At 72.3% G+C, this 57,401-nt stretch carries 46 protein-coding genes (1 of these 46 only partly in view); 21 read left to right on the top strand and 25 right to left on the bottom strand.

Features of this window, described 5'->3' with window-relative positions:
• From ACZ60J_RS03720 to ACZ60J_RS03735, 4 genes are all read right to left on the bottom strand, one after another.
• Positions 1–1,374 carry the 5' portion of a cytochrome P450 gene (locus ACZ60J_RS03720; protein WP_469678760.1) on the bottom strand. 48 nt of this gene lie to the left of the window's left edge, so the window shows 1,374 of its 1,422 coding nt (coding positions 1–1,374); the start codon lies at positions 1,372–1,374; its stop codon lies beyond the left edge, outside the window.
• Between the two features lie 14 nt (positions 1,375–1,388).
• The gene (locus tag ACZ60J_RS03725) at positions 1,389–2,426 is read right to left on the bottom strand and encodes a terpene synthase family protein (protein ID WP_469678761.1); all 1,038 of its coding nucleotides are present in this window, start codon (positions 2,424–2,426) and stop codon (positions 1,389–1,391) included.
• Between the two features lie 435 nt (positions 2,427–2,861).
• On the bottom strand, positions 2,862–3,983 hold the full coding sequence (locus ACZ60J_RS03730; RefSeq protein ID WP_469678762.1) for a glycoside hydrolase family 19 protein: 1,122 nt from the start codon (positions 3,981–3,983) through the stop codon (positions 2,862–2,864).
• A 160-nt stretch (positions 3,984–4,143) separates the two neighbouring features.
• Positions 4,144–5,430 (bottom strand): ABC transporter substrate-binding protein, encoded by a 1,287-nt coding sequence (locus tag ACZ60J_RS03735; RefSeq protein WP_469678763.1) that lies wholly within the window; start codon positions 5,428–5,430, stop codon positions 4,144–4,146.
• Between the two features lie 293 nt (positions 5,431–5,723).
• Between ACZ60J_RS03735 and ACZ60J_RS03740 the strand changes: the two genes are divergently transcribed.
• The 3 genes from ACZ60J_RS03740 to ACZ60J_RS03750 are packed head-to-tail and all read left to right on the top strand — an operon-like array spanning position 5,724 to position 8,541.
• Positions 5,724–6,602: a lysostaphin resistance A-like protein gene (locus ACZ60J_RS03740; RefSeq protein WP_469678764.1), complete on the top strand. Its 879-nt coding sequence runs from the start codon at positions 5,724–5,726 to the stop codon at positions 6,600–6,602.
• A 26-nt stretch (positions 6,603–6,628) separates the two neighbouring features.
• Complete coding sequence (locus ACZ60J_RS03745; RefSeq protein ID WP_469678765.1) at positions 6,629–7,852, top strand: sensor histidine kinase; 1,224 nt, start codon at positions 6,629–6,631, stop codon at positions 7,850–7,852.
• Positions 7,853–7,857: 5 nt separating this feature from the next.
• Positions 7,858–8,541, top strand: coding sequence for a response regulator (locus ACZ60J_RS03750; RefSeq protein ID WP_469678766.1), 684 nt, complete (start codon positions 7,858–7,860; stop codon positions 8,539–8,541).
• A 70-nt stretch (positions 8,542–8,611) separates the two neighbouring features.
• Here the strand turns inward: ACZ60J_RS03750 and ACZ60J_RS03755 are convergent, their stop codons facing one another.
• From ACZ60J_RS03755 to ACZ60J_RS03765, 3 genes are all read right to left on the bottom strand, one after another.
• A complete protein-coding gene (locus ACZ60J_RS03755; RefSeq protein WP_469678767.1) occupies positions 8,612–9,253 on the bottom strand; it encodes a 4'-phosphopantetheinyl transferase family protein in 642 nt (213 codons plus the stop codon).
• Positions 9,254–9,257: 4 nt separating this feature from the next.
• Complete coding sequence (locus ACZ60J_RS03760; RefSeq protein WP_469678768.1) at positions 9,258–9,488, bottom strand: acyl carrier protein; 231 nt, start codon at positions 9,486–9,488, stop codon at positions 9,258–9,260.
• Between the two features lie 79 nt (positions 9,489–9,567).
• The gene (locus ACZ60J_RS03765) at positions 9,568–10,422 is read right to left on the bottom strand and encodes a class-II aminoacyl-tRNA synthetase family protein (protein WP_469678769.1); all 855 of its coding nucleotides are present in this window, start codon (positions 10,420–10,422) and stop codon (positions 9,568–9,570) included.
• A gap of 578 nt (positions 10,423–11,000) precedes the next feature.
• Here ACZ60J_RS03765 and ACZ60J_RS03770 point away from each other — a divergent pair.
• The 5 genes from ACZ60J_RS03770 (at position 11,001) to ACZ60J_RS03790 (ending at position 17,443) form a co-directional block, all read left to right on the top strand.
• The gene (locus ACZ60J_RS03770) at positions 11,001–12,101 is read left to right on the top strand and encodes a phytanoyl-CoA dioxygenase family protein (RefSeq protein ID WP_469678770.1); all 1,101 of its coding nucleotides are present in this window, start codon (positions 11,001–11,003) and stop codon (positions 12,099–12,101) included.
• Entirely contained in the window at positions 12,083–13,423 is a 1,341-nt protein-coding gene (locus ACZ60J_RS03775; RefSeq protein WP_469678771.1) for a DUF6271 family protein, read from the top strand. Before ACZ60J_RS03770 ends, ACZ60J_RS03775 begins: the two co-directional genes overlap by 19 nt.
• Positions 13,420–15,174: a condensation domain-containing protein gene (locus ACZ60J_RS03780; RefSeq protein WP_469678772.1), complete on the top strand. Its 1,755-nt coding sequence runs from the start codon at positions 13,420–13,422 to the stop codon at positions 15,172–15,174. Before ACZ60J_RS03775 ends, ACZ60J_RS03780 begins: the two co-directional genes overlap by 4 nt.
• Positions 15,171–16,451, top strand: coding sequence for an MFS transporter (locus ACZ60J_RS03785; protein ID WP_469678773.1), 1,281 nt, complete (start codon positions 15,171–15,173; stop codon positions 16,449–16,451). Before ACZ60J_RS03780 ends, ACZ60J_RS03785 begins: the two co-directional genes overlap by 4 nt.
• Before the next feature lie 119 nt (positions 16,452–16,570).
• Positions 16,571–17,443, top strand: coding sequence for an STAS domain-containing protein (locus tag ACZ60J_RS03790; protein ID WP_469678774.1), 873 nt, complete (start codon positions 16,571–16,573; stop codon positions 17,441–17,443).
• An 11-nt stretch (positions 17,444–17,454) separates the two neighbouring features.
• Here the strand turns inward: ACZ60J_RS03790 and ACZ60J_RS03795 are convergent, their stop codons facing one another.
• Complete coding sequence (locus ACZ60J_RS03795; protein WP_469678775.1) at positions 17,455–18,408, bottom strand: helix-turn-helix transcriptional regulator; 954 nt, start codon at positions 18,406–18,408, stop codon at positions 17,455–17,457.
• Between the two features lie 179 nt (positions 18,409–18,587).
• Between ACZ60J_RS03795 and ACZ60J_RS03800 the strand changes: the two genes are divergently transcribed.
• Positions 18,588–20,300 (top strand): SpoIIE family protein phosphatase, encoded by a 1,713-nt coding sequence (locus ACZ60J_RS03800; protein ID WP_469678776.1) that lies wholly within the window; start codon positions 18,588–18,590, stop codon positions 20,298–20,300.
• Positions 20,301–20,349: 49 nt separating this feature from the next.
• Here the strand turns inward: ACZ60J_RS03800 and ACZ60J_RS03805 are convergent, their stop codons facing one another.
• From ACZ60J_RS03805 to ACZ60J_RS03820, 4 genes are all read right to left on the bottom strand, one after another.
• A complete protein-coding gene (locus ACZ60J_RS03805; RefSeq protein WP_469678777.1) occupies positions 20,350–21,072 on the bottom strand; it encodes an STAS domain-containing protein in 723 nt (240 codons plus the stop codon).
• 81 nt (positions 21,073–21,153) lie between these two features.
• Positions 21,154–21,516: a helix-turn-helix transcriptional regulator gene (locus ACZ60J_RS03810; RefSeq protein ID WP_469678778.1), complete on the bottom strand. Its 363-nt coding sequence runs from the start codon at positions 21,514–21,516 to the stop codon at positions 21,154–21,156.
• Between the two features lie 110 nt (positions 21,517–21,626).
• Complete coding sequence (locus ACZ60J_RS03815; protein ID WP_469678779.1) at positions 21,627–21,968, bottom strand: STAS domain-containing protein; 342 nt, start codon at positions 21,966–21,968, stop codon at positions 21,627–21,629.
• Positions 21,969–22,170: 202 nt separating this feature from the next.
• Positions 22,171–22,602 carry an ATP-binding protein gene (locus ACZ60J_RS03820; RefSeq protein WP_469678780.1) on the bottom strand — a complete coding sequence of 144 codons (432 nt, stop codon included), beginning with the start codon at positions 22,600–22,602 and terminating at the stop codon, positions 22,171–22,173.
• 126 nt (positions 22,603–22,728) lie between these two features.
• On the opposite strand from ACZ60J_RS03820, the gene ACZ60J_RS03825 reads away from it, so the two are divergent.
• Both ACZ60J_RS03825 and ACZ60J_RS03830 read left to right on the top strand, forming a co-directional pair.
• Positions 22,729–22,944: a DUF6479 family protein gene (locus ACZ60J_RS03825; RefSeq protein WP_469678781.1), complete on the top strand. Its 216-nt coding sequence runs from the start codon at positions 22,729–22,731 to the stop codon at positions 22,942–22,944.
• A gap of 135 nt (positions 22,945–23,079) precedes the next feature.
• Positions 23,080–23,757, top strand: a complete 678-nt coding sequence (locus ACZ60J_RS03830; RefSeq protein ID WP_469678782.1) for an HAD family hydrolase — start codon at positions 23,080–23,082, stop codon at positions 23,755–23,757.
• 31 nt (positions 23,758–23,788) lie between these two features.
• Here the strand turns inward: ACZ60J_RS03830 and ACZ60J_RS03835 are convergent, their stop codons facing one another.
• The 3 genes from ACZ60J_RS03835 to ACZ60J_RS03845 form a co-directional block, all read right to left on the bottom strand.
• Complete coding sequence (locus ACZ60J_RS03835; protein ID WP_469678783.1) at positions 23,789–24,112, bottom strand: plasmid stabilization protein; 324 nt, start codon at positions 24,110–24,112, stop codon at positions 23,789–23,791.
• Between the two features lie 224 nt (positions 24,113–24,336).
• Positions 24,337–24,708 carry a DUF6188 family protein gene (locus tag ACZ60J_RS03840; protein WP_469678784.1) on the bottom strand — a complete coding sequence of 124 codons (372 nt, stop codon included), beginning with the start codon at positions 24,706–24,708 and terminating at the stop codon, positions 24,337–24,339.
• 2 nt (positions 24,709–24,710) lie between these two features.
• Positions 24,711–28,652 (bottom strand): polymorphic toxin-type HINT domain-containing protein, encoded by a 3,942-nt coding sequence (locus tag ACZ60J_RS03845; RefSeq protein ID WP_469678785.1) that lies wholly within the window; start codon positions 28,650–28,652, stop codon positions 24,711–24,713.
• Positions 28,653–28,997: 345 nt separating this feature from the next.
• On the opposite strand from ACZ60J_RS03845, the gene ACZ60J_RS03850 reads away from it, so the two are divergent.
• Both ACZ60J_RS03850 and ACZ60J_RS03855 read left to right on the top strand, forming a co-directional pair.
• Entirely contained in the window at positions 28,998–29,504 is a 507-nt protein-coding gene (locus ACZ60J_RS03850; RefSeq protein ID WP_469678786.1) for a hypothetical protein, read from the top strand.
• A 104-nt stretch (positions 29,505–29,608) separates the two neighbouring features.
• Positions 29,609–31,120 carry an FG-GAP-like repeat-containing protein gene (locus tag ACZ60J_RS03855; protein ID WP_469678787.1) on the top strand — a complete coding sequence of 504 codons (1,512 nt, stop codon included), beginning with the start codon at positions 29,609–29,611 and terminating at the stop codon, positions 31,118–31,120.
• Between the two features lie 74 nt (positions 31,121–31,194).
• Here the strand turns inward: ACZ60J_RS03855 and ACZ60J_RS03860 are convergent, their stop codons facing one another.
• The 7 genes from ACZ60J_RS03860 to ACZ60J_RS03890 all read right to left on the bottom strand — a co-directional run bounded on the left by ACZ60J_RS03860 (position 31,195) and on the right by ACZ60J_RS03890 (position 38,631).
• Positions 31,195–31,521: a peptidase inhibitor family I36 protein gene (locus ACZ60J_RS03860; RefSeq protein ID WP_469678788.1), complete on the bottom strand. Its 327-nt coding sequence runs from the start codon at positions 31,519–31,521 to the stop codon at positions 31,195–31,197.
• Positions 31,522–31,674: 153 nt separating this feature from the next.
• Positions 31,675–32,280 carry a hypothetical protein gene (locus tag ACZ60J_RS03865; RefSeq protein WP_469678789.1) on the bottom strand — a complete coding sequence of 202 codons (606 nt, stop codon included), beginning with the start codon at positions 32,278–32,280 and terminating at the stop codon, positions 31,675–31,677.
• A gap of 148 nt (positions 32,281–32,428) precedes the next feature.
• Positions 32,429–33,454 (bottom strand): ArsR/SmtB family transcription factor, encoded by a 1,026-nt coding sequence (locus tag ACZ60J_RS03870; protein ID WP_469678790.1) that lies wholly within the window; start codon positions 33,452–33,454, stop codon positions 32,429–32,431.
• Between the two features lie 221 nt (positions 33,455–33,675).
• Positions 33,676–35,088, bottom strand: coding sequence for a dihydrolipoyl dehydrogenase (gene lpdA, locus ACZ60J_RS03875; RefSeq protein ID WP_469678791.1), 1,413 nt, complete (start codon positions 35,086–35,088; stop codon positions 33,676–33,678).
• A 255-nt stretch (positions 35,089–35,343) separates the two neighbouring features.
• Entirely contained in the window at positions 35,344–36,390 is a 1,047-nt protein-coding gene (locus ACZ60J_RS03880; RefSeq protein ID WP_469678792.1) for a hypothetical protein, read from the bottom strand.
• A gap of 45 nt (positions 36,391–36,435) precedes the next feature.
• The gene (locus tag ACZ60J_RS03885; RefSeq protein WP_469678793.1) at positions 36,436–37,089 is read right to left on the bottom strand and encodes a hypothetical protein; all 654 of its coding nucleotides are present in this window, start codon (positions 37,087–37,089) and stop codon (positions 36,436–36,438) included.
• A 555-nt stretch (positions 37,090–37,644) separates the two neighbouring features.
• A complete protein-coding gene (locus ACZ60J_RS03890) occupies positions 37,645–38,631 on the bottom strand; it encodes an ArsR/SmtB family transcription factor (protein WP_469678794.1) in 987 nt (328 codons plus the stop codon).
• Positions 38,632–38,930: 299 nt separating this feature from the next.
• Here ACZ60J_RS03890 and ACZ60J_RS03895 point away from each other — a divergent pair, with 299 nt between their 5' ends.
• The 3 genes from ACZ60J_RS03895 to ACZ60J_RS03905 all read left to right on the top strand — a co-directional run bounded on the left by ACZ60J_RS03895 (position 38,931) and on the right by ACZ60J_RS03905 (position 43,376).
• On the top strand, positions 38,931–39,473 hold the full coding sequence (locus ACZ60J_RS03895) for a hypothetical protein (RefSeq protein WP_469678795.1): 543 nt from the start codon (positions 38,931–38,933) through the stop codon (positions 39,471–39,473).
• A 469-nt stretch (positions 39,474–39,942) separates the two neighbouring features.
• Positions 39,943–41,340 (top strand): MFS transporter, encoded by a 1,398-nt coding sequence (locus ACZ60J_RS03900; protein WP_469678796.1) that lies wholly within the window; start codon positions 39,943–39,945, stop codon positions 41,338–41,340.
• A gap of 113 nt (positions 41,341–41,453) precedes the next feature.
• On the top strand, positions 41,454–43,376 hold the full coding sequence (locus tag ACZ60J_RS03905) for a helix-turn-helix domain-containing protein (protein WP_469678797.1): 1,923 nt from the start codon (positions 41,454–41,456) through the stop codon (positions 43,374–43,376).
• A 166-nt stretch (positions 43,377–43,542) separates the two neighbouring features.
• Here ACZ60J_RS03905 and ACZ60J_RS03910 read toward each other — a convergent pair whose 3' ends face one another.
• Together ACZ60J_RS03910 and ACZ60J_RS03915 are read right to left on the bottom strand one after the other, a co-directional pair.
• On the bottom strand, positions 43,543–44,256 hold the full coding sequence (locus ACZ60J_RS03910) for a response regulator (RefSeq protein WP_469678798.1): 714 nt from the start codon (positions 44,254–44,256) through the stop codon (positions 43,543–43,545).
• On the bottom strand, positions 44,253–45,221 hold the full coding sequence (locus ACZ60J_RS03915) for a sensor histidine kinase (protein WP_469678799.1): 969 nt from the start codon (positions 45,219–45,221) through the stop codon (positions 44,253–44,255). Before ACZ60J_RS03915 ends, ACZ60J_RS03910 begins: the two co-directional genes overlap by 4 nt.
• Before the next feature lie 226 nt (positions 45,222–45,447).
• On the opposite strand from ACZ60J_RS03915, the gene ACZ60J_RS03920 reads away from it, so the two are divergent.
• Positions 45,448–46,173, top strand: coding sequence for an ABC transporter ATP-binding protein (locus tag ACZ60J_RS03920; RefSeq protein ID WP_469678800.1), 726 nt, complete (start codon positions 45,448–45,450; stop codon positions 46,171–46,173).
• Positions 46,170–48,482: an ABC transporter permease gene (locus ACZ60J_RS03925; protein WP_469678801.1), complete on the top strand. Its 2,313-nt coding sequence runs from the start codon at positions 46,170–46,172 to the stop codon at positions 48,480–48,482. The genes ACZ60J_RS03920 and ACZ60J_RS03925 overlap by 4 nt, the downstream gene beginning before the upstream one ends.
• Positions 48,483–48,535: 53 nt before the next feature.
• Here ACZ60J_RS03925 and ACZ60J_RS03930 read toward each other — a convergent pair whose 3' ends face one another.
• Positions 48,536–49,240, bottom strand: coding sequence for an ABC transporter ATP-binding protein (locus ACZ60J_RS03930; RefSeq protein ID WP_469679104.1), 705 nt, complete (start codon positions 49,238–49,240; stop codon positions 48,536–48,538).
• A gap of 290 nt (positions 49,241–49,530) precedes the next feature.
• Between ACZ60J_RS03930 and ACZ60J_RS03935 the strand changes: the two genes are divergently transcribed.
• Genes ACZ60J_RS03935 through ACZ60J_RS03945 form a run of 3 tightly spaced genes read left to right on the top strand, consistent with a single transcriptional unit; the run spans position 49,531 to position 56,611 of the window.
• Positions 49,531–52,866 (top strand): FtsX-like permease family protein, encoded by a 3,336-nt coding sequence (locus ACZ60J_RS03935; protein ID WP_469678802.1) that lies wholly within the window; start codon positions 49,531–49,533, stop codon positions 52,864–52,866.
• Positions 52,863–55,664 (top strand): hypothetical protein, encoded by a 2,802-nt coding sequence (locus tag ACZ60J_RS03940; RefSeq protein ID WP_469678803.1) that lies wholly within the window; start codon positions 52,863–52,865, stop codon positions 55,662–55,664. Before ACZ60J_RS03935 ends, ACZ60J_RS03940 begins: the two co-directional genes overlap by 4 nt.
• On the top strand, positions 55,661–56,611 hold the full coding sequence (locus ACZ60J_RS03945) for an ABC transporter ATP-binding protein (protein ID WP_469678804.1): 951 nt from the start codon (positions 55,661–55,663) through the stop codon (positions 56,609–56,611). The genes ACZ60J_RS03940 and ACZ60J_RS03945 overlap by 4 nt, the downstream gene beginning before the upstream one ends.
• Positions 56,612–57,401 lie beyond the last annotated feature (790 nt).

Raw genomic sequence — 57,401 nt, forward strand, 5'->3', positions numbered from 1 at the left:
CGCCACGGGGATCATGGGCAGTTCGCTGGGCTGCGGGATCCCTGCGGGCAGTTCGCGCACGGTGCTGCCCGGGGCGGGCTTCAGGTGCCATCGCGAGGCGACGGTCGCCACCGCGGTCAGGATCTCCGCCACGGCGAAGGAATCGCCGATGCACTTGTGCTGGCCGGCCCCGAACGGGACGTAACTGTGGGTACGGGAACGCTCCTTGGCCCCCTTCTGCCAGCGGTCCGGGTCGAAGACGCCGGGGTCGGGGAAGAGCGCGGGGTCCCGGTGCAGCGCGTACGGGCTGTAGGCCAGTTCCGCGCCGGCCGGGATCGAGATTCCGCCGAGGGTGAGGGGGTTGAGGGCCCTGCGGGTGAAGAGCAGGGGCGAATGCAGGCGCAGGGCCTCCTGGAAGACGTCGTGCGTGTACGTCAGCGCGGGCAGGTCTTCGGGACGCACGGGCCGGGACCCCACCACGGAGTCGACTTCGGCGTGGACGCGCGCCTCCACCTCGGGATGCCGGCCCATCTCGTGGAAGATCCACGAGAGGGTGGTCGCAGAGGTCTCGGTGCCGGCGAGCATGATGGCGATGACCTCGTCCCGGACCTGTTCGGCGGCCATCGTCGAGCCCGTCTCGGAGTCCACGCCCGCCAGCAGCATGGAGAGCAGGTCGTGGCGGCCGCCCTGCTCGGCCGGCTCCCCGGCGTGGTGCCGCGCCTCGGCGCGGTACTGCTCGATCACCTCGTCGATGACCCGGCGCAGCCGGGCGGCCGCGCCGTCGAACCGCCGGTTGTACGGAATGGGCAGCCGGTCGAGCGATTTGGGCATGACCGCCCGCACGAGCATGCCCTCCAGGACGATGGGCAGCGAGCGGTGCACTTCGTCGACCGCGGGCCGGCTCAGGTCCCCCGAGAAGATCATCTCGGCCACCGAGGCCATCGCGTACCCGCGCGCCTCCGTGACCACCGAGATCTCCCGGCCGGCCGTCCACGACGCGGACATCGCCTCCGCCTGCCGGCACATCGCCTCGGCGTACTCGGCGATGTGGTTGCGGTGGAAGGCGGGTTGCATCATCCGGCGCTGCCTGCGGTGGAAGTCGCCGTCGGTGGTCACGATCCCGTTGCCGAACACCGGGCGGAGCCTGTCGAAGATCCTTCCCCGGCCGAACTGCTGGGCCTGCTGGACGAGTACGGAGTGGACGTGCTCCGGACTCGTCAGCACGTGGACGGGCCAGGTCCCGATGTCGAGCCGTACGATGTCGCCGTGTTCCCGGAGCGACTCCAGGAACGCGATGGGCCGGCGCCACAGTTGCAGCGCGTGGCCCAGGAGCGGTAACCGCCCCGGGGCGATCGGAGCATGGACCTCGGTACCGGAACGCGCTTCAGTTGCCATGAGCTGACTTTCCGTCACGCCGCGGAGACAAGATCCGGGCGGGTGTACGCAGACTCCAGTCCGGCCGCGAACCGCTCGTCGCTGTACCGCGTGCACTCGTAACGCTGCCACAGATCGGCGCCGATCATCCAGTCCTCGTAACTGCGCACGCAGCGGGTGACCGCGTCGATGAGTGCCGGATCCGTGCCGGGGAGCGCGGTGACGGCCTGGATCAGACGTTCCTCTTCGGTCAGGTACTGCTCGATGCGCTCCTGGATGCGCCCTTCGACCGCCTGGACGGCGTCGGGGAGGGAGCACTTCTCCCAGAAGGAGATGAGGGAGACCAGGTTGTTGGTGTCCCCGCAGGCGTGCTCCTTGGGCAGGGAGAACACGTCGTTCCCCCAGGAGATGACGTCGAGCACGCTCGCGGCGAGGGCTTGGAACTCGGGGAGGTCGTGGACGTCCTGCGCGAGGTCGATCCCGAGCCCGGCCTCCACCATGTCCATCATCGGGAGGATCTGGGAACTGTGGCGGCGCATGAGGACGTAGTCCTGAACCCCCGGACGCCTCGTGGCGGCGCGGTTGCCCGCCTCCTGGTCCAAGGAGTGCAGCATGAGGGGGACATGGGTGCGGTAGCGGGCCGCGGTCCGCTCGGACATGCCGGCCAGGATGCGGTCGCACAGGTCCACGAACCCCGTGACCAACGGATTTCGGCCCGCTGCCGACCTCTCGGTCCGCCCCGTTCGCAGATAGCCGGTGATCGCGTCGGTGACGGGCCGCCAGGCCGCGACCTCTCCGGCTCGGATGAGGTGGTCGTGCTGGTCGTCCAGGACGAACGACCAGGCCATCCACTCGGCGAGCAGGAGGACCCGCTCGTAGGGGACGTCACCGCTCACCCGGCCGGCGAGGTGACCCACGCCGATGCCCGAGAACTGCTCGGCCGCGGCGGTCACGAGCTCGTGCTGCACCACCCACGAGGTCGCCTCGGCGTTCGCCCGCGCGGCTTCGGGATGCTTCGAGTTTCCGAACGGCAGGTGGAAATCGGGGACGGAAAAAGAACTGAGCTGGGCCATTGATCCCCCACGGAAGAATCGGATTCGTCAATACCCGCTCACTACACGACCACGCCGTACACCCGCGACCCAAACACCCCTCTACTGCACCATCGCCACGGCCACGCCAGGTGACGGGCGGAACGAACCGGTCACGGAGTGGCCTGATCCAGCCTTCCTGCGGCCACATCAGGCCACCTGTGAACTCATTTACTCCCAAGACGCAGCACGCTGTCAACGTTGGGAGAGTGAACGCGGGTAATCCATCCCGGAATTGCCGAAATCGCATTCCTTTTCTGAATGTGCACGCGGCATAGTCGATTGCGCTCGGGGCGCGTGGGCCTCCTGGGGCCAGGGACACCGTGGGGAAGGCCGCCGGAGCCGGCCGGATGGCCGAAGAACGCCGTCGGAGCGCGGCCCCGGCCTACACCCCGCGGGCCGATCCCGGCGTCCACCTCAGCAGGAGAGGTTGCTGCCGGCCGGAACGCCCAGGATGGCTGCGAAGTTCTGGTAGGAGTTGATCCGGCTCTGCACCTGTGCGGGGTTGCCGCCGTTGCACTCGATCGCACCGTTGATGCTGCGGATGGTCTCGCCGAAGCCCGCGCCGTTGACCATGGCGTTGTGGGCGGTCATGGTGCCGGGTCCGGTTTGGGTGTTCCAGTACCACAGGCCGGTCTTCCAGGCGACGGCCGCGTCGGTCTGGACGAGGTTGGGGTTGTTCAGCAGGTTGATGCCGAGGGCGTCTCCGGCGGCCTTGTAGTTGAAGTTCCAGCTGAGCTGGATGGGTCCGCGGCCGTAGTACGCGGCCTGGCCGGCCGGGCAGCCGTACGGCTGGGTGGCATCGCAGTAGTGCGGGTAGTTGGCGGTGTTCTGCTCCACCACGTAGACCAGGCCTCCGGTCTCGTGGGTGACGTTGGCGAGGAAGGCGGCCGCCTCCTGCCTCTTCACCGTGTCGGAGCCGGTGTTCGCGAACGCCGGGTAGGCGGAGAGCGCGTTGACCAGGCCGGCGTAGGTGTAGAAGGAGTTCCGGCTCGGGAACATCTGGTTGAACTGTGCTTCGGAGACGACGAACCCGCCCGGGTTCGGGGTGGTCGGAGTCGGGGTGGGGGTCGGCTCGCCGGTGCAGGTGTAGGGGCTCCAGAACCAGGTGGATATGGTCGGGTCGTAGCCCGGGTTGTCGTGGGTCGCGATGTAGTACTGCCCGTTGGGGGTGTACCTGACGACCGCTCCGGTGGCGTACTGGGTGCCCGCGGCCCAGGCCGGGTGGTTGCAGGTCGCAGGGGTGGTGGGAGTCGGGGTCGGCGTGGTGCCGCCTCCGCCACCTCCCGCTCCGCAGGTTCCCTGGTCGGCCCAGACTCCCGAGCCTCCGGTGGAGGGCGTCTCGCCCTGGGTCCACCACTTGGCCTGCCAGTTGTGGCCGCCCGAGGAGGCGGACATGCCGCCGGTGTAGACAGTGGCGGCGGCGTAGGGCGCGGCGCACTCCGCGGCGTAGGCCGAAGAACCGAACGGAGTGAGGGCGATGAGGCCCGCGACGGTGACCGCGGCGGCCGACAGGGCGATGATCCTCTGCTTGGGCACGTGCGACTCCTTGTGTGTGGGGGGGGAGGTGGCCGCGCCACCACGGCGGGCCCGCTCCCACCCACGCTAGGAGTTGGTCTGGACCAATGGGGATCCCCCGTGAGTGGACTATGGCTGTAGCTCTCACGGGGGATGCGCCGGCCGGGCGAAGTGTGCAGGGTCAGCCTTCCGCCTTCCGGGCCCCCTGGGCGATGTCCGCGAGCACCTTCCCCGGGTTCGCGCCCGGCTGGACGGCGGCGCCGATGTTCTTCTTGAAGTCCGCGCTGACCCCGGCCCAGGACTTCTTGCCCACCGGGTAGAGGCGCGAGGACGGCAGGGCCTCCAGGAACACCTTGAGGGGTGCGGCCCCGGGATCGTCGGATGCGAGCATCTGCCGGTAGCCGGTCGTCGTCACCGGCAGCAGCCCGTACTTCGTGGTGAAGGCGGTGACGTTCTTCTCCTCGTACAGGTAGTCGAGGAACTTTCCGGTTTCCTTCGGGTGCCCGTTCTTGAAGGCCATGACCCAGTCTGCGACGCCCATCGCCCGCGGCGAGGAGCCGTCCGCCGTGGGCAGTGCGACCATGCCGAGCTTGACGCCCTTGGCGCTCGCCTGCTGCACCAGGGTGGGGTGGCCGTTGAGGATCCCGACCTCCCCGCGCGTGAAGGCGTCGAAGGCCTTCCTGCGGTCGAGTTTCCCCGGATCGTCCGGGCCGGTGAGTCCGGCGCCGACCAGGTCGTCGCGCAGGAACTCGAAGGTCTTCACGTTGGCGGTCGAATCGATGACGTAGCCTTCCGAGTCGTTCGTGATGCCGCCACCGCCGGCGAGCATCCACTGCATGGACTCGGCCTGCGCTTCCTCCGGGCCCAGGGGAAGAGCGATCGGCGTGCGCACCCCGTCCTTCTTGAGCTTCTTCGCCGCGGCGGTCAGGTCGGCCCAGGAGTGGGGCTGCCACGTCCCGCCCTTGGCGACGACGCCCGCGTCCTCCAGGAGCTTCGTGTTGTAGAACATCAGCCGGGTCGAGGCCACGAACGGCAGGCCGTACTGGCCGCCGCCGACCCTGCCCGCTCGTGCGAGCGGTTCCAGCAAGTCGGCTTCCGTGCGCACCGAGAGGAGCTCGTCGGCCGGGTACAGCTTGCCGGCGGCCGCGTAGTCGGCGTAGGCGCCTATCTGTGCGATGTCCGGCGCGCGGCCGGCGTTCACCATCTCGGCGACCTTCGCGTCCACGTCGTCCCAGGACAGGACGCTCACCTCCACCCGCACGCCCGGATTGGCCTGCTCGAAGCTGTACGCCAGCTCCTTCCAGTACGCGCCCGAGGCATTTTCGGGGCTGTCGCCGTAGTCGGCGGCCACCACTCGCAGGACCACCTCATCCTTCCCGGGACCGGACACCGTCCCGCACCCCGCCATCAGCACCACTGCCAGGCAGCCCGCACCGGACGTCCGCAGTCGACGACCCTTTGCTTCCATGACGCACCCCTCTTCCGCTGTCTCGCAGGGCGTAGGTCTACACCACTTTCACGTCGCCTTCACAGGGTTCTGCACGACCGAATCCGCACCGTGTCCACAGCAAATGCCTCTTCGTGATCACCAGTTGAGGCAACCGGGACTTTCCGGCCGGTCGTGCCGCACAGGTGCCGATGCCTGCGCATCCCCCATGAGAGCTACACGTCCCGTCCCTCCACGGGTGATCCCCGGCGAGCTGTGGATTTCTACCGTGATCCCCAGGTCACCACCCGGTGTGACCACGACGAGAGGTCACCATGGACACCAGGCCTGCAGCCCACCACGACACCGGCGACGGTCCCGGGACCGGTCCCGTTCGCCCCGGCGGGCGCTTCGTGCGGATGGCGCGTTCCCCGATCGGCTGGCTGCTGACGGGCGTTGTCGGCGTCGGCCTGGTTTCGGGCCTGACCGCGACCGGACCCGGCCCGGTGCCGGTGCTGGGAGCGGCCGCGGCGGTGGCCGTGTACTGGTGGGTGATGCACCGGGTCGCCGGGCGCCCCACGCCCGAGATCGCCCGGTCGGGCGCCGTCAGGGAGGCGCTGCTCGGCGGCGGGATCGGCCTGGGCTTCATACTCGTGCCCGTCGTCCTGCTCACCGTCTTCGGGGGCTACTCGTTCTCCTGGGCGGGCCACGGGTTCGTCGGGGTTCTGTGGACGACCGTCATGGTGCAGATCGGCGGCTCGGTCACCGAGGAGCTGCTGTTCCGAGGTCTCGCCCTGCAGGCCCTGGAGCAGCTGTGGGGCAGCGGGGCCGCCATCGTGATCACCTCGCTGTTCTTCGGTGCGGCCCACCTCGGCGCCGCCGACGCCACCCTGTGGAGCGCGCTGGCGATCGCCGTGGAAGCGGGCGTCCTGCTGGGAGCCGCCTTCTTGTGGCGGCGTAGCATCTGGTTCGTCGCCGGTGTGCACTTCACCTGGAACGCAGCCGAACAGCTGCTCGGCATCCCGGTCTCCGGCCACACCCCCGAAGGCTGGTTCACCCTCGAGGCCCACGGCCCCGCCTTCCTGACCGGCGGGGGCTTCGGCCTGGAGGCATCGATCGTGCCCGTCCTGATCGGCGCGGCCATCGCCCTCTGGATGCTCCGCCGAGCGCACCGCGGCGGCGGTATCAAGTCCCGTCGTCGCGCGGCCCGCTGAGAGCGGCCGGACTGGAGAAATCACCCGTGACATCGCCTCAGGCGGCCCGCGGCATTCCGCTGCTGCGGGGACCGTACGACTGGTGGCAGGAGTGCGACGCCTTCGTCAAGGACGCCGTCTTCGCCCTGGCGCTCACGCTCCTGGCACTCGTGCCGAACCTGTCGCACATCGGCGGGCAGATCGGTGACCTGCCGCAGCGGCCGCAGAACGCGCTGGCCCTGGCTCTGGTCCTGGCGCAGAGCCTGCCCCTGGCGGCCCGCCGCCGGTGGCCCGCGGCCACCGTGGCGGTCATCGCCGCGGCCTTCGCCGTCCACCAGACGCTGGGCTTCTCCACCACGCCCGCGAGTCTGGGGCTGTACCTGGCCCTCTACTCCTCGGGGGCCCACCAGGTCCGCTCCCGCAGCGCCCAGGCGGCGGCGATGAGCGCCGGTTACCTCGTGCTGGCCGTCGTCCTGGACCGCCTCGGATCGCCCCAGGCGGTCCTGGACTACCTCGCGTTCTACCTGATCCTGGCCGCGTTCTGGCTTCTGGGGAGCACCGTGCGCAAGAACCGGACGAAGGAGGCGGAACGGCGGCGGCTGAGCGCCGAGGTGGCCACGGCAGCGGAGCGGGCCCGGATCGCCCGGGAGCTGCACGACGTGGTGACGCACCACGTCACCGCCATGGTGGTGCAGTCCGACGCCGCCCAGTTCCTGCTCACCTCCGCCCCCGAGCGGGCCGGCGAATCGCTGACGCACGTGAGCGACACCGGCCGGCGGGCCCTGACCGACCTGCGCCGGCTGCTCGGCGTACTGGAGGCGACCGGTGAGGGCGCCTCCGCCGACCCGGCTCGGACGAGCCGCGCTCCCGCACTGGGGCGGGTCGGAGATCTCGTCGAGCAGACGCGCAGGTCGGGGCAGCCCGTCGAGTTGAGCGAAGAGGGCGAACCCCTCCCGCAGAACGCGGAGGCGGAACTGGCTGCGTACCGGGTGGTCCAGGAGGCTCTGACCAATGCCGTCAAGTACGCCGCGGGGCAGCCGACGCACGTTCTTCTCAGACACCATGAGGACCGCACCGAGATCACCGTCCTCACCGACGGCCCCCTCGGAAGGCCGATCGCGCGGAGGCCCGCCCAGGGCGGTGGAGGGCGGGGGCTGAACGGGCTTCGTACGAGGGTGGAGTTGCTCGACGGGCGGCTCCTGGCCGGCCCCCGGCCCGAGGGAGGGTTCGAGGTCCACGCCTCGATCCCGTTCCGGCCCCGGCCGGAGTGATCCCCGTGAACGAGGCACCGAGCCCCATCCGCGTACTGGTCTGCGACGACCAGGCACTGGTCCGCGCCGGCTACGTCACCATCTTCTCCGCGCAACCCGACATGGAGGTCGTGGGCGAGGCCGAGAACGGCCACGAGGCCGTACAACTCGCCCTGCGCCTGCGCCCCGACGTGGTCGTGATGGACATCCGCATGCCCCTCCTGGACGGCATCCAGGCCACCCGGCAACTCGCCGGCCCGCAAGCCCAGGAGCCCCCGAAGGTGCTGGTCGTGACCACCTTCAACGTGGACGCGTACGTCTACGACGCCTTCAAGGCCGGCGCCAGCGGATTCCTCCTCAAGGACGCCCCTCCGGCAGAGCTGGTCGGCGGCATAAGAACCGTGGCCCGCGGGGACGCACTGCTCGCCCCTGCCGTCACCCGGCACCTCATCGGGCACTACGGCGAACACCTCCGTCCTGCGAACGCCGAACGCGAGACGGTCGTCGAAGCACTCACCCCACGCGAACTGGAAGTCCTCCAGCAGGTCGCCCACGGCCTGTCGAACGCCGAGATCGCCGCCGCGCTCTTCATCACCCCGGAGACCGTCAAGACCTACGTCTCGCGCATCCTGGCCAAACTCGGCCTGCGCGACCGGGTCCAGGCCGTCGTCCTCGCGCACCGCACGGGACTGGTCCCCTACCCGGGGTGACAGGAGGCCGTCGTGACGGATGCCGGACGGCCGGGGCTGCCGCACCGTCGGGGACCCACGGTGCGGAAGGTCAGGGAAGGCCGGACAGGACGGTGTGGGCCGTGGCGGCGACAGCCGCCGTGGCCGAGCGTTCGGCGTCCGACCAGGTGTGGACGGGGAGGTCGCTGCGGCCGGCCTTCAGCAATGCCTCCCTGCGGACCCACAGGCGCAGCAGCGCGGGCCCCGGGTCCGGTCCCTCGGCGGCCTCACGGAGGTCGGCCTCGGGGAACAGACGCCGCAGTTGGCGTACGGGGCCGGGGCGCCGTGCCGAGGGCTCGACGTCGATGCCGATGGCGCCGGGGCCCACGGCTGCCGCCACCAGGCCGTCCGCGTGGCTGAGGCTGAGCCCCACCTCGCGGCGGCCGGGCAGGTACGGGCGCCCGTGGCCGGCCCGCCCGCACCCGGGGCAGCGTTGCGCCGGGGCCGACGCGGCCAGGGGCAGGCCGGTGTAGCGGGCGGTGCACAGACGCAGGAGGAGTCTCGCCGCCACCGCCTCGTCGCGGCGGCTCGCGGTCCTGATGCCGGTGAGCCGGTCGTGCTCCCAGGGGTGGAGCAGTCCTTCGTGCAGCAGCGGGTGTGCCAGTACCTCCGCGGTGGTCGCGACGACCGCGAGGGCGGCGCGCGGGCTCGTTCCGTTCTCCGGGCCGGGTGGGGGGCCGGCCGTCGTCCGCACGCGTTCAGCCGACGTTGCTCAGGAAGCGTTCCTGCACGCGGTCGAGGGTGCGGAAGTCGTCGATGGTGACTTCCTGGAGGTCGATGGCGCTGCCGGAGAGCTCTTCCAGGAGGTCGATGAACTCCAGGAAGTCCATCGAGTCGATGAGACGCGCCTCGATGAGGTCCTCGTCGGTGTCGATGGGGCCGTCGAGGCCGGGGTTCTTCTCGTACAGCCACTCGGTGATGCGATTCATGGGAGGGGCGCTCCTGTTGCCGGTACGCAGGACGTGGGACGTGTGGCGGGGCCAGGGCGGCGGCTGCCGCGGGGTCGGTTCAGGAGCGGGCCTCGCGGAGCCGTTCCAGGGCCTTCTCGGGGGTGCCGTGGGTGAGGAGCATCGCGTGCACCCAGCGTTCGAGCCCGAAGGCGACGCAGGCGCTGTGCGCGGGCCCTTCCGAGCCCGCGCGGATGTCCAGCCGGTCGCCGAAGAAGTTGCGGTGGCGGTTGACGGAGGCGATGGCGGTGCCGTCGGGGGTGGAGAACTCGTGCTTGACCGGGTCCAGGGCCATGAGCCGGGCCCTGGAGCCGCCCGTGTCGTAGAAGGGGTCGTCGGCGGCCGCCCTCGTGAGCTCCAGGCCGAGGCGGGCGGCGGCTCCCGCGATGAACTCGGCTCCCTGTTCCAGGTGCCGGACCGCGCCCTCTCTGGTGCCGAGGTAGAGGACCTCGCGCATGTGGAAGCCCCACAGGCGGCGCAGTCCGTCGTAGTGGGTCTCGTTGCGGAAGCACCGGCCGGCGGCGGAGAGGCGCAGGCCTTGCTCGCCGACGTCCGCGCCTTCCAGGGAGAGCAGGAGTCCGTAGCAGGTGGCGGACGGCAGGAGGTAGCCCGTCGGGCGCAGGGGAAGGTCTGCCGGCGCCGCCCCGGCGGCCAGGTCGTCGAGGGCGTCCGGGGTGAAGCGCCCGGTGCCGACGCCGAGGTGGGGGAAGTTGCGGAAGAAGTCCAGTCGGGTGAGGCCTTCGACGGACAGCAGGGGCGGCCCGACGACCTCGGGTGCGCCGAGGTCCGCTGCCAGACCGGTGAGCAGGGCGTCCAGCCCGTGCAGGAGGGCGGTGCGGGCCGGGTCCAGCGTGATCAGGCCGGGCCCTGGACTGTGCAGACCGAGACCCTGCGGGTCCGAGACGGATGTGCTCATGGAAACTGCTCCCTTGGGGGGTGTGCGACGAGGCGAAGGCGCCCCGTGACCGGTCGTCAGGACCGGTGGGGATGCGCCGCGAGGTCGTACGCGTGGTGTGCGCGCTCGCGCGGGGGACCGCGGGGACACGGACGGGCGTGAGCCGTGGGCGTCGGTGCCCGGCATTGAACCGATACGGCCGCAGCAGCGGTGGACAAGCCGACTGATATCCCATCAGGGGCCGGGCTGCGCATGTGGACAGTAAGCCTCTGACGCGACGGTTGTCTAGACCAAAACGGCGACCCGCCAGGGGCATGCCGATCTTGACCGAAAGGCATCGCCCGGTACAACCAAGCTTCATTTGCGGGCACTTGACAGAAGCCATGGTCTACACCAATTCTGCTCATGGCGCTGCGCTCCCCGACTGCTGGAGACACTGCGGGCCGCGCACCCTGCGTACCCCGCGGTCTGCCCCCGCACCGGAATCCGAGCCGGCCCCGGGCCCGGCCCCTCGTCCCGAACGGCATCCCGCCCCGCCCGCCGGCCGGGGAGCAGGACGTACCGGACGACCTCCCCCACCCCAGTTCTGGAGGGCTTACATGACGACGCCCGCTCCCCGCCTCCCCCGTCCACGTCCCCGGCTGCACCGGGCCGCTTCGGACCTGCCGTACTTCAGCGCGGACGGCGAGTCCTACCTCGCCCAGACCACCTTGCGGGAGCTACGGAAGTCCCGGCCGCTCAGGGTGCTCTCCGAGGCGGACTTCGCACACTGGCAGACGTACGGCTACGTCGTCGTCAGACAGGCGGTCCCGGCGGAGGCGGCGCACCGTCTCCTCGACTTCGCCTGGGAGTTCCAGGGCCTCGATCCGGACCGGCCCGACACCTGGTACGAGGACCGGCCGCTGCGCTCCGAACTCGACCGGCAGCTGCACGTGTACGGCTTCGTGGAGGCCTACCACCACCAGTTGCTCTGGGACAACCGGCAGGCCCGCCGCGTCTACGACGCCTTCGTGGACGTCTGGGACTGCGAGGAGCTGTGGGTCACCCAGGACCGGCTCAATCTCAACCCGCCCAACGTCAAGAACCGCGACCGCGCCCTGATCGAGCCCACCGACCGGGGCTTCGACATCGAACTGCACTGGGACATCGACACCACCCTCGGCGTCCCGCCCCAACGGGTGCAGGGCATCATCGCGCTCAACGGGACGACGCCGCAGGCGGGCGGCTTCCAGTGCGCTCCCGAGCTGTTCCGGCGGTTCGAGGAGTGGAAGACCGCCCAGCCCGCCGACCGGGACCCCCTGCGCCCCGATGTCGACCGGACCGAGTTCCCCGTCGTACGCCCCGACCTGAACCCCGGCGACCTGCTGATCTGGAACGGCCTGCTCGCCCACGGAGTGGCGCGCAACACCTCCGGGGACCAGGTGCGGGCGGTGCAGTACCTGTCGATGATGCCGGCCCTGGAGGAGCACGAGCGGCTGCGGCGCTCGCGCGTCGACGCCTGGCGGCACCTGCGGACCCCGCGCTGGAACCGGACCCTGGTCGGGGATCCCGTACTGCACGAGTCCAAGCGCTACCCCACCGCCGTCCTCGACCCGCTCGGCAGCCGGCTGCTCGGCCTCACCTCCTGGCACGACCCGGCGCCCGGGGCGGACGGCGGCACCGACCACAGCGGGGAGCCGGCGTGCGCCGCATCTGCCTGACCCTGCCCACGAACCGCCCCTCGGCGGCGACCATCCGGGCCGTCTCCGAGGAGGCCGCCGACGGCGCGCGCAGGTTCGGCGTCGAGGTGCACCTGCTCGTCCTCGATTCCTCCGGGCCCGCCGTGCTCGCCGCGCACCGCGAGGCCGTCGCCGCACTGCCCGCGGCTCCCGGCGTAGTCGTGCACCACCTCGACGAACCCGAGCAGAGGACCGTCCTGCGCGAGGTGATCGCCGGGTCCGGCGTCGACGAGCCCGAACGCGTCCTCGGTCTGCTGCTGCCACCGGGGATCTCCTACGGAGCCTGCACCAACCGGGCCTTCCTGATCGCGGAGACCCTGGGGTGCGCGTCCGTCCACCGCCGGGACTCCGACAGCCGCTACCAGTACCTGCGCGGCGATCCCGTCTTCCCTCTCCACCACGAGCTGACCGCCCTCGGGCGGTGCGCCCGCGAGGTGTCCGCCCTGGTGACCCGCAGCCGGCTCGACCCGGCGTGCGCGCAGCGGCCGGTGGCCCTGGTCGGCGGCTCCTTCGTCGGTGAGATGTCCGTGGACGTCGAGGACATCCGCCGCCTCGATCCGGCCGTCTACGAGGAGGTCGTCGGCCTTTCGGTTCCCGAGGGCTACCCGGAGGTCTGGCGCAGGAACCTGATCGCGGAATCCTTCCGGGGCGCCGGGACCGCGGCGTTCGCCGCCGACCTCACCACGCTCACCCGTGTCAGTCCGACCCGGGTCGACATGTGCAACATCGCCTTCGACCGCACGGTCTACTCCCGCGTGCCGCTTCCGCCCGCCACCGACACCATCGGCAGCGACTACTTCCTCATCCACCTGGTCCACGCGGCGAAACTGCCGGGCGTCCTGCACAACCGGCACATCGTCAACTTCCACACCGATGAGCGGCGCAGCCGAGCCGGCTTCCTCGCCTACCACCTGCGGTTCGCGAAGTTCCTCCTGTCCGGGCCGCACTTCGACGCCGTGTACGCCACCGCGCAGCGGGCCGGCGACGCACTGCTCGACGCGCAGGGCCTGCTCCGGCCCGACGCCGTGGTCCGCGTCCTCGCCGAGGCCGCCGCCGAGGCCAGGAACACGGGGAGCGGAAGGCTCGATGCCCTCGACCGGTCCTACCGCAGACTGGGCGGCCGGTACACCGAGGTCGCGGACAGCCTCGCTCCGCGCCGCGAGGAGCTCCTCGACGAAGCCCGGCGGGACATGGCGGACTTCGCCCTCCTGGCCGCCGCCTGGCCGGAGCTGACCCGCACCGGACGGGCGCAGCACGACCCGCCGGACCGGCCCTCCCCGGAACCTGCGGGGTGCACCGCGTGAGCCCCACCCCGTACCCCGCCGTCACCCGGACGCGCACCCTCACCGTCTCGTACGAGGGCGGCGTGGCCGCGCAGGGCCCCGTCACCATGGGACAGGCCAACATGATCCGCTGCATGCTGCGGGACGAGCCCGACCACATCAACATCCACGACGTGTGGCCGGTGCCTCCGGGGACCGGGACGGACGCGGCCGTCGACGCGCTGCGCACCCTCGTCCTGCGACACGAGGCACTGCGCACGACCTTCCCGCACACGGGCGGCGAGGCACCCCGCGAGCAGGTCGTGGCATCCCGGGGCTCGTTCGCGCTCACCCTCCTCGACCACGAGGAACTCCCCGCGGACGCCCGCGCGTACGCCGAGTCGGTGGCCCTGCGGGCGCGCGCCGGACGCTTCCGGCTGGACCGGGACTTCCCGCTGCGCATCACCCTCGTGGCACACGCCGGGACGCCCGTCTTCGCGGCCGTGGCGGCGAGCCACGCCGCGACCGACGCCGGCGCCCTCGCGGTGCTGCGGGAGGAGTGGGTCGCCCTGCTGTCCGGCGGTACGCTCCCCGCCCCCGCGTCCCTGACCCCGCTCGAGCTCGCCGCCGAGGAGACGAGCCCGTCCGGGCTGCGCAGGTCCGGTGCGTCCCTGCGGTACTGGGAACGGATCATCCGGAGCGGACCCCAGGCCATGTTCGCGGAGGACGGCGCCGACGGCACCGAGGTGTCCGCGCCGCGCCTGTCCCTGCGGTCGCGGCGGGGATCCCGGGCCCTGGCCCAGGTCGCCGAGCGCACCGGCGGCCTGCCGTCCACCGTGCTGCTGACCGCCTGGTGCGCCCTCGTCGCGCACCGCACGGGGCACACCTCGTGCGTCGTCGCCGTCCCGACGTCGAACCGCTACCAGCAGCGGCTCGCCCGTACGGTCAGCACCCTGTCGCAGGACGCCCTGCTCTGCCTGGACACGCAGGTGCCGACCTTCGACATGCTCCTGAAGAAGGCCTGGGGGGCAGCCCTCAACGCCTACCGGCACAGCCAGTTCGACGCGCTGGAGCTGTGGGAGATGATCGGCAGGGCCACCCGCGAACGGGGCAGCCAGTTCGCGCGTGACCTCGTCTTCAACGACGTGAGCACGCTGCCGGGGACGGTGGCCGGCGGTCCGACCGCGGCGGACACCACCGGGGCCGCGGTGGAGCCGGAGTTGCACTGGGGACCCGCACAAGTCCTTCCGACCCGCGCCCTGACCTTCGTCTACGCAACCCGGCCGGACCTGCACCTCGCCCTGTGGGCCGACCCCGCGCTGTTCCCGCGCACCGAGGCGGAAGGCCTCCTGCACGGCCTGGTCCGGCTCTTGGAAGCGGTCGCCGTGGCGGACGTCCCGCTGTCCTCGCTCACCGCGGTGACGGGTGTCCGGCCGGTCGAACGCGGCCCGCGGTGGGACCGGGTGGACGGCTGCTGGACGTCGCCTCCGCTCGTGGCTGCCCTGCTGAGCCAAGCCCTCGGGGGCCTGCCCGTGCACGTCTGCGCCGAAACGCACGGGCAGACGGGCGAGAAGAACCTGACGGCGTACATCGCCGCGGGGTCCGCCGTCCTCACCCCGGTTCGAGCACACACCGCACTGATGGACGCGCTCCCCGGGCATCCCGGCGTACTGGCCCCCCACCGGTACGTGATCGTCCAGCACCCGCCGACGGAGGCGGACCGGAGCAGTGCATGGCTCCGTCAACGCATACTCACCGAAGGGACCGGCCGGACTCCGGCGGATCTGACATGACGATGGATGAGGTAGCGGTGTCCCGGGAACCGGGAAGCATGCCGCCCAGCCCCTGGAAGTCGAGCCGTTTCCGGCTCCTGTTCACCGCGCGCAGCGCCTCGCTGCTCGCCGACGGCATGCTGATGGTGTCGCTGACGACCGCCGTGCTCGGCGCCGGCTACGGCGCCGCGGGCGTGGGCTACGCACTGGCCGCGTGGATGGCGCCGATCGTGCTGCTCGTGCTGTTCGGCGGCGTACTGGCCGACAAGTTCACCCCGCAGGTGATGATGGTCGGCGCGGACATCGTGCGCATGGTCGCCATGCTCGCCCTCGCGCTGCTGCTGGTCGCAACCGGCGTCCGGCTCTGGCACGTCATGGCGCTGCTGGCGCTCAGCGGCGCCGCCACCGCCATGTTCCAGCCGGGCCTGGCGAGCCTGGTCCCGCGGGTCTCCGAGGACATCCAGCGGGCCAACGCCCTCCTGCGCATCTCCGAAGCCATCTGCACCCTGCTCGGCCCCGGCGTCGCGGGCCTGCTCGTCGCCTACTGGAACGTGGCGGGCTCGTTCGCGGTCATCGCGGCCGCCTACGCGCTCAGCGCACTGGGGCTGGCCCCGCTGCGCCGGCTCGGCACCCCCCGCGACACCGAAGACGACCCGATGTGGCACCGGCTCGTGACCGGATGGCACGAGTTCCGCTCCCGGGCCTGGCTGTGGGGAGTGATCTCCCTCTGGGCGGTCTACGGCCTGTTCGTCTTCGGCCCGGTCATCCCCCTGACCGCGGTCCTCCTCACGGAGCAGCACGGGGCGGGCGGATACGGCTGGATCGCCTCGGCCGACGGCGCCGGAACGATCATCGGTGGCCTGCTGGGCATGCGGGTCCGTCCCCGGCGCCCCCTCGTCGCGGGCGCGTGCGCGATGTTCTTCTTCTCCCTCAACCCGCTCGCACCCGCCCTCGGCTGGTCCTTCACCGTGACGGCCCTCACCGGGATGGTGGCGGGCTGCGGGTTCGCCTTCTGGGGGGTCATGTGGGCGACGAGCGTGCAGTCGCACGTCCCGCTGGCCGTACTGAGCCGTGTCTCCGCCTACGACGTGGCCGGCTCGATCATGGTCATCCCGGTGGGGCGCGCCCTCGCCGGCCCGGCGGCAGGGGCGTACGGCGCGGACCGGGTCCTGCTCTTCTCCTCGGTCGTCGGTATCGCCTGCATCGGCGCGATGCTCTGCCTCCCGGCGATCCGCGCGCTGGGCCGCACCCCGGCGGAGAACCCGCCGGGCCGCACCGTGGGCACTGCCGAATCCTGATCCGCAAGGTTCGTTTCCTGTCGTGCTGCTTCGCTGCAGGGGCTGTGGGGGCGGCCCCGGGGGCGTGACGGTCGGGGGAGGGTCTTTTCCCGTGGGCCTGTGGAAGGAAGTGGTGGCCCGTGACCGCAGGTCTGAGCGTCTGCCGTCGTCCGGCGCCGTCCGGTGTTCGTGTGGTGGCACTGGTCGGCGAGGCCGACTTCGACACCGTGCCCGCTCTCGCCGACGCACTGCGCCGGGCGCTGGTCCTCTCACCGGTCCTGAGAGCCCTGGTGGTCGACTGCTCGGGCCTGGATGTCTGCGACTGCTCCGCACTCAACGAACTGCTGCGGGCCCGCAGGGCCGCCGAGTCGGCAGGGGTCTCCTTCCGGCTCGCGGCGCCCGGCCCGCAGGTGAAGCGGCTGCTGGAACTCACCGGCACGGACGGCGTCTTCACCCTCGTGGACCAGGTGCCGACGCCGACCGCGGGACTCGGCCACGGCAGTCCCGTCCTTCCCGTCGGGCAGAGCCTCCCCGTGGGGGTGGGCGGGACCGGGATGACGGCGCGGGCCGGGAGCCTGGCGGCCGAAGTCGTACGGCAGATCGGCGCGGGCCTGTGGGAGGTCTCCGACTCCGAGACCGAGCTGGCCCGCACCCTCGCGAAGCGCCTCGGCCGGACCGTCGGCCCGCCGGACGAGCAGGACGGCCTGCCGGTGATCGAGCGCCTGGAGCGCCTTCGCGAAGCGCTGGCACAGGTGGCGATGGGTCTGGCCCGCACGCACGGTCCGCTCGCCTGGTTCCTGGCCCAGACCGCCGAGGCCCTCGCTCCGGTCCTGCACTGGCGCACCCTGCTCGCCGACCCGGATCAGACCTTCGGCACCGTCGTGCCCGCGCCCGCGGAACTCGCCGACGCCGAAGCCGCCGTCCGCCACCTGTGGACCGCCCTGGCCGACCTGGGCACCGCCTCCGACCGGGACGGCCCGGTCGCCGTCCGGCGGGACACCTCCGGCCCCTGACCCCGCTCGGATCAGCTGCGCAGCGTGCCCGCCGGGGTGATGCCGTAGGCCTGGCGGTACGCGGCGGCGAACCGGCCCTGGTGCGCGAAGCCCCACCGCATCGCGATGGCCGTGACCGTCGCCGTCCCCGGATCCGCTGCCCGCAGCTCCTCGTGCGCGCGGGCCAGGCGTACGCGGCGCAGGTGGCCGAGCGGTGTGGTGTCGGAGTACTGGGCGAAGGCGTACTGGACCGCGCGGGGGGTCACGGGGATCGAGGCGGCGATGTCGGCGAGACCGATGTCGCGATGCGCGTTGTCCTCGATGAACTGCCTGGCGCGACGCAGGGTGTCGCTGTGCGCGTCGGTGGTGTCGGCGGGGACGGGGTCGGGGGTGATCTCGTTGGGGAAGACCTGCAGGGCCGTGGCCACGGCAAGGCGTGCCAGCTGACCCGTGACGAGGTCGCTGAGGGTCGGGGTGGTCAAGGTGGTGCGAATGTAGTGGGTCGTGGAGGTCCACAGCCGGGCATCACCGGGATTGGTGGGGGTGAGTCCGGTGAAGGCCGTCCGGAGCCGGCCGGGCCCGCGGACGTCTCGTAGGAAGGCGTCGAAGAGCTCCGGGCCGACGGTCAGGACGTCGAGCGCCGCGTCCGTCATCTGAGCCTGGTAGGCGATGCCGGGGGCCACCAGGGCGGTACCGGATCCCGGGAGGCGGACATCGTGTTCGGCGAGGTCCAGACGCCACAGCCCACGGGTCGGCATGGCGACGACCAGGCCCTTCACGGCGTCGACCTGGAAGGACCAGTCGCCGGGAACCACCATGCTGTCCAGGGCCAGGGGGCCGGCCGCGATCCGGTCGTGCCGCAGCGGCGACGAGGGCACCACGCCGTGCACGCGCACCCCCATGCCGTAGGCCTGGCCGAGGAACTCCCAGGTGTCCTCCGGCCGTGCCGAAACGTAATGGGACCGCACGACCGCGACCTGCTCCATCCTGCTCGCCCCTTCCCGATCCGCGCTGCTCCCCATCGAGTCTGCCCCGCAATCGAAGCCGCCCACCGCGAGGTGGCCGGAGACCGCCCCGGCGCTCCGGGCGGCGGGGCGCCGGGTGGGGTCGATAAACTGGTCGCCGGATTCCGTCGGGTGGCAGGGAGCTGTGTAAGGGGGCTTCGGTGAACCGGTTCGCACGCCTGGCCACCCGCCTGCTGGCGGCCCCCAGCGCCCTGGTGTGGATTGCGGGGGTTCCTTCCGCCGTGGTCGAGGCCTGGCCCGCCGGGTCGTGGGACGACGGCGCCGAGGCGCTGTGCCGTCGCGTGGCGGAGCTCGGCGAGCCCCTGCTCGTGGCAGGTGACGCCGACGGTGGCCCGGCGTTCGCGGGCGTCCCCCTGGTCGGCCCCGAAGGAGAACTGCTCGGTGTCCTGGCCGCCACCGACGTCGGGCCGCGCACGTGGACCGAAGAGGACCTGCACGATCTCGGCGACCTGGGCGCGGCGTGCAGCGCCCAGATGCGGCTGCGCATGCGCTCCGGCGAGGCCCAGCGGGCCGGGGAGGCCGCCGAGGAGGCGGCCTCGCTCGCGGAGGCGGAGGCCGACCGGATGGAGACCTTGCTGAACCGTGCGCAGCTGCTCCTGCGGGCCGCGGAGGACCTCGGTGACACGAGCGGGCTGGAGGAGGTCTGGGCGCGGGTGAGTGAGCTCGCCGGGGGCGACCTCAAGCCCACCTACGTGGGGCTGATCCTGATGGGCGAGGACGGACTGCTGCGGCAGGTGGCGGGGCCCGATCCCCAGGAGGCCCCCCGTACCGCGCCGACGGAGGCGTACGGGACCGACGCGGCCCGGCCCGCGGCCCGGGCCGTTCGGGAGCGGCGCACCGTGGTGGTCGCTGACCGCCGGGCCATGGCGAGCGGGTACGCGCCCGAGGCCCTGGCGGGCTTCGACGAACTGGGGCTGCAGACGCTGGTGTGCGTACCGCTGCCCGGGGCACAGGAGGCGACCGGGGTGCTGGCGCTCGGCTGGGACACCCCGCACGTGGTCGATCCGCCCGAGCGGGCGGTGCTGGCGATTCTGGCCGACTACACCGCACGCGCCGTGGGGCGTGCGCTGTACCTGGACGAGCGCGTCTCCATCGCCCTGCGACTCCAGCAGGCCATGCTCACCGATCTCGTACCGGTCCCCGGGCTGGAAACGGCGGCCCTGTACAGACCGGCCGCGCACCAGGACATGGTCGGGGGCGACTGGTACGACCTCTACCCGCTGCCCGGGCCCGACGGCGCGTGGGCCGTGACGGTCGGGGACATCACCGGCCACGACATGCACGCCGCCGCGCTGATGGGGCAGGTCCGCAGCATGCTCCGGCAAGCCGACATCGACCACCCGGGCCGTCCCCCGCACCTGGCCGTCGAAGCACTCGTCCAGGCGTGTCAGACGCTGGACCTCCCGGCCGGCGGGACCCTCGTCCACGCCCACCTCGCCCCGCGCCCCGGAGGCCACTGGCAGCTCTCCTGGACCAACGCCGGCCATCCGCCCCCGCTCCTCACCCGCCCCGAGGCCACCGGAGCCGCCGGGGCCACCGGGGCCGCCGAACGCCTCGACGCCCACGACGTCCTCCTGCACCCCGCCCTTCCGGCGACGCCCCGAACCACGCACACCCGGCTCCTGACCCCGGGCAGCACCTTGCTCCTGTACACCGACGGTCTCGTCGAGCACCGGGGGCAGGATCTCGACGCGACCACCGACGAAGCCGCCCGCCGACTGGCCGCGGCGAGCACGGACAGCCACCTGGACCTGGACGACGTACTGCGCCAACTCGCCGGCACCGTGGCCCCCGCCCGCCCCGAGGACGACACCGTCCTCCTCGCCGTCCGCGTCGCGCCCCTCCCCCGTTGACCCGTGGCGGCGCCCCGTGCTCCCGACCACGGGGCGCGCGGCGCGGTCGTCAGCCTTCGGCTCCGGTCGAGGTGCGGGCTGCGGCGAAGTCCCGGAGGCAGCGCAGCATCCAGGCGGGGCTGCCCCGGCCGGCCGACGGGAACGCCTCCTCCATCAGCTCCAGGAGGCGGTGCGGCTGGGTCTGCCAGTCGTAGGTCAAGAAGGCGATGCCCCTCTCGTCCAGGCGGCGCGCGCAGTCGAGCAGGCCGTGCAGGCCCACGACGTCGAGGAAGGTCAGCCGCCCCATGTCGCAGGCCACCACGTCGACGCCTTCGAGAGCCGCCTGCACCCCGTCGAGGGCGGGCTTGGTGTCCATGTCGAGCTCGCCGGCGAGGGTGAGGTGCACCGTGGGCCCGTAGCGCCTCGTGCTGATCTCGAAGTCGTACGGACCGTCCGGCGCGGGCGCCCGACCGGAGGCGGTCAGCACGCCCAGGGTCCCGGTGAGGTGCAGCAGACGCGCGACCGGCCGGCTGAGCGCGGTGAGGACGAGGGATTTTCCCGCACCGCGGGCCAGCTCGTTCAGGTCCAGCAGGACGTGCAGGCCCGAGCTGTCGCAGAAGGTGACGGCAGACAGGTCGATGTCGAGCCCGCCGAGGCTGGCATGCAGCGCCGCCGTGAGTTCCGCGCCCACGTCGGCGGCGTCGTCCATGGAGATCTCGCCGCTCACGCCGACGCGGGTTCGCCTGGATCCCGCTTCGACGACCATGTCGAAGCTTTCGGGACGAGAGGTCACAGCCTTGCTCCCTTCACCGCCCCGATGCATGGGGAAGAGGGCCTGGTGGGGTCCCGGTGGGGCCCTGTCTGCGGTTCGCGGTCAGCCGCGCGGATCGCGCGCACGGTGGTCACCATCGGCGGGAAACGGCCCGGCCGACCCGGCCCGGGGCTCGAGGTCGACCAGGAGCTGCAGGAGGTCGGCGACCTTGTGGTGTCCCTCGGCCGGATGGCGAAAGAGGGTCCCTGGGGTGACTTCGTAGTGGTTGCGGCGGCCGTTGCGTCCTCGGGTCAGGTACCCGGCGCTCTCCAGGTCGGTGACGATGGCCTGCGCCGCGCGTTCGGTGAGCCGACAGCTCTGGGCCATGTCCCGCAGCCGGATCTCCGGATCCGCGAGGATCATGGCGAGGATCCGGGCGTGGTTCGTGACGAACGTCCAGCTGCTCCGAGGCTCTGTCGGCTCCATGGCGAAATTATAGGATCCGCAATTCCGGTTTCACCAGACCGGAACCAGAATTCCCGAACGCACGTGTCCACGGCCGGCCCGGACCCCGGAGGCGGTCCGCCCCGGGCTGTTCAGGGCGAGGACGCCAGTCCGACGGCAGGTACGAGGGTGAACAGGTGGCGCGTCGCGGTGAGGTCCAGGACATATTGCGCCTGGTCGGGGGTGCCGGCCAGTTCGAGGGTCCACTCCTGGTCGATGGCGCGGGCACGCAGGGCGAGCAGGACGTGGAGGGCGCAGGTGCCCATGAACGTCACGTGGGCGAGGTCGAGGACCAGGATCCGTCCGCGCAGTACGAGCGCGTCCAGGACGCCGACCAGCTGCGAACAGGTCGCGTAGTCGAGATCTCCGCTCACGGAGACGACGGCCCGCTCCGGCTGCTCGGTGACACCGACGTCGAAGTCGTTCAGGCTCATGGCGCACCCGCCGTTCATGGGAGCCCTTCGCCGCCGCACCGCACCCGTCGTCGAACGCCGTGCGGCCGTCAAGCACGCGACCTGTGCCGCGTACAGTCGCGCGAGCTGCCCCCGGGGGGGGGAACGGAGGAGCCCGCCCGACCAGGCTGATCGGTAGGGAGCGCCTACCCCTGCCGCGTACGCGCAACCGCGGGGCGGGGGCCTACCAGGGGGCGCGGGCGCAGATGGTCTTACCGCCGCCCGGGGCTGGTTCGGCGTGGGTGTGGGTGGTGAGGCGCTTGATGAGGTGCCATCCGTAACCGCCGCTGCCGTCGGTCCGGGGCGGGCGGGGCTCTGCGGGCGCGGGGCTGGTATCGCTGACGCGGATGTCGATGTGGTCGTCGTGGAGCTCCAAGTGGAGCGAGGCGGGTCCGTCGGTGTGGCGGATCGCGTTGGCGACGAGCTCGGTGACGATCAGGAGGACCGCGTCGGCGTACTCGGGGCGGGCGGGCGCACGGATCTTGGCGGCGTGCTGGAGGAAGTCGTCGGTGGCACCCCGGGCTGTCGTCGTGGGCCGGCCGGTGCGAGGCACGGGCCTGTCCAGGACGAGCACGGGCGGGACCACGGAGTCTCCCTCCTGAGGATGCGTGTACACGGCTCCTGCCCCCTCTGTGACTTCCCAGTCTAGGGCGGCCCGCCCCTGCCGGTCCTGCCTGCCCGTCGAGCCGACCGGTGTCCGGGGCATGCCGGTGTTCCGGCCGATCGGGGGTAGGCGCCCACCATGTTCGCCATCGAGACACTCGCGGCCGAAGGCCGGTCCTCCCTGCTCCTGATCCTCGCCGGTGTGGTGCTGGTCGCCCTCCTGCTCGCCGCCTTCTGGTACGGCAGCCGGCGCAGCGCACGTCGGCAGGCCCCGGCACGGCCGGCCGACCAGAACGCCGCGGCGCGCCGCCGCGCGCAGTCCTGGGAGACACCGGAGCACGGCGAGGAACGCTGACCGGCCCGAGCTCCGGAATGAAGCGGGGCGGACCGGGAAGGCGCCGTAGCAAGCAGCCCGGCACTGCTGCACCCCACTGCACTGCATGGGGGGCCGCAGGACGAAAGCTCCGCGACCTGTGAGGAGACCGCCGCCATGAGCCGCAACCGCGCCGCCCTCTTCGACGTCGACGGCACCCTCGTGGACACCAACCACCTCCACGTCGTCTCCTGGTGGGAGGCCCTGCGCCAGCACGGGCATCCCGTACCGATGCACGCCGTCCACCGCGCCGTCGGCCTGCCGGGCGAGGACCTCCTCGATCGCCTTCTGGAAGGCGACCGGGACCGCGGCGAGGACGACCTGATGAGCGCCGCCCACGACACCCTGTACGCCACGTACTTCGACCGGCTTCCCGCCCTGGACTGCGCGGCCGGCCTCCTGCGGACCCTGGCAGGGGCGGGCTGGAAGGTCGTGCTGGTCACCTCCGCGAAGGACCGGGAGCTGAGCGCGCTGCGCCGGGCCGTCGACGCCGATGACGCCATCGCCGACACGGCGACCTCCGACGACGTCGAGGAGGGCAAGCCGGCCCCCGACCCCCTGCACCACGCCCTCGCACTGGTGGGGGCGCCGCCCGAGCGCGCCGTCTTCGTGGGTGACACCGTGTGGGACATGAAGGCCGCGGTACGGGCGGGCGTGGCCGGGGTCGGGCTGCTGTGCGGCGGCATTCCGCGCGGCGACCTGGAGGAAGCGGGAGCCGCTGCCGCCTACCGGGACCCCGCCCATCTGCTGGCCGAACTGGCCGACAGCCCCTTCGCCGCGGTGCCGTCCTCGTGAACCCGGTCCGCCGCCGGCTCGGTCCTCGGCTTCAGTGCCCCAGGGCGCGCTTGAGTTCGGCCTTGTCCATCGTGGAACGGCCCTCGATGTTCCGCTGCTTCGCCTCGTTGTAGAGCTGCGCCTTCGTGGGGCCCTGCGCGCCGCTGTGCGAGCGCTGCCCGCCCCGCTTCGAGGAGGACATGTCCTGGAGCGAGGACCGGCTGGCGGTCTTCGACTCGCCGGCCCGCGCGCGTTCCTTGTTCACCGTGCGGGCCGCGATCTCCTTCGCCCGCTTCGTGCTCTCACCCCGCTGCTCGGCGCTCTCCTTGATGTGCTCGTACTGCCGCTCTCGCTTGGGACTGGAACCACGAGGCATGGCCCCTCCTCGGCTCGTCACGTGCCGGCCCGGCGGCGGATCCCCCGGACCCGCCCTGCGCCTGCCCACACGAGCGCAGCTCACACCCGGACCGTCGCTGACGGGTTCGGGCAGCGGAACACACCGCCGCCCGAGTGCCACACGGCGGACGCGTGGGAGCCCCTGCCGGAGACGTTCCGGCAGGGGCTCCCTGGTTCATGCGGCGGACGCGTCGTCCGTGGCGGTCACGCCGGACCCCATGTCGCCGACTCACCGCCCGGCATGCACACGACCTTGCGGCCGTCGGTGAAGGACAGCTCCCACGCCTCGTAGTCGTCATGCGGCGGAACATCGAGTTCCAGCCCGTTGTCGAGAGTGACGAGGAGCGTGCCGCCGTCCGTGCGTTCCGCGCCCGAGATCGTGGCATGGAGCAGCCGAAGCAGCACGAGGGCACTGTCACCCGGTCGCTCGGGGTCGAACGCGGTCCGGGTCCCGTCGGGTTCCATGACCGTACCGGGCGTTTGGATGCGCAGCTCGGCTCCCTGGTCGGTGTGCAGCACCAGGGCGTAGTCGAAGCTCACGCGGTCGACGCGGTGAGTCTGGAGAGCGAGATCCATGCCTACCATCCGTCAGGAAGGGTGTAGGTGCCGTCCGGGTTCAACTCGAAGTGGGTTTCCGGGTTCTTGCCGGTCTGGTTCTTGAGGGTGATCGGCTGGCCACCCTTATTGTAAAAGCGGACGTAACCGTTCGCGTACCTGGACGTCGGGTTCATGATGCGGATCTCCCGCGACTTGCCGTTCTTGTCCGGCGGCTCGATCCACCGCAGGCCCTTGCCGGTGTCGGCGGTCTTCGCCGACCAGTCGGCGCCCACGCCCCCCGGACGGGTCGGACCCATGATCGAGATCGGGCAGTTCGCAGCCGGAGTGGTGTTGTGGACGAGAACGGGGGTCTCGCCGGCCAGCACGTAGTAGCTGTGCAGGTCATTGACCGTGAGGTCATAGGCCGGGGCGAGCCCGGTCCAGTGACGGACGCCACCGATCCGTGCGACGGTGCCGTCCGGGGTCCGGAGGGTGTCCTGCTCGGTGAGCTCGGCGGCGTTCTTCCACGTCTTGGCGTTCTCGGACCAGAAGGGGTGGTGGTCGGTCGCTGTGAGCGAACCGCCGCCGTCGCCCTGGTCGAGCATGACGTCGGTGAACGCGCGGTCGTCCGGAGTGTGGATCGTGGCCTCGACACGGCGCGGGCCGGTGACCCCGGTAATGGGGTCGGTGGCCAGCACCTCGTCGCCTGCGACGAGCTGCTCGATCGGACGGGTGGTCCGATCACCCATGAGTACGAGGGTGCCCGCGCGGAAGCTGTGCTTGGGCGTCGGCTTCACGCACGGCGGCAGGTCACCCAGTCGCGAGCGCTTGGCCAGGGTCTCCACGCCGTCCCAGACCTTGCCGGCGAGCTTGATCTTTCCGACGGGCAGGACGCCGGCGCCGGCCATGATGCATCCGCCCCAGGTGGGTTCCTTGATGCACTTCTCGATGTCGGCGGCGCCGGTGACCTCCCAGATGCCCTTGCCGATGATCTTGGCCAGTTCGAGGTCGGGCTTGCCGATGACGATGTCGTACGTGTCACGGTTCATCGCGCACGGCGGAAGGTGGTCCCGGTTGTACGGGATGATGCAGGGCTTCTTGCTGTTCTTCTCCGCCTCGGCCTGCTGCTTCTGCTGCTCGTCGGCGATGCGCTTGGCTTCGGCGATCTCCGCCTCGCGCTTCTGCTGGACACTGGTCCAGGCCTGGGTGGCGGCGGTCTCGGCCTCCTCCTTGCTCTTCCCGGCCGCGGTGGCCGACTCCCGGGCACGTGCGGCCGAGGCGTCGGCCTGGCGGGCGGATTCGCGGGCGTAGCCGGCGGAGAACTCGGCCTGGACCGCAGAGGCTTCGGCGGCTTCGGCATCGCGGTTGGCGTTGTTCGCCGCGTTGCGGGCCGTGGTGGCCGATGCTTTGGCCTGGTCGGCGCTCTTGGTGGCGGCGTCAGCGGACTTCTTCGCGGAGGCGGCATGCACCTTGGCGAGGTCGGCCGACTTCTTCGCCTCGGCCATGGCCTCGTTCGCCGTGGCCTCGGCCTTGTTGGCCCGTTCGGCAGCCTCGGCGGCGCGCCAGCGACTGGCCTGGGCGTTGGCGGCGATGATCTCGCCCTCGGCGAGCATCCGGCCGATCTGCGCCCGATGGTGATCGGTCAGATCGTCCTTGCGTGCGGCCGCGTACTGACCCGAGACGACGAACTCGTGCAGCTTCTGCGGGGTGCCGGCCAGGGCCGCCTTGGCGGCGTTGCGCAGCTCGGCATTGGTCTCGGTGCCGTCCGCCGCGTCCTTCTTGTTGACGAGGGCAGAAACTACGACCTCCTCGTCGCTGAGGCGGGCGGAGTACTGGCCCACTTCGAGGAAGGTGGCCAACGCCTTGCCGGAGCCGTCCGCCAGGGCGGCCTTGGCGTCCTTCTTCACGCTCTCGCCGCCGTCGTTGTTCACCTTGGAGACGGCGACCGCGAGGTCGTCCGCGCCCACCGCGTACTGACCGGTGGTGAGGAAGTCGGAGATCTGCTCCGGAGTGCCCTTGAGGGCATTGACGGCACCCGCACGGACGGACGCGTACGGGCTGGTGACGCTCAGCTGCAGGACCCGGTCGCGCTTCTCCTGCAGGCCGACCTTCTGCCAGCCGGTCCGGAGGTAGTCCAGGACCTCGGCGTCCGTACCGCCGAGGACGGTGGCGGCGGCCTGCTGGTTCCAGGCGCCGCGCAGGTTGAGGGCGTCCAGGGCGAGCTTGCGGCCCTTGGCTGCGGTGGCCGCGACGTCCACGCCCGGCTTGGCCGCCTCGGCGGCCAGGGCCTGGGCGGTGACGTCCAGCGCACGCGCGTCGCGGGCGACGGTCGCGCTGGCGGAGATCAGACCTTGGGTCTGCTCCTTCTCCGAGCGGGCGCGCTCCAGAGCGGCCTCGCCGCGCGCGGTCAGCTCTTCCTTCTCCACGTCGAGAGCGACCTGGTGGACCGTCTTGGCCGTGTTGACGGCCTTGGTCACCTGATCGGAAGCGAGCTTCGCCTCGGCCGCCCACTTGCGGGAGTCCGCGGCGGCCTGCGAGGCCTCACCCGCGTACTTCGCCGCGAGTTCGGCGGCAGCGGCCGCCTTCTCGGCGTGGTTCGCGGCGGAACGTGCCGCGTCGCGGGCGTCGAAGGCCTGCTGGGCCGCACGGCGTGCGAGGCCGGCAGCGTTGTTGGCGGCGCGGTTCGCGGCGGCGGCGTAGCGGCGGGCCTCGGCGGCGGCCGCCCGGGTCTCGGCCGAGTAGACGCCGGCGGCCTCGGCCTGACGGTTGGCCTCCTCGGCGGAGGAGGCGGCGTCGTTCGCGTGGTTGCCCGCGTCGCGGGCGGCGTCGCCCGCGAGACCTGCGGCCAGCGAGGCGATGCCCGCCACGTTGGCGGCGTCGGCCGAGGCGCGCGTCAGGACCGTCACGTTGCGCGCGATGACGGCGGCCTGCCTGGCCGCATCGGCCTTGGTGGCGTCGTTGGCTGCCGCGATGGCCGCGTTGTAGGCGTCGTTGGCGGCGCCGGCTGCTGCTGCGGCGGCGTTCGCGGTCTGCGACGCGGCGAGTGCGGCGGCACGCGCGGCGCGGTTCGCCGCGTTGGCAGCACTGATCGCCTGCTGGGACGCGGCTGCGGCCTGTCGCGCCGACTCCGCCGCCTGCTGGGACTTGTAGGCAGCGCGCTTGGCGTCCTTACCCGCCTCGGCCATCTCCTGGGCGGCCTTCGCCGCTGCTGCCTTGGCGTGCTCGGCGGCCGCGACGGCCTTGGCGGAGGCCGCCTCGGCCTTCTTCGTCGCGGCTTCCGTCTGGGTGCCGGCCTCCTTGGCCTGCTCCACCAGCTGGGCAACGGTGGCGTGCTCCTGGTCACGGTTGCGGGCGACGTACTGGCCCACGTCCAGGAACTCGGCGATGTCGTCGGCCGAACCCCGCAGGGCGTTCTTGCCCGCGAGCTTCATGTTCGGGCCGCCGGAATTGATCAGCTTCGAGACCTCGACCTCGTTGTCGACCTCCCGGGCGTCGTACTGGCCCTTGTCCAGGAACTTCGCGACCGCGTCCGGACCCGCCTTGAGCGCGGTCTTGCCCGCCTCCTTGACGCTCGGTCCGCCGAAGTTGATGACCGTGGAGGCCTCGACCTCGCGGTCGTGTGCCAACGGCTCCTGCCAGCCGTTGATCAAGAACATGTTCAGATCACTGCGGGTACCGCGCAGCGCCTGTTTGGTGGCGGCCCGCACGTCGGGGCCACCCGTGTTGAACATCCGGCTGGCATAGACGTAGTCGTCGTCGTACTGGATCTCCGGTGCCTCGACGAGGAACCTCGTGATGTCCTCGTCGGTCCCCGTGAGGGCGCGCTCGGCTGCCACCTTGATGCCCGGGCCACCGGACTGCCAGTACTCGACGGCCAGTCTGCGGCCGGAGGCAGGGGGCGGATCCGCTTCGAAGCCGTCGTCGTCGGCGGCTGCCGGCCACGCTCCGAGGAGACCTGCGGTCAGCGCCAGGGGAAGGGTCACGCCGGAGATGCGGCCGAGCGTCCTTCTCACCCTTCCGGGCGGTGTGACGGAGCCCATGGCCCCGGATATAGATGTTCGCCGTCGCATACGGCGCTCCCCCTCGTTGGATATGCCTTCGCTTTTGCGTGGACATGTAAAGACGCGCTCCGACCCACATGGCGAGGGAGCACTCTGAGATGACTGCAGGAAAAGTCCCTATCTGACCGATTTTGGTCAGCAGGATGACCCCAAAGAGGCAGGTCTGGCCAGGCCTTGGGGATCTGCGGAGATCTTACATGTGCTTTACTTACGCGAACTTACCGGGGGGTAGCGCAACCCTCCTGCCTCCATGTACTAAGGAAAATCGTGGCGATATCCCGTGCCCGCAAGGCACTCCTCACCGGTCTCGTCGGCGCGGCGGCGGCCGTCGCCGGGATCGCGAGCCTCGGCGTCGCACATGCCGGCCCCCAGGCCCCCGCGGCCGTTACGGCAGCCGACATGCCGATCGCCCTCGAGGACTTCTCCTACCCGGACGCGGCCCGCATCCTGGCCGACCAGAAGATCACCCTCAAGCGCGGCGACGGCAACATCGTCTTCGTCGACTGCGCCGCCGGGACCCCCGACATCACGGTCAAGTCCCGCATCGCCCAGAAGAACTTCTGCTTCGACGTCATCGGCAACAAGGGCTGGCTCACCCTCGAGCTCCCCGACGCGTTCGGCATCTGGACCGAGGCCCACCCCGTCCAGGCCAAGATCACTGCCGGCGGCCAGGAGACGGTCGTCGACGCACCCGCCAACGACTACAAGCCGTTCGGTGAAGCCGGCGACTCCGGCACCCCCTCGGTCCTCGTCGAGCTCCGCGTCACCAGCTGAGCCCCGTCGCACGGCCGGCCGCCCCTGCGGCCATCCGCGGCACGTCGGCCCATGGCGCCCGCCGCCCACATCCCCTCGAAGCTCACTGAAGACCAGGAAGACCCATGTTCCACATACCTCGGCGCACCACCTGGACGGCCGCGGCCCTGACCCTCGCAGGCGCCTGTGCGCTCGCGCCCGCCGGCGGCGCCCTGGCAGCCGTCGGAACCCCCGCTGCCGCTGGGCAGTACGCCTACACCGCCAAGCTCACCATCGGCGACGAGGCCAACAGTCGCGCCTGCTCCGCCGTCCTGGTCCACGCGAACTGGGTCCTGACCGCGACGAGCTGCTTCGCGAAGACCCCCGGCGCAGCGGTCGTGGCGGGGAAGCCGGCCCTGAAGACCACCGCCAAGATCGGCACGACCACGCTCGACGTGGTCAAGCTGGTGCCGCGCAGCGACCGTGACATCGTCCTGGCCCGGCTGTCCAAGCCCGTCGCCGGCATCGCCCCCGTCAAGGTCGCCGCTGCGCAGCCGGCCGTGAACGCGGCGGTCACGGCGGCCGGCTTCGGCCGTACCAAGACCGCGTGGGTGCAGGCGAAGGTCCACACCGCCGCGTTCGGCGTCGCCTCTTCGGACGCCACGACGCTGACCCTCACGGGCAAGGGCACCGACTCCATCTGCCGGGGCGACGCCGGCGGCCCCCTGGTCAACGGCAACGGCGAACTGGCCGGCATCAACAACCGGTCCTGGCAGGGCGGCTGCCTGGGCACCCCCGCCACGGAGACCCGTACCGGCGCCATCGCCTCCCGCGCGGACGGTCTCCAGGACTGGATCCGCAAGACCGCTTTCCACGCCCCCGGCGACATGACCAACGACGGGATTGCCGACCTCGCGGCGATCTGGGGTGACGGCAACCTCCACCTCTACCCCGGCGACAAGACCAAGGGCCTGGCCGGCACCAGCGTCGCGCAGCTCGGCGGCGCCACCTGGAGCACCTCCAAGCAGCTCGCAGCCGGCGACTTCAACGGCGACGGCATCTCCGACCTCATGTCGGTCTGGAACGACGGCACCCTGCACCTGTACAAGGGCGACGGGAAGGGCAAGGTGACCGACGGAGTCACCGTCACCGAGGGCGCCAGCAGCTGGGGACCCATCAAGCAGTTCACCGCCGGCGACTTCACCGGTGACGGCATCGCCGACCTCATGGCCGGCTGGGGCGACGGCACCCTGCACCTGTACAAGGGCAAGGGCGACGGCCAGCTCGCCTCCGAGACCAAGGTGAACACCGGCGGCAACACCTGGGGCACCGTGAAGCTGCTGCCCGGCGGCGACTTCAACGGTGACGGCATCGCCGACCTCATGTCCGTCTGGAACGACGGCACCCTGCACTTCTACCCCGGTGACGGCACCGGCCAGATCGGCGACGGTGTCACGGTCCCGCTCGGCGGCAACACCTGGGGCACGATCCGGCACATGACCGCCGGGGACTTCAGCGGTGACGGCATCGCCGACCTGATGGCCATCTGGACCGACGGCAGCCTCCACCTCTACAAGGGCGACGGCAAGGGCGGAATCACGGACGGCGTCGACATGATGGGCGGCACCAGCTGGAAGACCATGCTCCACCTCGCCTGAGCCACACACCGGCGTGGAAGCGTGCCGCTGCCGGACCCGGGATCATCCCCCGGGTCCGGCAGCGGGCCCGGTGATCAGCAGGGGGTTACCCACAGGGAGCTGATGTTGTCGTTCCGGTGGTACTGGGAGGTGTTGCCCTTCCAGTTGCCCACCGGCCACGTGGAGCCTTGCTTGTAGGCGTCCAGGTACGTGCAGACCGTCCTGCCCGTCCTGTTCCACACCGAGGAGACCTTGTCGTTCAGGCCGTAGTCGCCGAGGTTGTCCGTGCCGTTGCGGAAGTACGCCGCGCCGCCGTATCCGTTGTCGTGCTCGTACACGCAGAACTCGCCCACCTCGCAGTTGCGCCAAGGCGTCTCGGCAGCGGTTGCCGCTGCTGCCGGCACGGTGAGCGCAGCGGACATGACCAAGCCAGTCGCAGCGGTGAGGGTGAGGAAGGAGCGCCGCAGAGACATCACGGGATCCGCCTTTGCTTGGAACTGGATTCCTTTACTCCACTACAGCAGCTCGACGCGGGGAAACACACGCGAGAACAAGCCGTTGCCGCGCGCCGCGGGTCAGACCCGTAGGCCGGCACGGTTCAGGGCGACCTCGGCGAGTTCGGCGATGACGGACTCGTCCCCGCGGCGCCAGGCATCGGCGAGCCCTCCCTGAGGAGCGGACAGCGCGGCGAGGTCGCCCAGCGGACCCGTCAGGGCACGCAGCGCCAGCAGGTCGGCGCCTCCTGGGGCCTCGTGCAGGCGGCGCACGGCGGTGCTCCGCCGGATCCAGCGCAGACGCGCGGGGAGCCACAGCAGGAGGACGAGGGCGACCGGGACCACGATGAGCGTCGTGGTGGTGAGGGTGGCCACCTGACTCACCGTGTCCTGGAGCGACTGTCCGGCATCGGCGAACCCGGTGCTCGCGTCGGCCGCGGACTGCAGGGGTGTCTTCAGCAGGTCGCCGACGAGCGGCACCTTCGAAGCCGCGTTGCCGGCGTTGCCGAGTTCGGCGGCCAGGCTGTCGCCCGAGCTTTCGACCTTCCGCCCGGGCTCGGCCAGTAGCATGATCGTTCTGCGGACGGCGAGGGCGAACGTCACTGCCGCGGCCATCAGGAGCACCGCGAGCAGATCCGCGCACAGCTGGCGGTTCCGACGCGCTGGTGTCTGGGCGTAGATACGCATCGAGGGGGCTCCCGTTCGAGTCGCGGTGGCAAGGGCAGCACTCCCCCGGCCGGAGAGGAACCGCCGGTCGCCCACTTCGCAGTCGACTCTTCCACCGCGCCGCCCGGCCAAACCCCCGACGCACCGCCAGAACCACCCGCCGCTCCTCTTACGGCCGGTTCGGCCCCGGAGCGCCCGTGCTCGGTCCGTGGCCTCCCAGGAGTTGGGCGCCCAGCGGCGTGACGGTGTGCACCACGGATCTGCCGCGCCGGCTCGTGGTGATCAGACGGGCGTTGCGCAGCACCGTCGCGTGCTCGCTCGCCGCTGCGATCGACACGTTCAGGCGTCGCGCCAGCTCGGTGGTGGTGCACCCTTCGGTGGCCACTTTCAGTGCCGCGGCACGCGTGCGCCCCAGCAAAGCGCCCAGTGACGGGTCCGCGGCCCGCTCCGTACCCCACAACGCGGCGCCCGTCTGTGCGTCACCGATGGTGGGAAGGGAGAGCGTGGGCGCCGCGGTGCCGTCCTGCGGGTCCCACAACAGTGCCGGGTCCCGCCACAGGAAGACGGTCGGCGCGATGACGAGGCCGCGCCCTGCGAGGTGGACGTCGACGTGCCGGTGGTAGCGCACCTCCAGTACGGGCGCCCGCCACCGCACCAGCGGCAGGCACATCCCCTCCAGCAGGCGTTGGATCCCGCCGTCGAGCAGCGTCCGCGCGAAGGACGCCCGTACGCCCTGCACATGGGTTCTCGCCCCGTTCCAGAAGGGAGCGACGATCGCCTCGTTGCAGGCGGCGAGTCCCGCGGCGAAGTCCCTGCGTGCTTCGAGGTCGCCGGCCGCCAGGTTCCGGGCCCAGGCCAGCTGCGAGGGGTGGAAGGCGATGTGTTCGAACTCGGTCCGCAGGCTGGCGGGCGACGCACGGAGCAGGTTCTCGATTCCCTCCTCGAGGGAGGGCGTGTCGCCCATCAGCACCGTCAGGTCGATGTCCGGGCCGTCCGTGGCCAGCAGGCTCGTGAACGGGCGGGTCTGCGCACCCAGCCGCCCGCGGACCGCCGCCCGCCAGGGGCGGAAGGGCAGGGCCGCGGCGGCGCAGTCGCGCAGAAGCCTCAGGCCGTACATCGTTTCCGCGGCCGCCCCGACCGTCGCGGCCACACGCGTCCGGGCCAGGTCCTCGGCGGTGAAATGAATGCGCAGCACCGGGAATCCTCCATCGCCGTCCGCCCTGGCGCCACTTGATCGCCCACCGCAGTCTGTGCCCCGCCCACGGCTCCGTCCAGGACCTGATTCGGCCAGAGGCCCTGGAGTCGCCGCCAGGCGCGGGGTTGCGGGACTCCCGTCCGCTCCTCTTCCCAGTGAGCAACGGCCATGGCCGCAGCGTGCCGGTGCGGCCGTCCGGCGTACCGGCACGCTGCGGAGGGTCACATGTTGATCATGTGGCCGGCCAGGCCGTGCACGGCCTCCTTGACGGCCTCGCCCAGGGTCGGGTGGGCATGCACGTTGCGGGCTACCTCGTGGACGGTGAGATCCCATTGCTGGGCCAGGGTCAGTTCGGGGAGCAGTTCGGTGACGTCGGGGCCGATGAGGTGGCCGCCGATCAGCTCGCCGTACTTGGCATCGCTGATCAGCTTCACGAATCCGGTGGTGTCACCGAGGCCATGCGACTTGCCGTTCGCGGTGAAGGGGAACTTGGCAACCTTGACGTCGTAGCCGAGCTCACGGGCCTGGGCCTCGGTGTAGCCGAAGCTCGCGATCTGCGGCTGGCAGTAGGTGGCGCGGGGGATCATCGCGTAGTCGAGTTCCATGGTCTCGGCATCGGCGATCGTCTCGGCCGCGATCACCCCCATGGCCTCGGCGGTGTGGGCGAGCATGAGCTTCGCCGTCACGTCACCGATGGCGTAGATGTGCGGGACGGAGGTGCGGCAGCGGCCGTCGACCTCGATCGCGCCGCGGTCGGTCACGCGCACGCCCGTCTGCTCCAGCCCGTACCCGGTGACGTTCGGCGCGAAGCCGATCGCCTGGAGGACCTTGTCGGCCTCCAGGACCTTCGGAGTGCCGTCCTTCCCGGTGACGGAGACGCGGACCTGGTGCCCGGACTCGTCGATGGCGTCGACCCGAGTGGAGGTGAGGACCTCGATGCCCAGCTTTCGGTACTGGCGGGCGAGTTCCGCGGAGACCTCGGCGTCCTCCAGCGGGGCGACACGGTCAAGGAACTCGACGATCGTGACCTTCACACCGTAGTTGTGCAGTACGTAGGCGAACTCGATGCCGATGGCACCCGCCCCGGCGATGACGATGGACTGCGGGAGGTCATCAGCGAGGATCTGCTCCTCGAAGGTGACCACGCGCGCGCTGCGCTTGGTACCGGGCAGCAGTTTGGGGGTCGCGCCGGTGGCGATGATGCACTGGTCGAATCCGATGGTGCGGGTGTTGCCGTCGTAGCCGGTGACCTGGAGGGTGTGCGGGTCGAGGAAGGTGCCGCGGCCGTCCACCTCGGTGATCTTGTTCTTCTTCATCAGGTAGTGGACTCCCTTGACCCGGCCGTCGGCGACCGTGCGGCTGCGCCGGAAGGCCTCGCCGTAGTCGAAGGTGACCTCTCCCTCGACCTTGATGCCGAAGGTCTTCGCCTCATGGGTGAAGATGTGAGCCAGTTCCGCGTTGCGCAGCAGGGCCTTGGTCGGGATGCAGCCCACGTTCAGGCAGACACCTCCCCAGTACCTCTCCTCGACTACGGCGACACGCTTGCCCAGTTGGGCGGCGCGGACGGCGGCGACATACCCCCCGGGCCCGGCTCCGAGTACGACGACATCGAATCGATCGTCCTGCTCGACCATGGTGCGATCCTCTTCTTCCATCGGTACAACTGCCCTTCCGTGACAGCTCGTACTGGAAAGTGTCGGTCACCGGCAGGGTGATCCGTCGGTTGCGTCCGGCCATGTCCCGCCGCCTCCGACGGCCTGGCCGACGCGGGCGACCCCGAGGCCGTGACGAGGCCTGCCGCGAGACAGCCGTTCCGGAACCGCCCGTATGACGCGCAGGAGGCGAACCGTGTCGTGCACGGGCGCCGGCCCGAAGGGCTCTCGCACACGTCATTGGAGCAGTTCGAAGTGGGGATGGTACGGAGAAGAAGGGCAGACGTGGAGCTGCAGGTTGTTGCCACCGGCGATATCGATCAAGGTGAAGTTGCCGTCGCGGGCGCCCAGGGGCTGTGGACCCTTGATCGGCTGGTCCTCCTCGGCGATCCAGGTCGCGCTGCCGCCGTCCCACTCTGACGAGGCAATGGTGAGGAGCGGGACCGCCTCGGTGCCGCACTCCGGGCAGACGCGGTCGACGAGGTCGGTCGGGCTCCAGCGGGTCCACCCGCCGGTCTTCCAGCCGGGGGCGGTGCAGAGGTTGTTCAGATAGAGCTCGCCCGGATCGTACGCGTACGCGTTGTACTGCGCCGGGTCAATCGCAGCCCAGCGGTTCTCGTCGTCCAACTGGTCCCGGAGCTCCTTGCTCAGCTCGCTGGGGTGCGGGTAGTCGGTGACCTGCTCGGGTGAAACACGGCACGGCTCCGGGAGGTACCGGTCGGCCTGGACGATCGGCGGCTCGGGCGCTGCGTTGAGTACGTCGGTGACGGCGGCGGAGGACCGCCAGAACAGGGCGGTCTTGGGGTGTGCCAACTCGTGGTCGAAGGGGCACCAGAGGACTTGGAGCAGGTCCGCGTCGACCGGGCGGGGGAAGGGGATGTCCCGGGCGTAGAGCTGGGCGACGGGCAGCAGGGGAATCGGGCCGTCGAACCAGGGGCGGCCATCCTTGACGCGCTCCCAGTTCGCCCGCTCCTCGGGGGTAACCTCGGGCGCCCCTGGGTCGAGGCGCAGCCGCTCGGTCGCTGCGGCGAGATCGCGGCGGAGGGCCCGGACGTCGTCCGGGGAGTGGGCCGCGTGCGATGCCCTGCTGTCGTGAGGCTCGTTGCAGTGGGGCCACGGCTCGTCGGCGGGCCACAGGAGAGGACCGCCGACGGAGCTTTCGTGCACGGTCGGCGATCCCGGCCGCGGGTGCAGCCGGGTCGCCGGCCTCGCCAGCGGGGCCAGTTCAGGGAAAAGTACGGTCACGTCGAACGGCCGGGGCGGGGTGGTAAACATGGCGCTCATAGCGGTGATGCTGCCAGCAGCCGCTGACACGGCCCCTGCCCAGGTCTATTGGATCAGGGTGGTGTGGTTGGAGCACGTCGTGCACGAGTAGAGCTGCAGATGGTTGCCTTTGGAGACCTGGATGCCGGGCGGGTTGTGCACCGGGTCATCGTCGATCACGGCGATGCCTTGGTCTTCAGTCGGAACCCAGCCCCTGCGGTAGTCGCGGGACTCCTCCGAGGCGATGGTCAGCAGCGGGGCCATCGCGGTTCCGCAGTTGATGCAGAACCGGGCGGCGGGGTCGGTCAGGCCCCACGGCGCCCACCCGCCGACCTTCCACCCCGGGGCCTCGGACAGTTCGTCGGAGTAGTACTCCTGCGGCTCCTCGTAGTCATCGTCCATCACGATGCCGGCCGACCGCCAGGTGCTCCAGTCGTTGACCTTGTCTCGTAGTTGTTCGCTCAGCTCCAGGAAGTTGGGGTACTCGGTGACCTGCTCCGGGGACAGCACACACGGCTTCGGCAGGTAGCCGTCCTGGACGTCGGTCGGGGTGGGCGGGGAGACGAGGACGCTGCCGACGTCGGCGGCGGTCCGCCAGACCAGCTCGGTCCGGGGTTTGAGGAACGGCGGATGCTCGGAGGGGCACCACAGCACTTGAAGCAGATCGGCCCGTCCGGGCGGCCGCAGGTCGGGCACGTCGCGCGCGTACAACTGGGCCACGGGCACCAGCGGAGAGGCCGGGCCCTCGTGCCACTTGTCGCAGTACGCCCATGGCTGCGAGGCGGGCCAGAGCAACGGACCGCCGACCGAGCTGTCGTAGGGCGCGGGAGAGCCGGACCGGGGATGCAGCCGGGTCGTAGTGCGAGCCAGCGGCGCCAGTTCAGGGAAAAGCGCGCTGATGTCGCACGGCCGCGGTGGGGTGGTACGTATGCCGTTCACAGATTCGATACTGCCAGCCGCCTCGGACAACCGACGTGCCGAGCTGGGCCTCTGGCTGCGCAGCCGACGGGCGCGACCAAACCAGCACCGGATTCGGAACACACCCCTCCGGTGCCCGACCTCCTCCGAAAGACCTTCCGCCCTGGACTTCCGACCGTCCAGAATCGGCAACGCTCTGCAACCGCGGCAGAGGCCACGCGAGGACAGCTTCGGCCGCGGGTCAGCAGGACACTAAGAACCGTCGAGGCTGTCCTTGGCATGAGCCTTCACGGGACCCGCGCACTCGGATGTCTAGTCGACCGCCGCGCTGGAACGCACCCGGAGCCCGAGGTCCACCTATGGGTCGCTCAGGAGTGCACGGCCCAGGGGTGTCAGGAGGTGGCGGACCCCGTTCCCGTGCCGGGCCGTCGTCAGGAGGCCGGCCGCTCTCAGCACCGTCGCGTGGTGGCTCGCGGTCGCTGGGGAGGTACCCGTGCGCCGCCCCAGCTCCGCCGTGTTCACGGGCGTCTCGGCGGCCCGCAGCACCCGTGCGCGGGTGCTCCCGAGCAGGGCGCCGAGGGCTCCGTCCGGGCGGGGCGGGGCGGTTGGCGCCCAGACCCGGCCGTACGCGGGGAGGTCCCGGGCGATCGGGTAGCGCAGTACCAGCGGCCGGCCCGGATCGGCGTTGTCGACCAGGGCCAGGGGCCCCGGCCAGAAGAAGGTCGGTACGAGCAGCAGCCCCTGCCCCGCCAGCCGCAGGTCCGTATCGGCCTCGCACGGAACGTGGAGGACCGGCGCGGCCCAGCGGATCTCGGGATGCAGGCCGGCGAGGAGCCCCTCGACACCGGCGTCGGCCAGGGTCAGCGCGCGCCGGGTGCGGTCGGCGTGTGCCGTCGCCGCGATCTGCGCCCAGTACGGGGCGACGGCCACGGCGTGGTAGGCCGACAGGGCGTCGCGGACGACGGCGCCCCAATGCGGGGCGCCGTGGTGCAGCGCGTGGATCCAGCGCGGTGCCCGCGGGCGCTGAAGCGCGACGGCGTCGAAGTCCGCGGTCCACTGGCGGCGGGGCAGTGACCAGGTGTGGTCGATGCTGTCCGCGAGGGTGCCGGTGGCGGCGTGCATGAAGACCTCCGGTACGTACTCCCCGAGGCCGGCGGGGGCCAGTTCGAACAGCGGCCGCATGACCGCCCGCAGGCCTCCGCGCGTGCGCTCCCTCCAGCCCGCGAGTTCGACGCCCCCCGGTCCGCCGGCCTGGAGCGCCGGCAGGCTCAGGACCGTCTCGGCGAGGGGGTCGGGGCACGGGGCGACGCGGACCCGGGCGAGGTCCTCCGAAGTGAAGTGCACACGCAACACCGGTTGTTCTCCGTAGGTGACGGCGACGAGGAGGACCAGCCCACGGCACGCTATCCGCCCCGGCACGAACCCGTGGCGGACGACGGCTGAACTGGCCGGGAGACGCTGCCCGGCTCCGTCCGATGTCCGAATTCGATGGAGATCGAAGGGTGTTGGATGCCATGCGGAAAGGGGCTGACACTGGGGCCGGCCGCGACGCCGGGGACGTGCGGACGCACCACCCACCGCATCGTCCCACCGCACCGGCCCGTCATCAGACCCGTGCGCCACAACCGAGGAGCAGACCCGTCATGCGACTTCCGCGCCATCCGCTCGCCTTGCACACCGCCGTAGCCCTCGGCACGGTCCTCGCGGCCGCCGGGCTGCTGTCGGGGCCCGCTGCCGCCGCGCCGGCCGCCACCGCCCCTGCGGCCACCTCCGTGGTCGCCCGGGCCGCCGACGAAACGATCATCCAGGGCACCAGCATGCTGGCGCGGGGCCAGGCCTGGTACTCGCCGGACGGCCGGACCATGCTCGCCATGCAGGGCGACGGCCACGCCGTGCTCTACCACGACGGCGCGGCGATCTGGACCGCCCGCGGCAGCTACGGCGTCGGCAACCAGCTCTACATGCAGGCCGACGGCAACCTGGTGGTCTACGACGCCGCCATGCGCGCCGTATGGAACAGCCAGACGCACTACCACCCGGGTGCCCACCTCGCCATCCAGAACTCCGGGAACATGGTGGTGTACTACGGCTCGACACCGCTGTGGTGGTCCAACTTCCGCCCTGGCGGCCCCGGGGACCCGGAGGAGCCCGAGTGCAACCCGCGCCCGGGCCGGCTCTGCCCCTGACCGGTCAAGCGGTCATCTGAGAACGGAGACTCTCCACCAAGGAACTCGAGGTCGGCCACGACGGCGTCCTCGACCGCAGCCTGTGGCACTGGGATGACCGCGATGCCTGGACCCGGGACGGCGACGCCCCGGGACCACTGCGCGGCCGAACTACCGAGCGCGGGAGCATCCCCCGCTCCCCTACATCCCGGTGCCCTGCTCACCAGAGTCCGTCCGGAGCCCAGCGCAACCAGCACCGAACCAGCACGGGAACCAACCCCGCCTCCCCAAAATGGCCATGACTCCGCAATTCGGGCAGGGCTCCGTACCCGGTTCCGGAAGGCATGCAGAGCACGCGTTCGGGCCATGTGGTGGTGGTGCACATCAGGTGATGCCTGATTGTGATGGCGGGCACCATATGCCGCTGAACTGGGGACTTCTACGTTGTGGCCACACCCGACGTCCCCGCAGACACCCTGGAAGTGGTCACATGGTCTCCCCCGGAACCGTCCCGCAGGCTCCATCCGGAATACGGCGGATCGTCGCCGCCAGTCTCATCGGGACCACCATCGAGTGGTACGACTTCTTCCTCTACGGGACCGCCGCCGCCCTGGTCTTCAACAAGCTGTTCTTCCCCACCGCGGATCCGCTCACGGGGACCCTGATCGCCTTCCTGACCTACGCCATCGGCTTCCTCGCCCGGCCTCTGGGCGGGGTGGTGTTCGGGCATTTCGGGGACAAGGTCGGGCGCAAGAAGCTGCTGGTGCTGAGTCTGCTCATGATGGGCGGGGCGACCTTCGCGATGGGGCTGCTGCCCACCCACGCCAGCATCGGGGTCGGGGCGCCGATCCTGCTGACCGCGCTGCGCCTGGTGCAGGGGTTCGCGCTCGGTGGTGAATGGGGAGGGGCCGTGCTCATCGTGTCCGAGCACGGTGGGGCCGAGCACCGCGGGTTCTGGGCCTCCTGGCCGCAGTCGGGCGCTCCCGGCGGGAACCTGCTCGCCACCGGGGTGCTCGCGCTGCTCGCCGCCGTGCAGTCGGATGCCGCGTTCCTCGCCTGGGGGTGGCGGATCCCCTTCCTGCTCTCCGGGGTGCTCGTGATGGTCGGGCTGTGGATCCGCCTCTCGGTGTCGGAGTCGCCCGTCTTCCTCGCCGCACAGGCCGCGGCCGCGGCACGGGGCGAGGCGGAGAAGGCGCCCGTGGTGCAGGTGTTCCGCAAGGACTGGCGGCAGGTGCTGAGCGCCATCGGCACGCGCTTCGGCGAGAACATCTCGTACTACGTCCTCACCTCCTTCCTCCTCGTCTACGTCACCACCCACCTCGGGCTCCCCAAGACCACCGCGCTCAATGCGCTCCTGATCGGCTCGGCCGTCCACTTCCTGACCATCCCGGCCTGGGGCGCACTCTCCGACCGGATCGGACGCCGGCCCGTGACGCTGATCGGTTCGGTCGGCATGGCGCTGTGGGCGTTCGCGTTCTTCGCGCTGGTGGACTCGGAGTCCTTCCTCGTCATCACCCTCGCCGTCACCGCCGGGCTGCTGCTGCACGGGGCCATGTACGGGCCGCAGGCCGCCTTCATCTCGGAGATGTTCGACACCCGGGTCCGCTACTCGGGCGCCTCGATGGGCTCCCAGCTCGCCTCGATCATCGCGGGCGCCCTGGCCCCGATCATCGCCGTCGAGCTCCTGAAGGACTACGACTCCTCCGTGCCGGTCTCCGTCTACCTGTCCGGGGCCGCCCTCGTCACCACCCTCACCGTCCTCCTGGCCCGCGAGACCCGGGGCCGCGACCTGTCCGTCCCGCATGCGGGCGCGGAGGCGGGAGCGACGGCTCCGGCAGCGGCGGCCGCGGGTAGCGGGTACGCCGGCGCGGTCTCCGACCACGCCTGAGTCCGCCCGCCCGGGCCCGACCGACCGACCGAGGCGTGGGCCGCCCGCCGTGACCGGTACCTCCGGTCCGGCGGGCGGACCCGCTCGCCACCCCGTAGCGAAGGGCTGCCAGCATGGCCCCCGTGAACGATCCCTCCGCGCCCGCGGCAGCACTGCGGCAGCTCCTGGACCTGCTCGCCCAGGGCGCGCCCGCCGAGCACTTCGCCCGGCCGGGCGCGCAGGCCCGTACCGCCGGCGCGGGCGCCGGTGATCAGGCCCTCGTCGACGAGGCCACCCGGGTCGCCCTCGACATCCGGCGCACGCTCGACCAGCACCGCAGGCGCGAGGCGGAGCTCACCGCCCTGTTCGACACGGCCGGCGACCTCGCGGCGCTGCGCGATCTCGACGCGGTGCTACGGGCCATCGTGCGGCGGGCCCGGACCCTGCTCGGCACGGACTGCGCCTACCTCACGCTCAACGACCCGGTGGTGGGCGACACGTTCATGCGGGTCACCGACGGCTCCGTCTCCGCCGCCTTCCAGCAGTTGCGCCTCGGCATGGGCGAGGGCCTCGGCGGGCTCGTCGCGCAGACGGCCCGGCCGTACGCCAGCTCCGACTACCGCGCCGACGACCGCTTCCGGCACACCAGCACCATCGACGCCGGGGTGCGCGAGGAGGGGCTGCGCGGCATCCTCGGTGTACCGCTGCGCGTGGCCTCGCGGGTCATCGGGGTGCTCTACGCCGCCGACCGGTCGGTGCGCGAGTTCGCACCCGACGCGGTCGCGCTGCTCTCCTCACTGGCCGACCACGCCGCCGTCGCCATCGACGGGGCGCGGCTGCTGGAGGAGACCCGTACCGCACTGGTCGAGCTCAACGCCGCCACCGAGACCGCCCGGGCCCACAGCGAGGCCGCACGGCTGGCCACCGAGACCCACGACCGGCTCACCGATCTGGTCCTGCGCGGCGGGGACGTCACCGATGTGGCCCAGGAGGTGGCCGCGCTGCTGCGGGGCGGGCTGGTGGTGCACGACGCCGACGGCGCCGAGCTGGCCCGGGTCGCCACCGAGCCGATCGGCGCACCCGCCCAGGGGGTGGCGGCCTCCCGTTCCGGCGGCCGGGCCGTACCGGTCGACGGGGTGTGGGTCTGCGCGGTCCTGGCCGGACCCGAACTCCTGGGCAGCATCGCCCTGACGGGCCGGGCGGACCTGTCGGACAACGACCGGCGGCTGTTCGAGCGCACCGGCCTGGTCACCGCGCTCCTCCTGCTGCTGCGCCGCTCGGTGGCCCACGCCGAGGACCGGGTGCGCGGCGAGCTCCTCAGCGAACTGCTGACCCCGCGGAGCCCGGGGCACACCCTCGACACCGACAGCCGCAGGATCCGCGCCCGCAAACTCGGCGTCGACCTCGCACGCCCCCACTCCCTCCTGGTGCTCCACTGCGACGCGGCCCTGCGGCCCCGGCTCTCGACCGAGGCCGCACGCCGCGCCCGCGCCCTCGACGGCCTGGCCGGGCTGCACGAGGGCCACGTCGTGCTCCTCGCCCCGGCCGAACGGCCCGGACACCTCGCACGCTCCCTGGCGACGGAGCTCGCACAGGCGGTGGGCGCACCCGTCACCGTGGGCTCCGCCGGACCGGCCGGCGACCCGGGCGGACTGCCGGGCGTGTACGCCGAGGCCGTGCGCTGCCTGCGGGCCCTGCACGCGCTGGGCCACACCGGCCACGGGGCCGCCCTGCCGGACCTGGGCTTCGTCGGCCTGCTGCTCGGGGACCACGGTGACGTCGGCGGGTACGTCGACCGGGTGCTGGGACCCGTCATCGACTACGACGCACAGCGCGGCACCGAGCTGGTGCGCACCCTCCAGGCCTACTACGTCCACGGGGCGAGCCTCTCCAAGGCCAAGGAGGCACTGCACATCCACGTGAACACCGTCGTGCAGCGCCTCGACCGGATCGGCCGGCTGCTGGGCGAGGACTGGAACTCCCCCGCCCGCGCCCTGGAACTCCAACTCGCCCTGCGCCTGCACCTCCTGTCGCACTCCGCCCCGCCCCGGGCCTGATCACGTAGAGGTGCCCCGCAGTCCGCCCGAAGTGCACGGCGGTCCGTGGGAGCTCGGCTTCGAGCGGCATCGCCTGGCCACGGACGACCGCGGTGAGCACGTATGGCTCACACGCGAGTTGCCGTGACCCGGGCCCGCCGGCCGCGGAAGTCCGCGGGGAACTCCCCTACCCCGTCCCGGCGGTGACCAGGCCCGTCTCGTAGGCCAGGACGACCGCCTGGGCGCGGTCGCGCAGGCTCAGCTTGGCGAAGATCCGGGCCACATGGGTCTTCACGGTGGCCTCGCTGAGCGTGAACTCCTGGGCCAGCTCGGTGTTGGAGAGGCCGTGGCCCATCAGGGTGAGCACCTCCCGCTCGCGCGGGGTGAGGGCGTCCAGGTCGGGGTGGGACGCCGCGGTACTGCCGCCCCGCGCGGCCGATGCCGAGGCGCAGCGCTCCACCAGCCGGCGGGTGATCGACGGGGAGAGCAGTGCGTCGCCGGTGTCGACCAGCCGTACGGCGTTGGCGAGGTACTCGGGGGTGACGTCCTTCAGCAGGAACCCGCTGGCTCCGGCGGCGAGGGCGGCGTAGACGTACTGGTCGAGGTCGAAGGTGGTCAGCATGATCACCCGGCATTCCGGGGCCTCGGCGAGGATCTGCCGGGCGGCCTCCAGTCCGTCCAGGCGGGGCATGCGTATGTCGAGGAGGACGACGTCGGGACGCAGACGGCGCACTTCCGAGACGGCTTCCACCCCGTCGGCCGCGACTCCCACCACGTCGATCCCCCGGGCGGTGAGGATCATGCGGAATCCGGTGCGGACGAGGTCCTGGTCGTCGGCGATGACGACCCGGGGCGAGGCGGCCCTCCGGTCCGGCTCGGCGGCCGGGACCTGCGTGGTCACGGCCGCTCCAGCGGGAGGCGGGCGCGGACCCGGTAGCCGCCGCCGAGGCGACGGCGGGCGTCGAAGTCCCCTCCGTACACGGCGACCCGCTCGCGCAGCCCGACCAGCCCGTGCCCGGCGCCGACCGCCTTCGGGCGCGACGCGGCGGACCCCACAGCAGACCCCACTGCGGTCCCGGCAGCGGACCCGCCGGATGCCGTGGACTCACCGGCCCCCGTGGACGCCGCCGGGGCGAACCTCCCCGGGACCGCCGGTATCCCGTCTCCGGACAGTACGCTCGGCCCGCTGTTGAGCACCTCGACCCTCAGCGCCTGGTCCGCATATCTCACCGTCACCTCGGCCTTCACCCCGTCCCCGTGTTTGAGTGCATTGGTCAGCGCCTCCTGGATGATCCGGTAGGCGGTGACATCGATCCCGGCCGGCAGCGGCCGGGGTTCGCCGGATATCCGGACCTCGACCGGCAGCCCGGCGAAGGCTATCCGATCGATCAGCGGACCGAGCCGGCTCAGACTCGGCTGCGGCGCCAACTCCGCAGCCGGGTGACGCCTTTCGGCGGCTCCGCTCCCGTACGGTTCGTCACGGCCGTCCTGCGCGGGCGCGAGCAGGCCCAGCAGGTGCCGCAGTTCGGTCATGGTCGTGCGCCCGGCCTTCTCCACGGCGGCCATCGCGGCCGCCGCCTCCACGGGCATCGTCGCCAACACCTCCCTGGCGGCGCCCGCTTGGACGATCATCAGGCTGACGTTGTGGCTGACTATGTCGTGCAGTTCCGCCGCTATCCGGGCCCGCTCCGCGTCCACCGCCGTCCGGGCCGCGGCCTCCCGCTCCCGCTCCAGCAGCCACCCGCGCTCCTCGATCGCCGCCCGGTGCGCCGCGCGGGCCCGCAGGAGTGCCACGGTCAGCCCGAGCCCGGCCAACACCACACCCACCACGGCCACCACGGCGGCAACCACCCACCCCGTCGTCACAGCAACTCCCCCTCCCCCGCCCGCACGGCCTCACAACCCGCACGGCCCTCACAACCCTCACGCTTCCAAGATTCTCCTACCCGACCCTCCGACCCTCCCAGGCACCCCGTGTAGTCCACATCACCCTCCGGGTGCTGCCCCCGCGTACATCCCCAGGATGATGCGAGCGCCCCTTTACATCCGGGGGGTGACGCGGCCCGTTCGGCCCGCCTTCTAGGTTCGTGCCATGACACCTCATCACGACAGCACCGGCCAGGTCGTCGTCCGCCTGGACCGCGTATCGAAGGAGTACGGCGACACCCTGGCGCTCGACGCCCTGTCCCTGGAGATCCGCCGGGGCGAGGCCGTCGCCGTGATGGGCCCCTCCGGCTGCGGGAAGTCCACCCTGCTCAACATGGTGGCCGGCCTGGACCGGCCGTCCGCCGGGACGATCACCGTGCACGGCCGGGACCTCGGCAGCCTGACGGAGACCGGTCTCGCCCTCTACCGCCGCCGCGACGTCGGCATGATCTTCCAGTTCTTCAACCTGATCGACGACCTGCCGGCGCTCGACAACGTCGCGCTGGCCGCCCAGCTCACCGGCACCTCCGCCCGCCAGGCCCGCCGCCGCGCCCTGGAACTCCTCGACGAGCTCGGGGTCGCCGACCGCCGCAACAACTACCCGGCGACGCTCAGCGGCGGCGAGCGCCAACGCGTGGGTGTGGCACGCGCACTGATGAACCGTCCGGCACTGCTCCTGGCCGACGAGCCGACCGGCGCCCTCGACAGCCGCTCCGGCGAGCAGGTGATGGACCTGCTCATCGACCTCAACCAGATAGGCCAGACCTTGCTGATCGTCACCCACGACCCGCACCTGGCAACCCGCTGCGCCGGCCGCCTCGTGGAAATGGCCGACGGACGGGTCGCCCGCGAACGCGCCCTGGACGGCGACGCCCTGGAGCGTTCCGCGTGAGCGCCGTGTGGCGGGCCTCCCGGGCCGCCGTGAAGCGCCGCAGGGTCCAGACGTTCGTCATCGGCCTCGTCGTCCTCTGCTCCACCACCTGCGTCCTGCTCGCGCTCGGCCTGCTCGTCGCCGCCTCGGGCCCCTTCGACAAAGCGTACGCCGCGCAGCGCGGCGCGCACACCGTGGCCACGTACGACCCCGCGAAGGTCTCCGACGCCCAACTCGCCCAGACGGCGCACCGCCCGGGTGTGGCGGCCGCCGCGGGACCCTTCCCGCAGGCCGTCGTCGACGTCCCCGGGGACTGGCTCTGGATGCCGGCCGGCCCCCTCGCCGTGGTGGGCCGCGCCGATCCGGCGGGGCCGGTGGACCGCGTCGAAGTCCTGCTGGGACGGTGGGCGCAGGCACCCGGGGAGATCGTCGTCGACTGGGCCATCGACGGAACTCCGTACGCCGATCTCCTCGGTACGAAACTGGAGGTGCCCGGGCGCCCGACGCTCACGGTCGTCGGTTTCGCGACGAGCATGAGCAAGTCGGCCGCCGCCTGGGTGACGCCCGAACAGGCCGCGGCCCTCCACCCGACCGCCACGCAGATGCTCTACCGCTTCACCGACGCGTCCACCGGCGCGCAGCTGCGCGACTCGCTCGCCCGGGCCACGGACGGGCTGCCCGCGGACTCGGTGACGGCCGCGCAGACCTACCTCACCCTCAAGAAGGCCTTCTCCGCCCGTGCGGACGCCTATCTGCCCTTCATCTCCCTCTTCGGCCTGCTCGGTCTGCTGGTCTCCGCCCTCATCGTCGCGAACGTGGTCAGCGGGGCCGTGGTCTCGGGCAACCGCCACATCGGCGTCCTCAAGGCCATCGGCTTCACTCCGAACCAGGTCGTCGCCGTCTACCTGGCGATGGTCTCGGTCCCCGCCGTGGCCGGCTGCGTCCTGGGCACCCTGCTCGGCAACGCGCTGGCCGCGCCCATCCTGCAGATCGCGTTCTCCGGCATCGAGACGGGGATGGCGAGCGTGGGCACCGTCTCCCCCTGGCTCAGCGTCGCCTGCCTGGCCGGGATGCCCGCCCTGGTCGTACTGACCGCGCTCGTACCGGCCCTGCGCGCGCACCGGCTGCCGGCCGCGCAGGCCATCAGCGCGGGCGGCGCGCCCCGCACCGGGCGCGGGCTGCGCGTTCAGCGCGTGCTCGCCTCCTCACGGCTGCCGCGCTCCGTCAGCCTGGGCCTGGGCCACCCGTTCGCCCGCCCCGGCCGCGCCTTCATGACCACGGCGGCCATCGTCCTCGGCGTCACCACGGTGACCCTGGCGACGGGTCTGACCAGCACGATGGTCTCGTACGCCCAGGCCGGCCGCGTCCTGCCCGGCGGACCGGTGATCAGCATCGCGGCGGGCCGCCAGGGCAGCGACCCCGTCGAGCCGGTGCTGAGCGACGCTCAGATCGACGAGCGGCTGCGGTCGCTGGGGGCGCAGGAGGTGAAGGCCCGGGGGCTGATCCGGATCGGGCTGGTCGGGTACGCGCAGACCGCGTTCGGGAACTTCTACCGCGGGAGCTCCTCCCCCGCTTCGGCCTTCGTCGAGGGCCGGCCTCCCAGCGGACCCGGCGAGATCGCGGCGGGTCCTGCCTTCCTCACCGAACGCGGGCTGGCGGTGGGTGACCGGGTCACCCTGGAGGCCAACGGGAGGCGGACGGCCGCGACCATCGTGGGCCAGCTGATCGACAGTGACGCACGCTCCCTGGAATCCACCTGGGAGACCCTCGGGGAACTCGCCCCGGACAGCCGTGCGGTCGAGTACTCGGTCCGGCTGGCCCCGGGGGCGGACGCCCGCGCCTTCGCGGATGCCGTCGATGCCGCCGATCCCGCGCTGCGCGCCGAGGTGGTGCGCTCGGTCAACGTCAACGCGGCCACCACCACCGTCATCGGCTTCTCCTCGGTGTTCTCCGTCATGCTGACCCTCGTCGCCTCGCTCGGGGTCTTCAACACCGTGCTGCTGAACACCCGCGACCGCCGCCGCGACCTGGGCATGCTCAAGTCGATCGGCATGACCCCGCGCCAGGTGGTCGGGATGACGGTGACCTCGGTGACCGGACTCGGCCTGGTCGGCGGGCTCCTCGGAATCCCGCTCGGGATCGTCGCGCACCGGCTCGTCGTGGACAACGTGGGCATCGTCGCCTTCCCGGAGTCGATGAAGGACGTCTGGCACGCGCCGCAGCTCGCCGGAATGCTGTGCGCGGGGGTCGCGATCGCCGTCCTGGGTGCGCTGGTCCCGGCCCGCTCGGCGGCCCGGATGACCATCGCCGCGGCCCTGCACACCGAGTAGGGGCGCCGATCGCCCCACAGGCTGCAGCCCTCGGGTTGCAGCCTGTAGGGCACTCAGCCCTGTGCCTCGTCCTCCCCGGAACCGGACGGCGAAGCCTCCACGATGCGCCCGTCGCGCAGTTCCACGACCCGGTCCGCCAGTTCCATCAGCGCCGGGTCGTGCGTGGCGACCAGCGCCGTGACCCCCTCGCTGCGCACCACCGCGCGCAGCAGCCGCATGATCTGCCGGCCCGTGTCGGAGTCGAGCTGGCCGGTGGGCTCGTCGGCGATGATCAGGTCGGGCTCGTTCGCGAGGGCGCGCGCGACGGCGACCCGCTGCTGCTGGCCGCCCGAGAGTTCGCCGGGGCGCTGCTCGGTGTGCTCGGAGAGGCCGACGAGGGCGAGCAGGGTGCGGGCCCGTTCCTCGCGCTGCTTCGCCGGTACCTTGCGCAGCCGCATCGGGACCCCGACGTTCTCGGCGGCTGTCAGGGCGGGGATCAGGCCGAAGGACTGGAACACGAAGCCGATCCGGTCCCGGCGCAGCGCGAGGCGGCCGTCCTCGTCGAGGCCGGCCAGGTCGGTGCCGTCGAGGGCGACGCTGCCGCCGGTCGGGGTGTCGAGGCCGCCGACCAGGTTGAGCAGGGTGGTCTTGCCGGAGCCGGACCTGCCCTTGAGGGCGGTCAGTTCGCCGCGGCGGACCTGGAAGGAGACTCCGCGCAGGGCGTGCACGGCCTGCCGGCCCGTCCCGAAACTGCGCCGCACGTCGTCCACGACCACCATCGGCGGCGCCCCGGCGTCCTCCCGCGACCCGTGGCCCTGCCCGCGCTCCTGCGCCTGCGCCTGCGCCTGCACCTGGTCCTGGTCCTGGTCCTGGTCTTGCGTCATCCTGCGGCTCCCCCTCCAAGCGGATGGGCGGACGAAAGCCGAATACGGCGTTCTAGCGGTCCCGCCCCGCACGATTTGTTCATCCGTTGCACCACTCACGCAAGTCCCTTCCGCTATCTGTTCGAATCTGGCAGCATCGTCCGGTATCCGGGGCTACCAGTCCGGTGCGGGGGAGGAACAGGCACATGCTCGGCTTCGTCGTGCGCCGGCTGCGCGGGCGATTGCCGCTCGCAGCCGCCGTACTGCTCACCGTTTTGATCACCACGACCGTGCTCACCGCGCTCTTCGCCTTCACCCGCGGAGTGGGCGACGCCGGACTGCGCCAGGCCCTCCAGGGTCCCGGGCTCGCACGCGGCACCGTCCTGGTCACCGGTTCCCACCCGACGGCCGCCCGCGCCAAGGACGACGAGGCCGTACGGGGCTTCGCGCGCGAGCTGTTCGGCCCCCTCCCGGCCGGTGCCGAGAGCGTGGCGCGCAGCCGTTCGTACGGGCTGCCCGGCCCGCGCACCCCCGGCAAGGACTCCGATCTGACCCTGCTGGCCGCCTTCGCCAAGGACCGGGTACGGCTCCTCGCGGGCACTTGGCCGGAGCCCGTCGCGGGACCGGTCTCCGACCGGAGCGGCCCGGTTCCCGTGGCCGTGCCGAAGACGGCGCTGGACCGGCTGGGGCTGGCCGAGGGGGCCCTGCCCGCGCAGGTGCGGCTGGACGACCGCTACGGCGGCTCCCCGCTGACCGTGCTGGTGACCGGCGTCTACCGGGCGGCCGATCCGGACTCCCCGTACTGGCGGCTCGATCCGCTCGGTGCGCGCGGGCTCCAGGTCGCCGGATTCACCACCTACGGGCCCCTGCTGGTGGACGACTCCGCCTTCACCGCGGGCGGCCTGGTCCAGGACAGCCGCGCCGTGCTGCTCACCGCCGACTTCTCCACCGTGGACGCGGCCGGGGCCGAAGCCGTCCGCGGCCGGGCCGCCGGAGCCGTCAAGGCGCTCCAGGCCGGCTCCGGTCTCGCCCCGTCGACCGAGCTCCCGGCGCTCCTCGGGGAGTTGCGGTCGGGCCTGACCGTCGCCCGCTCCACCCTGCTGGTCGGCGCCCTGCAACTGGCCGTGCTGGCCGGGGCTGCGCTGCTGCTCGTCTCCCACCTGCTGACGGAGCGCCAGGAGGGCGAGCGGGCCCTGCTCGCCGCGCGCGGCGCCTCCCGCGGCCGCCTCGGTGTCCTCACCGCGGCCCAGTCGCTGCTGCTGGCGCTGCCCGCCGCCCTGCTCGCTCCGCTGCTGACCCCTCCGCTGCTGCGCCTGCTCGGCGGCTACGGCTCGTTGGCGCACGTCCCGTTCGCGGTCACCCGGAGCTGGCTGCTCTGGCCCGTCGCCGCGGGCTGCGCCCTCGGGTGCGTCGCGCTGACCACCCTCCCGGTCGTCCTGCGGGGCGCCGCCGCGGCCGCCCTGCACCGGACCGGCCGCCGCCAGGCGCTGGTCGCCGGCGCGGCCCGCTCCGGCGCGGACCTGGCGCTGGTGGCCCTGGCCGTACTGGCCTACGAGCAGCTGTCGCGCTACGGCGCCGGCGGCTCCGGCCCGGCCGCACGCTCCGACGGGCTGTTCGGTGTGGACCCGGTGCTGGTCGCCGCCCCGACGCTGGCGCTGTGCGCGGGCACCCTGCTGGTGCTGCGGCTGCTGCCCTTCGCGGCGCGGCTCGGCGCGCGGGTCGCCGCCCGGGGCCGGGGTCTGGGTCCGGCGCTCGTCGGCTGGCAGCTGGCCCGCCGGCCGGGCCGGGCCACGGGTCCGGTACTGCTGCTCGTGCTCGCCGTCTCCAGCGGGGTGCTGGCGCTGGGTCAGCACACCGCGTGGTCCGAGTCCCAGCGTGACCAGGCCGATTTCACGACCGCCGGGGGCCTGCTGATCTCCAACAGCGACCTGCCCGCGCTGGGCCGGGGCGGCCGGTACGCGGCGCTGCCCGGCGGGGACCGCGTCCTGCCGGTGCTGCGCTCCCGCCAGGAGCTGCCCGGCGGGCGCCCCGGCCAGCTGATGGCGCTCGACGCGGCGGCCGCCGCCGACCGGCTCTCGCTGCGGGCCGACCTCCGCGACGGGCGCAGCATGCGCGAGCTGTTCGCCCCGCTGGCCCCCGCCTCCCCCGCCTCTGCGGCCACCGGCATCCCCCTGCCCGGACAGCCCCAGCGCATCGACGTCTCGGTCTCGGTGCGCCCCACCGGCGCCGGCGGCCGCCCCGGTCTCGGGCTGCTGCTGCGCGACCGGTTCGGCATCACCTACCGGGCCGCGATGATGCAGCTCCCGGAGAAGGGGGACGCCATCGTGTCCGTGCACACCGGCTCGATGCTCGGCGCCCCCATCGGGTCGGCCGCCACCCCGCTCAGCCTGGCCGGGCTCGTGCTCACGTACGACCGCGAAGGCCCGCTCCCCGGGGTTCCCGGGGTCGATCCGGGAGCCGATCCGGGCTCCGGCTCCGGCGAGCCCGCCCAGATCAAGATCTTCGACGAGCTGACCGTACGGAACCTCTCGGTCGCCCAGACCCGGGACGGCGCGGCCGTGCCGGTCGCACTGCCCGCGTCCGACTGGAAGGTGTCGGGTCCGAAGCTCAACGACGGTTCCCCGGCCGCGGAACTGCTCCCGGGCTCCGATCCCGCGGCGGGCGGCCCGGCCCCGGTCAGGCTGCGCTACCGGGACGGTTCCGGCGAACGCGGCGGCGTCCAGGCCAGTCTGACGCCGGGGCCCGCTCCGGCCGCCGAGATCCCGGGGATCGCCACCCGGGCGTACCTGTCCGCGATCGGCGGGGCCGTGGGCGACCTGGTGCCGGTCAAGCTGGACGACGTCACCCTCCCGGTCCGGGTCACCGCCGCGGTCGGCTCCCTGCCCGTGGCCGGCGACACCGCGATCGCCGTCGACCTGGACACCGCGGCGCGCCTGCTCGCGGCGGGCGGCCGGGAGCTGCCGACGCCCGGCGAATGGTGGCTGCCGGCCGCCTCCGCCGACGATCCGGCCCCGGCCCGCGCCGCCGCGGAACTGCGCTCCGGCGCGGGCTCCCAGCAGGTGCGGCTGCGCGAGGAGGTGGCCGCGACCCTGCTGGACGACCCGCTCAGCGCGGGACCGCAGGGGGCGCTGGCCGCGCTCGCGGCGGCCTGCGCGGTGCTCGCGGCGATCGGCTTCGCCGCCTCCGCCGCGGCCGCCGCCCGGGAGCGGGCCCGGGAGTTCTCGGTGCTGACGGCGCTGGGTGCCCGGCGCCGCGACCTGGCCCGGACGGCCACCGCCGAGAACTGCCTGCTGGTCGGGCTCGGCACCGCGGTCGGGGTGGGTCTGGGCGTGGTCATCGTGCACCTGGTCGTGCCGCTGACCGTGCTGACCCCGGCCGCAGGCCGGCCGGAGCCCGGGGTGCTGGTGGACCTGCCCGCGGTGCGCACCCTGCTGCTCGCCGCCGCCATCGCCGCCGTACCGCTGCTGTCGGCGGTCTTCGGCGGGCGGCGCAAGAACCGCTCGAAGCCGGCCGACCGGCTGCGGCACGTGGAGGACATATGACCGGGCCGGCCGCTACCGACGCCGACCGGCGCACCCAGGGCGGGGCCGGCGCGCAGCCACCCCGGGATTCCGCCCGCCGGGCCGTGCCCCCGCCCGCACCCTGGGTGCGGACCCGGCTGCGCGCGACCCCGCTGAGCTCCCTGCTCGGCGCGGCCCTGGCCTTCGTCGCCGTCCTGCTCTCCGCCGCCCTGCCCCGTGCCATGGACCGGGGCACCGACCAGGCGCTGCGCTCCTTCCTGGAGTCGCGCGGGCCGGCGCAGACCAGCCTGTACGTCAGCGCGCGCCCCCGCTACGGCGAGCAGAGCGCGCAGAACCTGGACGAGACACTGGCGACCCTGGTCTCCCGTACCGCCCCGGGCTTCGCCGTCGACCCCGCCGGGCCCGTCCACGGCACCTTCGCGGGTCCCCGGTCGCTGGCCAACCCCGGCCTGGCCGCCCCCGACGGAATCCCGCCCCGACTGGGGCTCTACCACCTGCGCACGGCCGCCGAGCACGTCCGCCTGGTGGAGGGAAGCTGGCCCGGCGCGCCGGCCCCCGCGCCCGGCAGTCCCGTACCCGTCGCGCTGTCGCAGAGCGCGGCGAAGAGCATCGGGATCCGGGTCGGCATGGTGCTGGAGACCACCACCGACCAGGCACTGAACACCATGAAGGCGGAGGTGGTCGGTCTCTACGCCGCGAACGACGAGACCGAGAAGTACTGGACCGACCTGACCTGCCTCCTCCGCGGCTGCCTGACGCTGACCCCGACCCATCCGCCGCAGGCGTTCTGGGCCACCGACGCCCTCGTCGCCCCGGAGTCGCTCGGCCTGCTCCCCGCATGGGGGGACGGGGACAGCAAGGACTTCTGGCGGATCCCGGTCGACACCGGGACGCTGCGGGCCGACCAGCTCCCCACCACGGCCAAGGCCGTGGCCTCCTACGTGACCGGCCCGACGGCGGCACGCCTGGCCCGGGAGACCCAGCGCGAGGACCTGCGGTTCACCTCCCGCCTCCCCGAGCAGTTCACCCTGGCCGAGGCCCGGCGGCAGGCCGCCGCGCCGCTCGCCTTGATGGGTCCGGCCGGGGTGGCCGGGGTCGCGTTCGTCGTGTTCTGCCTGGCCGCGGGACTCACCGGGGACCGGCGGGAGGCCGAGCTGCGGCTGCTGCTGGCCCGCGGCGGTTCCCGCGCGGGCATCGTGCGCCGGCTGCTCGCGGAGAACGCCGTCACCGTCCTGCCCGCCGCCGCCCTCGCGGTGGCCCTCGCCGTGTACCTGCTGCCGACCCCCCGCAGCGCGGGCACCCTGGCGGCCGCCGCGGCCGCCACGCTTCTGGCCCTGCTGGCCGTCCCCGTACGGGCCTTCGTGCTGCTGTCGCCGAAGCGCCGGCCGGGTCCCCGGCGGCGGCTGGTCGCGGAGCTGCTCGCGCTCGCGGCCACCACGGCCGCGGTGTTCGAGGTCCGCTCGCGCGGGGTCGCCCCGGCGGGCGCCGGGGTGGACCCGCTGCTGATCGCGGCCCCGCTGCTGCTGGCGCTGTGCGGCGGCCTGCTGCTGGCCCGGCTCCAGCCCGCCCTGGTCGGGGCGCTGGCCCGGGCGGCCGGGCGGGGACCGGGGCTGATCGGGTTCCTCGGGCTGGCGCGGGCCGCGCGCGGCACCGGGGGCCGTGCGCGGCCGTCCGTACTGCCGCTGATCGCGATGCTGCTGGCGGTCACCACCGGGGGCTTCGGTGCCACGGTGCTGACCGCGGTGAGCGACGCACGCTTCGCGTCGGCGCGTACGGTCGTCGGCGGCGACGCACAGGTCACGGCGCCCGGCGGCACGCTGCCGCAGGACCTGACGAAGGCGGCCGCCGCGCTGCCCGGCGTACGGTCCTCCGTGCAGGTGTGGAGCGACGACAACGTGTTCCTCTACGGCACCAAGGCGGGCAGCACGCAGATCTCCGTGGTCATCGCCGACCCGGTGGAGTACGCGAAGCTGGCCGCGGCGACCGGCAGCGGCCGGTTCGATCCGGCGCTCCTGGCGACCGGCGCCGCCGGCACCTCGGGCTCGACGGTGCCCGCACTGATCAGCCGGGACCTCGCCGACGGCGACACCTCCGGCTACCGGCTGCGGCTCGAGAACGGCGGCGAGCTGAAGCTCGCGGTCGCCGGCGTGGTCGACGGGACCCCCGCCAGGCCGGGCGCGAAGTCCACCACGGTGGTGCTGCCCGCCGCCCAAGTGCTGGCGGCCGTACCGCAGATGGGCCTGCCCAACAGCTGGCTCGCGCTCGGCGAGGTCGACCGGCACCGGCTGGAGCAGGCCGTCCAGGCCGCGGACCCGGGGGCCGGCGAGGGGCGCTACCGCATCCGCACCAGCTCCGCCGAGGCCGCCGAACTGGGCTCCGACCCGCTCCAGCGCTCCGCGGAACGGCTGTTCTGGGCCTCCCTGGCCGGAGCGGCGGGCTTCGCCCTGCTGGCGGTCCTGCTGACCCTGGTCCGGGCCGCCCCCGACCGCGCTGCGCTGCTCGCACGGCTGCGCACGATGGGCCTGCGGCCCCGGCAGGGGATCCTGCTGATCCTGGTGGAATCGGTGCCCCTGGCCCTGGCCGCCGCCCTCGGCGGCGCACTGCTCGCGGCGGGCGCCGTCGCGCTGCTGGGACCGGCCCTGGACCTGTCCACGCTGGTCGGCACCCGGGTGACGACCGGGCTGCGGGTGCTCGTCACGCCCGTACTGATCCAGGCAGCGGGCCTGGCCGCCCTCGTCGCGGGGGCCGTGCTCGCGGAGGCGGCGATCTCCGGCAGGCGACAGATCACGACCGAGTTGAGAGCGGGAGACCAGCGGTGAACAGCGATCAGCCCACCTACGAGGAGCTGCAGCGGCAGGCCCTGGCCGCCGCCGAGCCCCGCCGGCACGGCGCGGACACGGCCATCGCCTGCGACCGCCTCGTACGGATCTTCAGTACGGACGGGGTCGAGGTACAGGCCCTGCAGGGACTGGAACTGACCGTGGCGCAGGGCGATCTGATGGCCCTGGTCGGCGCGTCGGGCAGCGGGAAGTCCACGCTCCTGAACATCCTCGCGGGGCTGGATGTCCCCACGGCCGGCACCGCCAGCGTCGGCGGCTACGACCTGTTGGAGATGTCGGCGCGCGACCGGCTGCGCTACCGGCGCGAGGCCGTCGGCTTCGTCTGGCAGCAGACGGCCCGCAACCTGCTGCCCTTCCTGACGACGGCACAGAACATCGCCCTGCCGATGCAGTTGAAGGGCGGGCGGCGGGCCGCCGCGAAGCGCCACGCGGTCCGGACCGGTGAGCTCCTCGAAGCGCTGGAGATCGGCGAGCTGGCGAACCGCCGCCCCGCCGAGCTGTCCGGCGGCCAGCAGCAGCGGGTGGCCATCGCGGTGGCGATGGCCAACGATCCGGCGGTGCTGCTCGCCGACGAGCCGACCGGTGAGCTGGACTCGGAGACGGGCGGGGCGATCTTCGAGGCCTTCCGCACCGTCAACCGGGAGCTGGGCGCGACCGTGGTCATCGTGACCCACGACCCGCTCGTCGCGGGCGAGGTCCGGCGCACGGTGGCGATGCGCGACGGCCGCACCAGCAGCGAGGTGCTGCGCCGGACGGTCACCGACGAGCACGGCGCCGAGTCGGTGAGCGAGCGCGAGTACGTGATGCTCGACCGCACGGGTCGGGTGCAGCTCCCGCAGAAGTTCCTGGAGGCCCTGGGCATGGAGCACCGGGTGGCGGTGGACCTGGCAGCGGACCACATCGAGCTGCGTCCCGACGACGCGTGACACGCCCCGGAAGCCGCTGCCGGCCCCGCCGGAGTCCCGGTCAGGCCATCCCCTCGCGGATGTAGCGGAACATCCGGATCAGCGGCTCTCCGGGAAAGACCTCGCCGACGGGTTCGCAGTCCTGGAGCCGGAAGGGCGCGGGGTCGACCGGGGTCAGCCTGATGATCAGGGGCCGGATCCCGGCCTGGCGGTAGGCCTCCAGCTTGTGATGGCCGTCCAGCAGGTAGGCCGCGATGGAGTCGTGTGCGGGGCCCAGTGCCCCGTGCGCCGGCCCGGATCCGCCGCACGTACGCCCGTACGGCGTCCCTGTCGGGCGGGGGCCAGTGGTCGGTGGTGAGCAGGGCCAGCTCCTCGTCGGCGTACCAGCTCTCGAGCTGCCCGGAGCGCGGGTGGACCACGCGCAGCGGGTCCGGGGCCGTGGCTGCGGTCATCGTGTACCGGCCGGGGGCGAGGAGGCAGAGCAGGGGCCGCAGCCGTTCCGGGTCCGGCGGCGTGGCGTTCCCGGTGAGCGGGTCGGCTGCGAGTTCCGGGGCGGCGAGCCATGCGGTGAGCGCCTTGGCCTCCGCGGGGGTGGGCGCGTCCCGTCCGGTGGCCCGCGCGGCCAGCCAGCCGATGCTGCCGCAGCAGTCGCTGCCCTCCAGCTGGGCGGGCCGGCCCCCGACGAGGAGCAGGCTGGCTCCGTCGTTGCCGGTGACCTCTATGAGTCCGAGGCCGTCGGGGACCTCGCAGACGACCGGATCGGTGGGCACGGGCCGAGTCTGCCAGATCTGCGCGCGTCACTTCCGTGGCC

It is taken from the genome of Streptomyces sp. NPDC104226, assembly GCF_055584085.1.

Coding starts and splice junctions, on each gene's coding strand:
- ACZ60J_RS03725 (WP_469678761.1), bottom strand. CDS start 2,426: ATGGCCCAGCTCAGTTCTTTTTCCGTCCCCGATTTCCACCTGCCGTTC.
- ACZ60J_RS03735 (WP_469678763.1), bottom strand. CDS start 5,430: ATGGAAGCAAAGGGTCGTCGACTGCGGACGTCCGGTGCGGGCTGCCTG.
- ACZ60J_RS03740 (WP_469678764.1), top strand. CDS start 5,724: ATGGACACCAGGCCTGCAGCCCACCACGACACCGGCGACGGTCCCGGG.
- ACZ60J_RS03760 (WP_469678768.1), bottom strand. CDS start 9,488: ATGAATCGCATCACCGAGTGGCTGTACGAGAAGAACCCCGGCCTCGAC.
- ACZ60J_RS03765 (WP_469678769.1), bottom strand. CDS start 10,422: ATGAGCACATCCGTCTCGGACCCGCAGGGTCTCGGTCTGCACAGTCCA.
- ACZ60J_RS03770 (WP_469678770.1), top strand. CDS start 11,001: ATGACGACGCCCGCTCCCCGCCTCCCCCGTCCACGTCCCCGGCTGCAC.
- ACZ60J_RS03785 (WP_469678773.1), top strand. CDS start 15,171: ATGACGATGGATGAGGTAGCGGTGTCCCGGGAACCGGGAAGCATGCCG.
- ACZ60J_RS03795 (WP_469678775.1), bottom strand. CDS start 18,408: ATGGAGCAGGTCGCGGTCGTGCGGTCCCATTACGTTTCGGCACGGCCG.
- ACZ60J_RS03810 (WP_469678778.1), bottom strand. CDS start 21,516: ATGGAGCCGACAGAGCCTCGGAGCAGCTGGACGTTCGTCACGAACCAC.
- ACZ60J_RS03815 (WP_469678779.1), bottom strand. CDS start 21,968: ATGAGCCTGAACGACTTCGACGTCGGTGTCACCGAGCAGCCGGAGCGG.
- ACZ60J_RS03825 (WP_469678781.1), top strand. CDS start 22,729: ATGTTCGCCATCGAGACACTCGCGGCCGAAGGCCGGTCCTCCCTGCTC.
- ACZ60J_RS03830 (WP_469678782.1), top strand. CDS start 23,080: ATGAGCCGCAACCGCGCCGCCCTCTTCGACGTCGACGGCACCCTCGTG.
- ACZ60J_RS03835 (WP_469678783.1), bottom strand. CDS start 24,112: ATGCCTCGTGGTTCCAGTCCCAAGCGAGAGCGGCAGTACGAGCACATC.
- ACZ60J_RS03840 (WP_469678784.1), bottom strand. CDS start 24,708: ATGGATCTCGCTCTCCAGACTCACCGCGTCGACCGCGTGAGCTTCGAC.
- ACZ60J_RS03855 (WP_469678787.1), top strand. CDS start 29,609: ATGTTCCACATACCTCGGCGCACCACCTGGACGGCCGCGGCCCTGACC.
- ACZ60J_RS03860 (WP_469678788.1), bottom strand. CDS start 31,521: ATGTCCGCTGCGCTCACCGTGCCGGCAGCAGCGGCAACCGCTGCCGAG.
- ACZ60J_RS03865 (WP_469678789.1), bottom strand. CDS start 32,280: ATGCGTATCTACGCCCAGACACCAGCGCGTCGGAACCGCCAGCTGTGC.
- lpdA (WP_469678791.1), bottom strand. CDS start 35,088: ATGGTCGAGCAGGACGATCGATTCGATGTCGTCGTACTCGGAGCCGGG.
- ACZ60J_RS03880 (WP_469678792.1), bottom strand. CDS start 36,390: ATGAGCGCCATGTTTACCACCCCGCCCCGGCCGTTCGACGTGACCGTA.
- ACZ60J_RS03895 (WP_469678795.1), top strand. CDS start 38,931: ATGCGACTTCCGCGCCATCCGCTCGCCTTGCACACCGCCGTAGCCCTC.
- ACZ60J_RS03900 (WP_469678796.1), top strand. CDS start 39,943: ATGGTCTCCCCCGGAACCGTCCCGCAGGCTCCATCCGGAATACGGCGG.
- ACZ60J_RS03905 (WP_469678797.1), top strand. CDS start 41,454: ATGGCCCCCGTGAACGATCCCTCCGCGCCCGCGGCAGCACTGCGGCAG.
- ACZ60J_RS03920 (WP_469678800.1), top strand. CDS start 45,448: ATGACACCTCATCACGACAGCACCGGCCAGGTCGTCGTCCGCCTGGAC.
- ACZ60J_RS03930 (WP_469679104.1), bottom strand. CDS start 49,240: ATGGTGGTCGTGGACGACGTGCGGCGCAGTTTCGGGACGGGCCGGCAG.
- ACZ60J_RS03935 (WP_469678802.1), top strand. CDS start 49,531: ATGCTCGGCTTCGTCGTGCGCCGGCTGCGCGGGCGATTGCCGCTCGCA.
- ACZ60J_RS03940 (WP_469678803.1), top strand. CDS start 52,863: ATGACCGGGCCGGCCGCTACCGACGCCGACCGGCGCACCCAGGGCGGG.